Source organism: Bacillus sp. ISL-55, from assembly GCF_018613155.1.
Taxonomy (GTDB): Bacteria; Bacillota; Bacilli; order Bacillales; family Cytobacillaceae; genus Mesobacillus.
In genome coordinates this window covers 1-50478 of record NZ_JAGGQU010000030.1, presented here as the reverse complement: position 1 = coordinate 50478, position 50478 = coordinate 1, and the positions used below count along the sequence as shown (strand labels likewise).

The 50478-nt window shown below is 46.4% G+C and carries 45 protein-coding genes, 1 pseudogene and 1 riboswitch; of the genes and pseudogenes, 9 read left to right on the top strand and 37 right to left on the bottom strand.

The window, feature by feature from the left end:
• Window positions 1-193: 193 nt before the first annotated feature.
• The 5 genes from recQ to J7E32_RS14765 form a co-directional block, all read right to left on the bottom strand.
• A complete protein-coding gene (gene recQ / locus J7E32_RS14785; RefSeq protein ID WP_214908621.1) occupies window positions 194-2326 on the bottom strand; it encodes a DNA helicase RecQ in 2133 nt (710 codons plus the stop codon).
• 128 nt (window positions 2327-2454) lie between these two features.
• A complete protein-coding gene (locus J7E32_RS14780) occupies window positions 2455-3528 on the bottom strand; it encodes an ATP-binding protein (RefSeq protein WP_214908619.1) in 1074 nt (357 codons plus the stop codon).
• A gap of 182 nt (window positions 3529-3710) precedes the next feature.
• Window positions 3711-5180: a nicotinate phosphoribosyltransferase gene (locus tag J7E32_RS14775; RefSeq protein ID WP_214908617.1), complete on the bottom strand. Its 1470-nt coding sequence runs from the start codon at window positions 5178-5180 to the stop codon at window positions 3711-3713.
• A 96-nt stretch (window positions 5181-5276) separates the two neighbouring features.
• Window positions 5277-5831, bottom strand: coding sequence for a cysteine hydrolase family protein (locus J7E32_RS14770; protein ID WP_353654056.1), 555 nt, complete (start codon window positions 5829-5831; stop codon window positions 5277-5279).
• 858 nt (window positions 5832-6689) lie between these two features.
• On the bottom strand, window positions 6690-7631 hold the full coding sequence (locus tag J7E32_RS14765; RefSeq protein WP_214908613.1) for a diacylglycerol kinase: 942 nt from the start codon (window positions 7629-7631) through the stop codon (window positions 6690-6692).
• A 620-nt stretch (window positions 7632-8251) separates the two neighbouring features.
• On the opposite strand from J7E32_RS14765, the gene plsY reads away from it, so the two are divergent.
• The 3 genes from plsY to J7E32_RS14750 all read left to right on the top strand — a co-directional run bounded on the left by plsY (window position 8252) and on the right by J7E32_RS14750 (window position 11399).
• Window positions 8252-8872, top strand: a complete 621-nt coding sequence (gene plsY / locus J7E32_RS14760; protein WP_214908610.1) for a glycerol-3-phosphate 1-O-acyltransferase PlsY — start codon at window positions 8252-8254, stop codon at window positions 8870-8872.
• A gap of 195 nt (window positions 8873-9067) precedes the next feature.
• Window positions 9068-10543 (top strand): sodium/proline symporter PutP, encoded by a 1476-nt coding sequence (gene putP / locus J7E32_RS14755; protein ID WP_214908603.1) that lies wholly within the window; start codon window positions 9068-9070, stop codon window positions 10541-10543.
• Window positions 10544-10664: 121 nt separating this feature from the next.
• A complete protein-coding gene (locus tag J7E32_RS14750; RefSeq protein WP_214908601.1) occupies window positions 10665-11399 on the top strand; it encodes a hypothetical protein in 735 nt (244 codons plus the stop codon).
• Between the two features lie 113 nt (window positions 11400-11512).
• Here the strand turns inward: J7E32_RS14750 and gatB are convergent, their stop codons facing one another.
• Genes gatB through gatC form a run of 3 tightly spaced genes read right to left on the bottom strand, consistent with a single transcriptional unit; the run spans window position 11513 to window position 14713 of the window.
• The gene (gene gatB, locus J7E32_RS14745; RefSeq protein WP_214908598.1) at window positions 11513-12940 is read right to left on the bottom strand and encodes an Asp-tRNA(Asn)/Glu-tRNA(Gln) amidotransferase subunit GatB; all 1428 of its coding nucleotides are present in this window, start codon (window positions 12938-12940) and stop codon (window positions 11513-11515) included.
• Between the two features lie 13 nt (window positions 12941-12953).
• Complete coding sequence (gene gatA / locus J7E32_RS14740) at window positions 12954-14411, bottom strand: Asp-tRNA(Asn)/Glu-tRNA(Gln) amidotransferase subunit GatA (RefSeq protein ID WP_214908596.1); 1458 nt, start codon at window positions 14409-14411, stop codon at window positions 12954-12956.
• Window positions 14412-14422: 11 nt separating this feature from the next.
• Complete coding sequence (gatC, locus tag J7E32_RS14735) at window positions 14423-14713, bottom strand: Asp-tRNA(Asn)/Glu-tRNA(Gln) amidotransferase subunit GatC (protein ID WP_214908594.1); 291 nt, start codon at window positions 14711-14713, stop codon at window positions 14423-14425.
• A gap of 184 nt (window positions 14714-14897) precedes the next feature.
• Between gatC and J7E32_RS14730 the strand changes: the two genes are divergently transcribed.
• Window positions 14898-15293: a hypothetical protein gene (locus J7E32_RS14730; protein ID WP_214908592.1), complete on the top strand. Its 396-nt coding sequence runs from the start codon at window positions 14898-14900 to the stop codon at window positions 15291-15293.
• A 72-nt stretch (window positions 15294-15365) separates the two neighbouring features.
• Here the strand turns inward: J7E32_RS14730 and J7E32_RS14725 are convergent, their stop codons facing one another.
• The 6 genes from J7E32_RS14725 to pruA all read right to left on the bottom strand — a co-directional run bounded on the left by J7E32_RS14725 (window position 15366) and on the right by pruA (window position 22918).
• The gene (locus tag J7E32_RS14725; protein WP_286183274.1) at window positions 15366-15965 is read right to left on the bottom strand and encodes a TetR/AcrR family transcriptional regulator; all 600 of its coding nucleotides are present in this window, start codon (window positions 15963-15965) and stop codon (window positions 15366-15368) included.
• Complete coding sequence (locus J7E32_RS14720; protein ID WP_286183272.1) at window positions 15946-17262, bottom strand: MFS transporter; 1317 nt, start codon at window positions 17260-17262, stop codon at window positions 15946-15948. The genes J7E32_RS14725 and J7E32_RS14720 overlap by 20 nt, the downstream gene beginning before the upstream one ends.
• A 153-nt stretch (window positions 17263-17415) precedes the next feature.
• Window positions 17416-17862: a YueI family protein gene (locus J7E32_RS14715; protein ID WP_214908588.1), complete on the bottom strand. Its 447-nt coding sequence runs from the start codon at window positions 17860-17862 to the stop codon at window positions 17416-17418.
• A 277-nt stretch (window positions 17863-18139) separates the two neighbouring features.
• Complete coding sequence (gene aceA, locus J7E32_RS14710) at window positions 18140-19420, bottom strand: isocitrate lyase (RefSeq protein ID WP_214908586.1); 1281 nt, start codon at window positions 19418-19420, stop codon at window positions 18140-18142.
• Window positions 19421-19466: 46 nt separating this feature from the next.
• Complete coding sequence (gene aceB, locus J7E32_RS14705) at window positions 19467-21062, bottom strand: malate synthase A (protein ID WP_214908584.1); 1596 nt, start codon at window positions 21060-21062, stop codon at window positions 19467-19469.
• Window positions 21063-21370: 308 nt separating this feature from the next.
• On the bottom strand, window positions 21371-22918 hold the full coding sequence (gene pruA / locus J7E32_RS14700; protein ID WP_214908582.1) for an L-glutamate gamma-semialdehyde dehydrogenase: 1548 nt from the start codon (window positions 22916-22918) through the stop codon (window positions 21371-21373).
• A gap of 358 nt (window positions 22919-23276) precedes the next feature.
• Between pruA and J7E32_RS14695 the strand changes: the two genes are divergently transcribed.
• Window positions 23277-23735, top strand: coding sequence for a DinB family protein (locus J7E32_RS14695; RefSeq protein WP_214908580.1), 459 nt, complete (start codon window positions 23277-23279; stop codon window positions 23733-23735).
• Between the two features lie 38 nt (window positions 23736-23773).
• Here the strand turns inward: J7E32_RS14695 and J7E32_RS14690 are convergent, their stop codons facing one another.
• The 8 genes from J7E32_RS14690 to J7E32_RS14655 all read right to left on the bottom strand — a co-directional run bounded on the left by J7E32_RS14690 (window position 23774) and on the right by J7E32_RS14655 (window position 34654).
• Window positions 23774-24241, bottom strand: coding sequence for a hypothetical protein (locus tag J7E32_RS14690; protein ID WP_214908578.1), 468 nt, complete (start codon window positions 24239-24241; stop codon window positions 23774-23776).
• 97 nt (window positions 24242-24338) lie between these two features.
• Complete coding sequence (locus tag J7E32_RS14685) at window positions 24339-25556, bottom strand: CamS family sex pheromone protein (protein WP_214908577.1); 1218 nt, start codon at window positions 25554-25556, stop codon at window positions 24339-24341.
• Between the two features lie 195 nt (window positions 25557-25751).
• The gene (ligA, locus tag J7E32_RS14680) at window positions 25752-27758 is read right to left on the bottom strand and encodes an NAD-dependent DNA ligase LigA (protein WP_214908575.1); all 2007 of its coding nucleotides are present in this window, start codon (window positions 27756-27758) and stop codon (window positions 25752-25754) included.
• A gap of 225 nt (window positions 27759-27983) precedes the next feature.
• Window positions 27984-30251, bottom strand: a complete 2268-nt coding sequence (gene pcrA, locus J7E32_RS14675; RefSeq protein ID WP_286183270.1) for a DNA helicase PcrA — start codon at window positions 30249-30251, stop codon at window positions 27984-27986.
• 50 nt (window positions 30252-30301) lie between these two features.
• The gene (gene pcrB, locus J7E32_RS14670) at window positions 30302-30988 is read right to left on the bottom strand and encodes a heptaprenylglyceryl phosphate synthase (RefSeq protein WP_214908571.1); all 687 of its coding nucleotides are present in this window, start codon (window positions 30986-30988) and stop codon (window positions 30302-30304) included.
• A 478-nt stretch (window positions 30989-31466) separates the two neighbouring features.
• Complete coding sequence (locus J7E32_RS14665) at window positions 31467-31781, bottom strand: YerC/YecD family TrpR-related protein (RefSeq protein WP_214908569.1); 315 nt, start codon at window positions 31779-31781, stop codon at window positions 31467-31469.
• 28 nt (window positions 31782-31809) lie between these two features.
• Window positions 31810-32850 (bottom strand): DUF3048 domain-containing protein, encoded by a 1041-nt coding sequence (locus tag J7E32_RS14660; RefSeq protein ID WP_214908567.1) that lies wholly within the window; start codon window positions 32848-32850, stop codon window positions 31810-31812.
• A 64-nt stretch (window positions 32851-32914) separates the two neighbouring features.
• Window positions 32915-34654, bottom strand: coding sequence for an adenine deaminase C-terminal domain-containing protein (locus J7E32_RS14655; protein ID WP_214908565.1), 1740 nt, complete (start codon window positions 34652-34654; stop codon window positions 32915-32917).
• A 136-nt stretch (window positions 34655-34790) separates the two neighbouring features.
• Here J7E32_RS14655 and J7E32_RS14650 point away from each other — a divergent pair, with 136 nt between their 5' ends.
• The 3 genes from J7E32_RS14650 to J7E32_RS23215 all read left to right on the top strand — a co-directional run bounded on the left by J7E32_RS14650 (window position 34791) and on the right by J7E32_RS23215 (window position 35549).
• Window positions 34791-35054, top strand: coding sequence for a hypothetical protein (locus J7E32_RS14650; protein ID WP_214908558.1), 264 nt, complete (start codon window positions 34791-34793; stop codon window positions 35052-35054).
• A gap of 45 nt (window positions 35055-35099) precedes the next feature.
• Window positions 35100-35372 carry a YgaP family membrane protein gene (locus J7E32_RS14645; RefSeq protein WP_214908556.1) on the top strand — a complete coding sequence of 91 codons (273 nt, stop codon included), beginning with the start codon at window positions 35100-35102 and terminating at the stop codon, window positions 35370-35372.
• Between the two features lie 63 nt (window positions 35373-35435).
• Window positions 35436-35549, top strand: a complete 114-nt coding sequence (locus J7E32_RS23215; RefSeq protein WP_324782409.1) for an EYxxD motif small membrane protein — start codon at window positions 35436-35438, stop codon at window positions 35547-35549.
• Here J7E32_RS23215 and purD read toward each other — a convergent pair.
• The 14 genes from purD to J7E32_RS14575 all read right to left on the bottom strand — a co-directional run bounded on the left by purD (window position 35527) and on the right by J7E32_RS14575 (window position 49639).
• Entirely contained in the window at window positions 35527-36789 is a 1263-nt protein-coding gene (gene purD / locus J7E32_RS14640) for a phosphoribosylamine--glycine ligase (RefSeq protein WP_214908554.1), read from the bottom strand. The genes J7E32_RS23215 and purD overlap by 23 nt on opposite strands.
• A gap of 78 nt (window positions 36790-36867) precedes the next feature.
• Window positions 36868-38406, bottom strand: coding sequence for a bifunctional phosphoribosylaminoimidazolecarboxamide formyltransferase/IMP cyclohydrolase (purH, locus tag J7E32_RS14635; RefSeq protein WP_214908552.1), 1539 nt, complete (start codon window positions 38404-38406; stop codon window positions 36868-36870).
• Window positions 38385-38987 carry a phosphoribosylglycinamide formyltransferase gene (purN, locus tag J7E32_RS14630; protein ID WP_214908550.1) on the bottom strand — a complete coding sequence of 201 codons (603 nt, stop codon included), beginning with the start codon at window positions 38985-38987 and terminating at the stop codon, window positions 38385-38387. The genes purH and purN overlap by 22 nt, the downstream gene beginning before the upstream one ends.
• The gene (gene purM, locus J7E32_RS14625) at window positions 38984-40027 is read right to left on the bottom strand and encodes a phosphoribosylformylglycinamidine cyclo-ligase (RefSeq protein WP_214908548.1); all 1044 of its coding nucleotides are present in this window, start codon (window positions 40025-40027) and stop codon (window positions 38984-38986) included. Before purM ends, purN begins: the two co-directional genes overlap by 4 nt.
• A 270-nt stretch (window positions 40028-40297) precedes the next feature.
• A complete protein-coding gene (purF, locus tag J7E32_RS14620; RefSeq protein WP_214908546.1) occupies window positions 40298-41710 on the bottom strand; it encodes an amidophosphoribosyltransferase in 1413 nt (470 codons plus the stop codon).
• Complete coding sequence (gene purL / locus J7E32_RS14615; protein ID WP_214908545.1) at window positions 41695-43911, bottom strand: phosphoribosylformylglycinamidine synthase subunit PurL; 2217 nt, start codon at window positions 43909-43911, stop codon at window positions 41695-41697. The genes purF and purL overlap by 16 nt, the downstream gene beginning before the upstream one ends.
• Window positions 43895-44581, bottom strand: coding sequence for a phosphoribosylformylglycinamidine synthase subunit PurQ (gene purQ / locus J7E32_RS14610; protein WP_214908543.1), 687 nt, complete (start codon window positions 44579-44581; stop codon window positions 43895-43897). The genes purL and purQ overlap by 17 nt, the downstream gene beginning before the upstream one ends.
• Window positions 44578-44832 (bottom strand): phosphoribosylformylglycinamidine synthase subunit PurS, encoded by a 255-nt coding sequence (gene purS / locus J7E32_RS14605; protein WP_214908541.1) that lies wholly within the window; start codon window positions 44830-44832, stop codon window positions 44578-44580. The genes purQ and purS overlap by 4 nt, the downstream gene beginning before the upstream one ends.
• Entirely contained in the window at window positions 44825-45544 is a 720-nt protein-coding gene (gene purC / locus J7E32_RS14600) for a phosphoribosylaminoimidazolesuccinocarboxamide synthase (RefSeq protein WP_214908623.1), read from the bottom strand. Before purC ends, purS begins: the two co-directional genes overlap by 8 nt.
• An 81-nt stretch (window positions 45545-45625) precedes the next feature.
• A complete protein-coding gene (purB, locus tag J7E32_RS14595) occupies window positions 45626-46918 on the bottom strand; it encodes an adenylosuccinate lyase (protein WP_214908534.1) in 1293 nt (430 codons plus the stop codon).
• On the bottom strand, window positions 46915-48075 hold the full coding sequence (gene purK / locus J7E32_RS14590) for a 5-(carboxyamino)imidazole ribonucleotide synthase (RefSeq protein ID WP_214908533.1): 1161 nt from the start codon (window positions 48073-48075) through the stop codon (window positions 46915-46917). The genes purB and purK overlap by 4 nt, the downstream gene beginning before the upstream one ends.
• The gene (gene purE / locus J7E32_RS14585; RefSeq protein WP_214908531.1) at window positions 48062-48544 is read right to left on the bottom strand and encodes a 5-(carboxyamino)imidazole ribonucleotide mutase; all 483 of its coding nucleotides are present in this window, start codon (window positions 48542-48544) and stop codon (window positions 48062-48064) included. The genes purK and purE overlap by 14 nt, the downstream gene beginning before the upstream one ends.
• Before the next feature lie 134 nt (window positions 48545-48678).
• Window positions 48679-48780, bottom strand: a riboswitch (purine riboswitch).
• A 113-nt stretch (window positions 48781-48893) separates the two neighbouring features.
• Window positions 48894-49100: an NETI motif-containing protein gene (locus J7E32_RS14580; RefSeq protein ID WP_214908525.1), complete on the bottom strand. Its 207-nt coding sequence runs from the start codon at window positions 49098-49100 to the stop codon at window positions 48894-48896.
• Complete coding sequence (locus J7E32_RS14575) at window positions 49097-49639, bottom strand: DUF2179 domain-containing protein (RefSeq protein ID WP_214908523.1); 543 nt, start codon at window positions 49637-49639, stop codon at window positions 49097-49099. Before J7E32_RS14575 ends, J7E32_RS14580 begins: the two co-directional genes overlap by 4 nt.
• 224 nt (window positions 49640-49863) lie before the next feature.
• On the opposite strand from J7E32_RS14575, the gene J7E32_RS14570 reads away from it, so the two are divergent.
• Window positions 49864-50229 carry an NIPSNAP family protein gene (locus tag J7E32_RS14570; RefSeq protein ID WP_214908521.1) on the top strand — a complete coding sequence of 122 codons (366 nt, stop codon included), beginning with the start codon at window positions 49864-49866 and terminating at the stop codon, window positions 50227-50229.
• Between the two features lie 34 nt (window positions 50230-50263).
• Here J7E32_RS14570 and J7E32_RS23345 read toward each other — a convergent pair.
• Window positions 50264-50371, bottom strand: a pseudogene (locus tag J7E32_RS23345) (hypothetical protein); the annotation flags it as partial.
• Window positions 50372-50478: the final 107 nt, after the last annotated feature.

Sequence of the window (50478 nt, the reverse complement as noted above, 5' to 3'; positions counted from 1 at the left end):
CATTAATCCCTTTTATGTGACGTTAAGCTCGAGGATTACCGTTTTAAGGGAACATTAATCCCTTTTATGTGACATTAAGCCCGAGGATTATCCTTGCATGGGCACATTTATAAGGATTGTTGGTTGAAAATATAGATGAATTCTGTTTAAAAGATAAATAAAAAAGGAAAAGACGAAGCCCGCGGGCTTCGTTTTAGTGTACTTTTTTCTTGGACCTATAAAGGAAGGCCTTTATCATAAAATAGCTAACCTCATCAGGGAGCAACTCTTTGATTGGCTTAAGCCTGTCGCGGCCGGCTTCTTCAACGGCTCGTTCGAGGTCTTCAATATGCTCAGCTGGGATCAGCAAGTCATAGTCGACTTCCATTCCCTGCTGGATGCATTGGATCAGGTGATTTTCAACCGTACTGTCCACCAGCTCGCGCTTTGCAGAGATTTCAGCAACTGTCTTTCCCGCCTGATGCAGCTTGTACGTTTCGAGATGGGAATCCCCGACTGTTTTTTTCGGCTGCTTTCTAGCCGGCTCCGCAACGGCATTCATCACAGGCTCACGCTCCGGATGCGCCTCGCAGAACTCGATAATCCGCTGAATGAATGGCGCACCATACTTCTGCAGCTTGTGCTCTCCCACTCCAGCCACATTGAGAAACTCTGCATCGGTCTGCGGCAGCTTCAGGCACATATCCTTCAATGAGGAATCGGAGAAAATCATAAATGGCGGCACCTTTTCCGCAGCGGCAACGTCCCTCCGCAACTCGCGCAGCTCTTCAAATAACGGATCATCGTTTGAAACCTGCTTAACCCGGACGGCTTCCTTCCTGAACACCTTCGTCTTGCCAAGCAAAACATCCTTCCCCTTTTCCGGGACATAAATCGTCGGGTAGGTGCCGTGCTCGACGCCAATCAGCTCCTGTGAAATCAGAAACTCGATCAGGTCATTGATTTGCTTGGCATTACGGTCCTTCATCAATCCATAAGTCGGCAATTTATCCAGGCGGAATTCTAGCACCTTTTTATTACGGGAGCCGGTCAATACATTGGCCGTCATCGCCTTGCCGTATTTCTGTCCCATCCGGATGATGCATGATAGGACCATCTGCGCATCCTTCGTGACATCCTGCGTCTCACGAGAGTCCGTACAATTGCCGCAGCGTCCGCATCGCACAGTCTCTGTTTCGCCAAAATAGTGAAGGATATAGGATTGCAGGCACTCTTCGGTATGGCAGTAGCCAACCATTTGCTGCAATTTTTCGAGCTCAGGCGCGATTCGCTCTCGGTCAGCTGACTGGTCGATCAAAAAGCGCTGAACCTGGACATCCTGCGACGAATATAACACGATACATTCACTGTCCAAGCCGTCACGCCCGGCACGGCCTGCCTCCTGATAGTAACTCTCCATATTCTTCGGCATCTGGAAATGCAGTACATAGCGGATGTTACTTTTATCGATGCCCATTCCGAATGCTGAAGTTGCAACCATCACAGAAGCTTCATCCTGTAAAAAGCGCTCCTGTTCGCGGTTCCGGTCTTCATCGTTCATGCCTGCGTGATAGCGGGCCGAATTGAAGCCTTCCTTCTGCAGCCATTCATACAGCTGGTCGACGATTTTCCTTGTCGCCGCATAAATGATGCCAGCTTCCTTTTCGTTCTTTTTGATAAAATCCTTTAAGTACGCCTGGCGATCCTGACCTTTGACAACAGAAAAACTTAAGTTGCTGCGCTCAAACCCGGTAATCACCGTATTCTCAGGGTTTATTTTTAACGAAGCGCAAATGTCTTCACGTACTTTAGGTGTTGCTGTTGCCGTCAAGGCAAGCACAATCGGCTTTCGCGGCAGGCGGTCAGCAAGGCCGGAAATCTGCAGATAGCTTGGACGGAAATCATGTCCCCATTGGGAAATACAGTGCGCTTCATCGACGGCGATCAGAGGGATATCCATGTCCTGCAGGTCATCGATGAACTCCCAGGATCCCAGCCGCTCTGGAGCGATGTACAACAGCTTGTACTTTCCGTTCCTGGCATCATCCATGCGGGCCGCAGCTTCACCGGCAGTCAGCGAGCTATTGATGTATGTTGCCGGAATGCCCAGCTGGGTGAGCGTATCGACCTGGTCCTTCATCAGGGAGATCAGCGGAGAAATGACAATGGTTGTCCCAGGCAGCACGAGCGCAGGGATTTGATAGACAATCGATTTTCCGCCTCCAGTCGGCATGACGCAGACGGTATTTTTCCCTTCGAGCACAGATAAAATCGCCTGCTCCTGCCCCAGTCGGAACGAGGAATATCCAAAATGACTTTGCAATAATTCTTGGGCTTTTTGCAGCATAGTGAGGTGGCTCCTTTCAGTGAGAAAATGTTGAGGATTTTAGAGGATTGCTCTTTCATTTTAACAGATAAGCCCCGTAGAACGACAATAAAAAAAATGCCATGCTCCAAAAAGAACCATGACACTTTCTATTCTGCGATCAACAATGTCTCTACATTTTTATGCCGAGGCAGCACGATACCTATGGTTGTGCCTTCCCCAGGCTGGCTGTCGATATCAATGCTTCCTTGATGAAGATCGATAATCCGTTTGCAAGTGAGCAAACCCAGGCCTGTCCCTTTTTCCTTCGTGGAGTAGAAAGGCTCAAACAGGCGATTCAACCTTGACTCCGGTATTCCGCAGCCTTTATCCATAACCGTGACCATGACCGATTCCTTACCCACTTCATCAAGCCTGACGCTGATAAGTTGGCCATTGTCCTCTGTCGCCTCAATCGCATTCTGGAACAGGTTAATCAGCACCTGCTTCATCTGGTTCCGGTCACAATTCAAAATGATTTCTCTATCAATTTCATAATCCATTTTTATACTTTTAAGGTTAGCCTGTGGTTCCATTAAGATGATGCAATCCCTGATCAGCTTGCTAAAATTTGTATCTTGAAAATTAACATTCTCATTAGGTTTGGCTATGAACATGAATTCATTGACAATTTGATTGATCCGATCCATTTCATCCAGCATGATATCAAGGTACGGAATCAACTTTTGATCCGTAACGCTTTCTTTGACAATTTTAGCAAAGCCTTTCATGGATGTAAGTGGATTCCTGATTTCGTGGGCAATCCCTGCTGCAAGTTCTCCCACTACAGAAAGTTTCTCCATTTGCTGAACTTGCTTCTCCCTGTTTTTTTCGCTGGTAATATCGATTGCTGTCCCAATTACCTCAATAGTATGACGGTTTTGGATGACAGGATTCAAAATTGCCAAATAGTGCACATCGCCAATACTTCCTTCATAGTTTACCTGCTCCCCATTCCATGCCTTTTCGTAAAAAAACTCTTTGCGCATCGCCTGGTCAGGCGGCAAAAATTCACATAGTGATTTCCCGGTTACTTTGTCAGGGCAAAGACCGACCTTTTCTATGAGCTTGCCTTCGATAAAAGTATGGATGAATTGGTTGTCTTTTTTAATAAATTTGAATATGAAGCCTGTTTCCCTAGGTATGAACTGTTCATAATCTACGAAGATCCTCTGGTCATTCAAACGGCAACATCCTTAGAAAAGATTCTTTCCTAATAATTCTTTTACACATAGGGGAAATCCTTTAGAAAAAATATGAAATTAGTTGAAGTACCAAAATAATTTAAGTACTTTTTAAAAGCGGGCTGCTAAAGCCCATAAAAAAGGCTGCTTTCTGATTAAAGAAAGCAGCACATTGTGAATTATTATTCTCCGGTCATCCCTTTGACCTTCTCTTTTACTTCTTTTATATTCTGCATTTTGTTGTCCCAGCACTTCTGGCTGAGGTCGACGGGATATTCCTCTGGATTAAGCATCCGTGTGTATTCTTCCCAAAGAACGCCGAGGCAGTATTTTGAATGCTTGCGGACTTCATCTAGGCTTGGCTGCTCGTATACTAATTTTCCATCTTTGAAGATTTCGTGATGTAAATCCCGAGCGTCAAAATTAGTGATGAACTTACTGACGAAAGTGTGAACCGGGTGGAACATCTTCAAGCGCTTTTCCTGCTGCGGATTTTCACTCTCAAGCGTGATATAGTCACCCTCTGAGCGATTAGTTGCTTTATTGATGATTCTGTATACATTTTTAATGCCAGGGGTCGTTACTTTTTCCGGATTGGAGGAGATCTTGATCGTGTCCTCCATTGTTCCGTCCTCCCTCTCAACCGAAACGATTTTATAAACTGCACCAAGAGCTGCCTGTTCGTAAGCGGTGATCAGCTTGGTTCCTACTCCCCAAATATCGATTCTCGCACCCTGTGCTTTCAGGTTCATGATCGTATACTCGTCCAGGTCGCTTGAGGCTACGATTTTCGCATCCTTAAAGCCAGCATCATCCAGCATTTTACGAGCTTCCTTTGATAGGTATGCAAGGTCGCCGCTATCGAGACGGATGCCAATAAAATTAATCTTATCGCCAAATTCCTTTGCCACTTTAATCGCGTTCGGCACACCAGATTTCAGCGTATCATACGTATCGACGAGGAACACGCAATCCCTGTGCGTTTCCGCGTATTTTTTAAAAGCGGTGTAGTCATCCCTGTAAGCCTGAACCATTGAGTGAGCATGCGTTCCTGAGATTGGGATGCCGAACAATTTACCTGCGCGCACATTGCTGGTGGAGTCGAATCCTCCAACATAAGCGGCGCGCGTGCCCCAGAGAGCCGCATCCATTTCGTGCGCACGGCGGGTACCAAACTCCATCGCGATTTCATCTTTCACGACCTGCTTGATTCGTGAAGCCTTCGTCGCAATCAATGTCTGGTAATTGACGATGTTCAGGAGCGCCGTTTCAATCAACTGCGCTTCAGCAAGTGGCGCATCGACCCTGACCAGCGGCTCATTAGCAAAAACAATCTCACCCTCCTGCATCGCACGGATGGTGCCTGTAAAACGCATTTCTTTTAAAAATGCAAGAAAATCCTCATCAAAACTTCCTTCTTCCCGCAGGTATTGAATATCACCTTCTGTAAAACCGAAGTTTTCGATATAATTGATGATTTTTTCAAGACCGGCAAAAACGGCATAGCCATTGCCGAAAGGAAGCTTGCGGAAAAATAAATCAAACACCGCTCGGCGATTATGAACGCCATCACGCCAGTACGTTTCCATCATATTTAATTGGTATAAGTCCGTGTGTAGCATTAAGCTATCGTCTGTGAATTTTGTGCTCATCAAAAAACCTCCAAATATACTGCCATGAACCGCTTGACTTGTCTGCGGATCAAATGAAAGCCAACATCCGCATCACTAAGTCTTGCGAAATTGCTGCTACTTTACCTCCGCGCCAATCGAGCTCTCAAAATGGCGGAGCGACCATTCATGGCCCACCTGATCAAAAGAAGCAACCGCATCTCTATACACAATAACCTTAAATCCCTTATTATAAGCATCAACCGCCGTATGAAGGACGCAAATATCGGTGCATACACCGACGAGATGCACTTCTGTGATGCCCCGCTCGCGCAGTTTGATCTCAAGATCCGTCCCGGCGAATGCCGAATACCTCGTTTTGTCGATAAAATGCACATGGTCGAGATGCTTATTTTTTTCATAAACTCCCTGCAGGCTACCGAACAAATCCCTGCCTTTCGTACCGCGGATATTATGAGGCGGATACAGCTTCGTCTCCGGATGGAACTTATCGCCCTCATCATGGACATCAATCGCGAAAACAACATAGTCACCATTTTTTATAAAATCCCTGGTGATGCCGACGAGCTTCTCTTCAATCGCCTGTCCCGGCTCGCCGCAAGTCAGCCGGCCATCATCCGCCACGAAATCATACGTATAGTCGATATTGATCAACGCCTTGTTCCCCACTATGTATCCACATCCTTTTATCTTATTATCTTTTATTTTCTTCCAAATATGATTTGCAGGCAAATTTTTCATATCGACTGGGAATTAAAGTTGATTGTTTTTCGGAAACTACCTCCAAAACGGACACCAGAGAAACCTGCTTCTTCGTTACATCCGAAGTCATGTCAGGTTCAGACAAAACCCCAGTCTGTCCTCGTGGTTTTGTCCGAAGTCACACCATGTTCGGACAAAATCTCAGCCTGCCCCCCTGGTTTTGTCCGAAGTCACACCAACTTCAGACAAATTCTCAGATTCTTCTCTCCCTTTTGTCCGAAGTCACACCACCTTCAGACAAAATCACAGCTGCTCCTCACCGTTTTGTCCGAAGTCACACCATGTTCGGACAAAATCTCAGCTTCTCCTCCTGGTTTTGTCCGAAGTCACACCAGCTTCAGACAAAGTCACAGCTTCTTCTCTCCGTTTTGTCCGAAGTTACACCACCTTCAGACAAAATCTCAGCTTCTCCCCCCTGGTTTTGTCCGAAGTCACACCAACTTCAGACAAAATCTCAGCTGCTCCTCTCCGTTTTGTCCGAAGTCACACCACCTTCAGACAAAGTCACAGATTCTCCTCTCCGTTTTGTCCGAAGTCACACCATCTTCAGACAAAATCTCAGCTTCTCCTCTCCGTTTTGTCCGAAGTCACACCAACTTCTGACAAAATCCCGGCCTGTCCTCGTAGTTTTGTCCGAAGTCACACCAGATTCAGACAAAACCCCGGCCTGTCCTCGTGGTTTTCCCCAAAGCAACACCATCTGTAATATCCTCCTATACCCTATCTCAAATCACAAAAAAACCACCCCAATTTGGAGTGGTTCATTCATCATTCTGCTTTAAAATTCAATTCAAGATTCTCCGGCCGGTCTTCTGGACGGATTTCATCCAACGGCACGTAGACTTCAATGTGCCTGAACAGGTTTTCGAATTCAGCTGGCAGATTTCCGCCGTATTCGCCGTCAAGGTTCAATTGAACAGTTTCCTTAGAATGCACTTTGATGCGGTTTGCTTGCGTATAAATGACGCCCGGGTCATTGATATGCTCACCGCGGACAGCGAGCGAAGCGATCCTGATAAAATCCGCCAGGTTCGTCTTTTTCAAAATCAATAAAGAAAACAATCCATCATTGATCGAAGAGTTTGGAGCCAGGCGTTCAAAGCCGCCAACAGAATTCGTCAGCCCGACAAGGAACATCATGACCTCGCCCTCGTATAGCTTTCCATCATATTCAATGCTTACTTCTGATGCCCGAATGGACGGCACCATTTCGATTCCTTTTAGATAATAAGCGAGCTGGCCCAGCATTGTCTTGAGTTTGCTCGGCACCTCATATGTCAGCTCCGTCAGCCTGCCGCCGCCAGCAATATTTATGAAATATCTATCGTTAATTCGGCCTACGTCAACCGGAATCGTTTCGCCTTTAACAATGATGTCGACCGCAGCATCGATATCCCTTGGGATATGAAGCGCGCGCGCAAAGTCATTTGTTGTGCCGACTGGTATGACGCCGATTCTCGGGCGGTACTCCTGTTCGGCGATCCCATTGACCACTTCATTGATCGTGCCATCTCCGCCAGCTGCAATCACCAGGTCATAGCGCCGCTCAACCGCAATTCTAGCAGCCTGCGTCGCGTCCCCCTCACCTGTCGTTGCATGGCATGATGTCTCATAGCCGGCATTCTCCAGCTTTACCAAGACCTCCGCAAGATGCTTTTTAAAAACCTCACGACCTGAAGTTGGATTGTAAATAATTCTTGCTCTTTTCATACCCATCATCCTACTTAATATGGTTTTTTATTCCATCCATTTACATCATAGCTCATTACTTCTATCCAGGCAATTACCTCAATATCCATTCTACCGGATATATCATAAACTAAATTCTGTCCATTTGCCAAACAGAAACCCACTAATAAATCAAAGTGTTAACTATCTTATTTTTCGAATAACTCTTCCATTCCTACTCGTTCTTTTTTACAATACAAAGAGAATGGTTACATAAATTGGAAACCCCTACCTGTTATCAAAATTGCGGGATGCAGCCTATAGAGACCTTATTACCCGGTTACAACCTGTACAAAAATAGCCATGATTCATGCCGCAATATTGTTCTGCTCAACTGGATTTCTAGACTTCACATCCAAACACTGGAGATACGCCACGGATAAGAATCAGCAGTGCAGAAGGATCCATCTATATGATACAACAGACGTAAAAAACGGCATAATAGTTCCCGATGTTTTGGCCTGTCTTTTCACTGTTTACAGAGCACACGTTTTCAGCAGTGGCCATACTTATCAAGAAATGATTGGCTCGGCAAAATAAACATTCTGACAAGGACTATTTCAGAATAAAATTCTCTAACTATATTAAAAGGGTGACGTTATATGACTTGGATTTGTCTTTTGGCAGCTTATTTAGTCGGTTCCATTCCAACAGCTTTATTGATTGGCAAATATTTTTTCCATGTTGATATCAGGGACCACGGCAGCAAAAACCCGGGCGCGACGAATACATTGCGGGTCATGGGAAAGCGAGCGGCCATTGTCGTTCTGCTTGTGGATGTCGCAAAAGGGATGCTTGCCGCCTCTCTTCCGTTGATCTTCGATACTCCAGTTGAACCGTTGTATGCCGGGCTGATTGGGGTCATCGGCCACTGTTTCCCGATCTTTGCAGGCTTCCGCGGGGGCAAGGCGATTGCCACGACGGCAGGGGCACTGCTGGTTGTTGATATCGGAATGTTCCTGGCTGTGTATGTGACCTTTTTCGCGGTCATTTTCTTGACCAAATACGTGTTCATGGGTTCGATATCGGTGGGAATCGCGATGCTCATTTTTTCTTTCTTCTCTCCGGAAGTTCATGAGCCATTAATCTTTACTGCTTTTATTTTATTTTTAATCTTTCTCCATCGTTCTAATTTGCAGAACTTTTTTAACGGCAAGGAACCGAAAATCAATGATAAAAAAGTGAAAGGCGACCGCTTGCCTCCAAAAGATCTTAAGACGTGAACATGAACCATGGCTTTCCCGAGCCATGGTTTTTCTTTTGCACTATAAATATATTAGAAAAACAAATTACTATTAATGGAATAGTAATTTTGACGAAAAAATAGATTGTTAATCATTAATTTGAAATGATAGAATATTAATTGTATTAGCAATATTTTTTTAATAATTTTTCACAATAACAAAGGGGGAAAGATTATGTCCAATGAAATGTATCAAATCATTGCCATCGGGATATACATGGCCGCGATGCTTTATATCGGCTGGTATTCCTACAAAAAGACAAGCAATCTGACCGACTACATGCTTGGCGGCAGATCGCTTGGTCCAGCAGTCACAGCGCTTAGCGCCGGTGCAGCTGATATGAGCGGCTGGCTGCTGATGGGTCTTCCAGGGGGGATTTATGTAAGCGGTTTAGCGAATGCATGGATTGCCATCGGCTTGACCGTCGGCGCGTATCTCAACTGGCTTTATGTAGCACCTCGACTTCGTTCTTACACACATGTGGCGAATGACTCCATCACGATTCCCAGCTTCCTTGAAAACCGTTTTAAAGATGATACAAAGCTTTTAAGAATTGTATCCGGAATTGTTATCCTACTCTTTTTTACCTTCTACGTATCTTCCGGAATGGTCGCCGGAGCTGTTTTCTTCCAAAGTTCATTCGACCTAGATTACCATACCGGCTTGTTGCTTGTTTCCGCTGTAGTTGTGGCGTACACACTATTCGGCGGTTTCCTTGCGGTAAGTTACACAGATTTTATACAGGGCATGATGATGCTTCTCGCCTTGCTGCTCGTGCCGATTATCGGCTTCGCGAAAACAGGAGGACCTGCAGAAACGTTCGATACCATCCGTTCGATCGACCCTGCATTGCTTGATTTATTCAAAGGTACAACTGTGCTCGGCATTATATCAACCGCAGCATGGGGCCTTGGCTACTTCGGTCAGCCACATATTATCACCCGTTTCATGGCCATTACATCAATAAAAGAAACAAAGAGTGCAAGAAGAATCGGCATGGGCTGGATGATCTTCTCCTTAATTGGGGCAATACTGACTGCTTTGATCGGTCTAGCTTATTTTACACAAAACCCGGATGTTAAGCTGGATAACCCAGAGGCAGTCTTCATCGTGCTCGGGCAAATCTTCTTCCATCCGTTATTTGCCGGTCTTATGCTCGCAGCCGTTCTCGCAGCGATCATGAGCACCATCTCGTCCCAGCTGATCGTTACATCCAGCGCACTGACTGAGGACTTGTACAAAATCATATTCAAAAAAGAAAAATCAGATAAGCAGTACGTATTTTTCGGGCGTTTGGCAGTTCTCGCAGTAGCAATTATTGCCGCAGCACTTGCATGGGTGCAAAACGATACGATCCTTGGCCTGGTTGCATATGCATGGGCAGGCTTTGGTGCAGCGTTCGGACCTATCATCATCCTGAGCCTTTATTGGAAGAAAATGACCAACTGGGGCGCGATTCTCGGTATGATTGCCGGTGCAGCTACCGTTGTCATCTGGAGCAATGTCGGCTTGAGCGATGTCATGTACGAAATCGTCCCGGGTTTTATTATCAACCTGATTATTTCTGTTGTTGTCAGCTTGGTAACTTATAAACCAAACCCTGAGATTGAAAAAGAATTCGATATGAGTGTTGAGAACTTAAAACCCTAACAATCGATGCCACAGAGTTTTTTCTGTGGCATTTTTCTTTTCATATCGTCGAAAATATGACAGGAAATTACAATTAAAATGTAGAATTCTTTAAACAAAACTTAAGTCTGAGGGGAAAAGGATGAAAATTAAGCTATTAATCTACGGAACAGCTGCAGTCTTGATTTTAAGCGTGTTAATCGCCTTGGATCGCTACAAACTTTATAAAGAGGAAAAGCCCCCTGTAGCAATCATCACTGTAGATGGACAGGAGATTCCCTCCATCCTCGGCGAGTACAATTGGCATGGAACAAAAACCAAGAAAATAGACCCTATTAAATCCATGGCAGGCATGAACCCTTCTACGGTGAAGGAAAAAGAAACACTAGAAGTCTCGTTTCCTCCAGGGATTGAGTCTGCAAATATTACAATAAGCCAGGTTAACGCAGCTCCCGGCATGGAAAAGAAGAGAGTTGAAGGGGATAACATGTCCATCCCCAAAAGCCTCACTCAAGAAAGAATATACTTTAAGATACAAGCACAGTGGAAAAAAGATTACAGCACATATTATGTTAAAACCGATATAGAGGATCTGCCACCTTTTTATGACTTCCTTTCAAAGAATCCTGAGAAACTTTCCGTCCTGGCAATTGTTCCACGTGGAGAGTCAGAAAAGTATGACATTCCCGATGAAGTAAAGGAGAAGCTTGATTCCTTCCATATATCCGATGATATGGAAAGTCTGAAGAAGCAGTATCCTGAGCTGTTAACCAATGTAACTCCAGTTTACATGGTCTTTACTAGCGAGTTACACTCCCAGTCACTCCAAGATAAGGAAGCTTTGATCAACCGTGTGATGGATGATGGTTTGGACTGATAGATATAGCACTATATTATAGGTTATTATCCTACCTGATATATCGATTCCCTTCTCCCTTTCCCGGGAAATATCGACAAAAAAGCTGGCGATGTAATCGCCAGCTTTCGCTATTATCTCTTATTTAATTCTTCAACAAGCAATTTGTTTACCAGCGGCGGGTTCGCCTGGCCTTTTGTCGCTTTCATGATTTGTCCAACCAGGAAGCCTTTTGCCTTGTCCTTGCCGCCTTTGAAATCTTCTACTGATTGCGGGTTGGCGTCAATGATTTCGGTGATGATCTTAAGTAGTTCGCCTTCGTCAGATATTTGGACGAGTCCCTTCTCCTTGACGATTTTCTCTGGGTCGCCGCCGGTTTCGACCAATTCCTTGAAGACCTGTTTTGCGATTTTCGAGGAAATCGTGCCGTTCTCAATCAGCTGAATCAATCCGCCAAGACCTTCTGGAGTCAACGCTGTTTCGTGAAGCTCTTTCGATTCAGCCTTCAGATAGGCAGAGAACTCGCCCATCAGCCAGTTGGATGCCTGCTTAGGGTCGGCTCCTGCCTTTACAGCTGATTCAAAGAAATCAGCCATTTCTTTTGATACCGTTAGCACCTCTGCATCGTAAGCGGGCAGTCCCATTTCCTCGACATATCGCTTTTTGCGCTCGTCGGGAAGCTCAGGAATCTCGGCACGAACCCTCGCTTTCCACTCTTCATCGATAAAAAGATCAGGCAGATCGGGTTCAGGGAAATAACGATAGTCATCGGAGCCTTCTTTTACGCGCATCAGGATTGTCGTGTTATTCGCATCATCGTAACGGCGTGTTTCCTGCTGAATTTCACGGCCAGCGAGGATTTCCTGTTCCTGGCGTTTTTCCTCATATTCAAGTCCTTTGCGCACAAAGTTGAATGAGTTCAAGTTCTTCAGCTCAGTCTTTGTGCCAAATTCCTCCTGGCCAACAGGCCGGATCGAGATGTTCGCGTCGCAGCGGAGCGACCCCTCTTCCATCTTACAATCCGATACGCCCGTATACTGGATGATCGACTTCAGTTTCTCCAGATAAGCATACGCTTCATCCGGCGTGCGTATATCGGGCTCCGATACGATCTCAACAAGCGGCGTTCCCTGGCGATTGTAGTCAACGAGGGAATATCCATTGCCATGCGTTAGCTTTCCGGCATCCTCTTCCATATGGATGCGCGTGATGCCGATTTTCTTTTTATAACCATTAACCTCGATTTCGATCCAACCGTTCTCACCGATCGGCTTGTCGAATTGGGAAATCTGGTAAGCCTTCGGGTTGTCCGGGTAAAAGTAGTTCTTGCGGTCAAATTTCGTATGCTCCGCAATTTCGCAGTTCAAAGCCATAGCGGCTTTCATAGCGTAATCAACCGCTTTTTTATTCACAACCGGCAATACTCCCGGATAGCCAAGATCGATCACGCTTGTATTTGTATTCGGCTCAGCACCAAAATGGTTCGGACTCGCCGAAAAGATTTTTGATTCTGTTTTTAATTCAACATGGACCTCAAGCCCAATTACCGTTTCAAACTTCATCAATTTCACCCCTTTACAGCTCAGGTTGTTGTTTATGGAATTCAGTTGCCTGTTCGAATGCATGGGCAACCTTGTATACAGTGCTCTCGTCAAAATGACGTCCGATGATCTGCAAGCCAAGCGGCAGCCCTTTATCAAACCCGCACGGAACCGAGATTGCCGGCACGCCCGCAAGGTTCACCGGTATCGTCAGAATATCATTTACGTACATCGTCATTGGGTCTTTTGTGTTCTCGCCAATTTTGAATGCTGGCGTAGGCGCAGTCGGCCCAATGATGACATCATATTGCTCAAACACTTTTTCAAAGTCCTGCTTGATCAGCGTGCGGACCTTCTGTGCTTTTTTATAATAAGCATCATAATAACCGGAGCTAAGCGCAAACGTACCAAGCATGATTCGGCGCTTGACTTCCTCACCAAAGCCTTCCTCACGGGTCATCTTGTACATTTCAAGCAGATTCTCCGCATTTGGTGAACGGTAACCATAGCGAACACCGTCAAAGCGTGCAAGGTTCGCTGACGCTTCAGATGAAGACAGCAAGTAATAGGTCGCCAAAGCATACTTGGAGTGCGGCAGGGAAACCTCTTCCCAAGTCGCCCCCAGGCGCTCAAGAATGACAAGTGCGTCCATTACTGATTTACGGACTTCTTCATTCACACCCTCACCGAGGTATTCCTTCGGCACAGCAATTCTTAATCCCTTGATATCACCAGTCAAGGAACCAACATAATCAGGGATGTCCACGTTTGCGGAGGTTGAGTCCATTTCATCGTATCCTGCGATCGCTTTTAACAGAAAAGCATTGTCTTCTACATTTCGTGTGATTGGTCCGATCTGGTCCAAAGAAGAAGCAAATGCGATCAATCCAAAGCGTGAAACTAGCCCGTAAGTTGGCTTCATGCCTACCACTCCGCAGAAAGATGCCGGCTGGCGGATCGAACCGCCTGTATCCGAGCCAAGCGAGAACAACACTTCCCCAGCTGCAACAGATGCAGCCGAACCGCCGGATGAACCACCAGGTACCCTGTCAAGACTCCACGGGTTATAGGTCTTTTGGAAGCCAGAGTTTTCGTTGGATGAACCCATGGCGAACTCGTCCATATTCAGTTTGCCGATTGTCACCGTTTCCGCCTGTTTCAGCTTCTGGATGACTGTAGCATCGTAAATAGGATCAAAGTTTTCGAGAATCTTGCTCGCCGCCGTCGTGCGCAAACCCTTTGTGACGATATTGTCTTTGATGCCAATAGGCAAACCGTATAACTTGCTCGTTGGCTTGTTCTGGATGACCTTGTCGTCCAATGCCTTCGCCGCTGCCCTAGCATTTTCTTCATCTAATGTTAAAAATGCCTGGACCTTGCCGTCGACCGCGCCAATCCGCTTGTACGATTCATCAACCAGGTCCGTTACACTTAAATCTCTTTTATGTAAAAACTCATGAAGCTCCGAAATCTTATGTTCAAATAAACTCATCGCCGATCCTCCTACTCCATAATTCCTGGCACTTTGATCTGGCCATCCTGGTGCTCAGGCGCATTCTTCAAAACCTCTTCACGCGGCAGACCCTCTTTAGCACGGTCCTCACGCATCACATTCTTTATTTCAAGCACATGTGCAGTCGGCTCAACATTGTCCGTATTCAGCTCATTCAACTGCTCGGCATATGTAATGATTTTATCCAGCTGCTCCGTCAGCATTTGCGCTTCCTCTTCTGTAATCGCCAATCTCGCCAGGTGTGCGACATGCTTCACCTGCTCCTCAGAAATCCTTGACATAAAAGCACCTCCATCATAAATCGTCAGACAATAATAATAATGATCATAGCAAAGTTTTACACGTTAAAGCAATACAAGCCTTGCTGTTTGTACTATTTTAACATGTGGGGTTAGTGATCGCAGGAAAGAAGACTATTTTGTAGAATATTTAATGATATAAAATGAAATGTGAGATGATTTGATTGTGAAACGGATATTTATAGCCTTTTGCTTGTTGTTGACCGCATGCAGCGACCCTTCCCCGTTAAAATCGGATATCGAGGTAAAAATCAATGAACTGTTCGGTACCAAATTCGGCCTTCTCGACCAGGTCTATATTCAATCTGAAGGAAAATCACTGACAGTATTAAATCCAAGAGAGTTTTTAGGCTATCTGGAGGGAGCAGAAAAAACAGCAGGCAAGGAAATTTCCGGCCCAATTGCCATTGTGTTAAAAACTTCTTCAGGTATGAAGGAGTACAGCAAAGAACAAACCATTGAAGAGTTAAGCTTTGACCCTGATAAAAACATGATTTGCAATGAGGATATTTGCTACAAAACCTCGGTGGAACTTGCGGATCTCATCGATTCTCTTAAATAGAGAGGAGAATGGTGGATAACACCATTCTCCAGGAACGTTTACGACAGTAAAAACAATACTGTTGCCATATCTTTAATCCTTGTCACCAATCCCTAAGGCCAGCTTCAAATACTCCACGAATAATACAGACTGCTCCTTGATTTTCAACTCTTCCTTCGATAACATAGCATGCTCTACTGCCAAGCCATCGATAAACGAAATGATTGAACGGGCAATGATCTGATGATCAAACCTGATGCTAAATTCGCCACTCTTTTGGCCATGTTCAATAATCGTCGCATATATTTTCAAGCCATTGTGGTATCGTACTTTCCCATATTCTCTTCTATGGTCATCATTTCTTCCTATGATGAAAAACTCAAGTTTTGCCGGAGATAATGGATCCATATCATCATCAGGCTTCCCATCCTCGCCAAAGATGATTTGCATGAGCATATCCCAGTAAGATGTTGCATTTTCCTTTACCATATCCAATGTCTCATCTAACTCCATGGCTAATAATTCTTCCAAGATCGTTTCAAACACTGCTTCCTTACTTGAAAAATACTGATACAGCCCGCCCCTGCTGATATTTGCCGCATCCATTATGTGCTTCATTGTGGCTCGCTCAAAACCATGCTCAATGAAAACCTCCTTTGCTGCCTTCAAAATATCAGCTCGACGCTGTTCCATGTGCTCCTGACTGACCTTCGGAGACATTTTCTCTCCCCCGTTCTATTTTGCTCTTAAAGATTAAACCAACGATCGAAACTGCCACCAGCATTAAGCCAGTAATCACAAATGTCGGGATGACTCCCAGTATGGTCGCAAGCAACCCGCCAGCCAGTGGCCCAATAATCGTCGCAGTGGTGGTCACGCTATTCAAAACGCCAAATACCCTGCCTGTCATGTGTACCGGAGTATCCATCTGTACAGCAGCCTGGAAAGGAATGAATACTAATCCAGCTGCAAAGCCAGCAACCAATCCCAAAGCAGGTCCCCATAAAACGGGAAGCGTTAAGTCCATTCGTGTCAATACTGCCATCATACTAAAACTGATGCCTATCCCACAAACTCCAATAAACATCAGAATGAGAGCATTATACTCGGTTTTTTTAACCAACAGTAATCCTGTAAAAAACATTCCCAGACCTGATGCAGTTACAATATAACCAAACAGATCAGGCGAGGCATTCGATAGTTCCCTCAGTAACACGATGATCTGTGAGTCGGACAGCTGTAAAATCAACAGGCTGATCCCTAATACCGTAATCCCAACAATCAAGAAACGATTTCCCCGGATAAACTGGATTCCTTCCCTGAAATCCTCTTTAAAAGAAGCTCCTCCACGTTTATCTGATTCTATTGATATTGAAGCCGCTGCCTTTGGTAAAGCTAACAGCAGAATCGCTGAAATGACGAAGGTGCCGGAATCGATAAAGAATACCATCTTAGTCCCAAAAGCCGAGACCAGCAGGCCGCTCAATAAAGGTCCTAACACCTTCGTCCCGGAATCAATCATGGACGTAATGGACATGGCACTTTTCATATTTTCTTGTTCAATCAGTTCTTTAAGCTTACCATTCTTCGCCGGGACAAATACAGCTGAGAGCATCCCGACCATGAACAAGCAAATATAGACAATCCATAGAGAATCAGCAAATGCAAGAATTAGGATCAGCCCTGCTCTGACCACGTCTGAAAATACCATGATCGCCTTTCTGTTAAATCGGTCAGCAACCGTTCCAGTGAATGGTCCAAGCAGTGCCATTGGGACAGCCAAACATAGAATGATAAAGGAAACTTCCATTGGGGAAGCCTCCCATTTCAAGCCCACCATCGTTATGATCGCAATCACACTCAACCAGTCACCAATACTTGATATTAACTGCGCAAGCATTAACGTAATAAACCCTTTATTTTTCAAAAGACCGCCCATTATCATCCCTCCATAATAAAACGACACCGATGTCGTTTTGGTTAACTTCATTATAAACGACACCAGTGTCGTTTATCAATACTTTTATAAAATTCAGGCTTTTCAAATTCATTAAAGCCTTAGTTTTATAGAATAAGAAATCAAAGCTGGCAGCGAAAGTGACCGTAAAAAAAAGAGCTAACCTAAAAGGCTGCTCTCTCGTCTCTATTTCCCGAATAACTTCCCAAAGCCAGATAGGAAACCCTTTTTCTTCTTGGCCGGCGCCGTTTGGATCACGGGTTTCTTTTTACCAAGATAAATTTCCTCTTTATCAATCGCATGGTGATGGGCTAAAACAAGTCCAAGCTCGGAATCATATTCCTTATTGGTCACGATCGTAAACTCGATGCCCCGTTTTTCAGCCGCTTTAATGTATTCCGATAAGTAAGGATATGAAATATTTCCGTTTAAAAAGAGGTGTGCTTCTCGGTTTTCATCCATAAGCTGCTCGACCTCAGGTTCTACGCCCTTTCTCATTACCTCTCCCTGCGTAAGCGCAATGACCACCCTTTCCCTTATTGTCGTAAGGAATCTCCTTCTTTCATCAGGCTTTGTCTGCTTAGCCCCATGGATTCCCTGCTGTAAATATTCATCCACTTTACTGTTGCCCATTTTCTTCCCTCCTTGTCTCACTTTCATACTGAACTTCAACTAGAACTCTCATAAATATTATGTATGATTCCGCCCAAAGGTCTGTGCTAGTTTAAGGTTAACCTATTTTAATCAAAAAAAACCTCCTCTTCAAGTGAAGAGAAGGACAAAAATAGGAGAATGCAAGGTGAAAAATCAAAAACTACTATGGTGAATCCCCGCCTGAGTTGGAGGGCCCAGGCGGAGAGAAAACCCGTTTAGTTCGGACGGTATTTCGGTACCCGGCTGCTAAATCGGATCAAGAAGTAGTAAACTGTGCTTCTTCCGTAGATCCTTTTAGCGCTGTGGTTGAGGAAGTTCCGCCTGAAATAACCATTGAAACATCATCGAAGTAGCCTGTTCCGACTTCGCGCTGGTGTCTTGTAGCTGTGTAGCCAAATTGTTCGCTATCGAACTCGGCTTGCTGCAGCTCCGAGTATGCAGCCATGCCGCGCTCTTTGTAGCCGCGAGCCAGTTCGAACATGCTGTGGTTCAATGCGTGGAAGCCAGCAAGTGTAACGAACTGGAACTTGTAGCCCATCTTGCCAAGCTCGACCTGGAACTTCGCGATTGTCTCGTCATCCAGCTTCTTTTTCCAGTTGAAGGATGGCGAGCAGTTGTAAGCTAACAGCTTGCCAGGGAACTTCTCATGGATTGCTTCTGCGAAACGGCGAGCTTCATCCAAATCCGGCTCAGACGTTTCACACCAGACGAGGTCAGCATACGGAGCATACGCAAGACCGCGGGCAATCGCCTGGTCAAGGCCAGCCTTCACGCGGAAGAATCCTTCAGGCGTCCTGTCGCCAGTGATGAACGGTGCATCATATGGATCGACATCGCTAGTGATCAAATCTGCTGCATTCGCATCAGTACGGGCAACGATCAGTGTTGGCGTACCCATGACGTCAGCTGCAAGTCGGGCGGCAATCAAGTTGCGTACTGCTGTCTGTGTCGGAAGGAGTACTTTTCCGCCAAGGTGACCGCATTTCTTTTCAGAAGAAAGCTGGTCCTCGAAGTGCACGCCTGCTGCTCCCGCTTCGATCATGCCTTTCATCAATTCGAAAACATTCAGCTGGCCGCCAAATCCTGCCTCAGCATCCGCCACGATTGGTGCGAACCAGTCGATCGAATTGTCTCCCTCACTATGAGTGATCTGGTCAGCACGCTGCAAAGCTTGATTGATGCGCTTAACAACAGCAGGTACGCTGTTCGCCGGGTACAAGCTCTGGTCAGGATACATATTCCCGGAAAGGTTCGCGTCCGCTGCAACCTGCCATCCGCTCAGGTAAATTGCCTTCAAGCCCGTTTTTACCTGCTGGACAGCCTGGTTGCCAGTCAGAGCACCAAGAGCGTTAACGAAATCTTCCTCATGTACAAGCTTCCACAGCTTCTCCGCACCGCGGCGTGCCAGTGTATGTTCAATATCAATCGATCCGCGAAGCTTGATGACATCCTCCGCCGTATAAGTTCTTTCCACTCCAGCCCATCTGCTATCCATTTCCCAGCTTTCCTGCAACTTCTTCACACGATCTTGAGTCATTTTTCGTTCCTCCTAATGTTTGTTTTTATATGAATCTATCAATCTATTAAGCTAAAGCCTGATACCCAGGCAATGTTAAAAATTCAACAAACTCATCATTTAAAATCAACTCATCAAACAGCTCTGCTGCCTGCTCGAATTTCCCGGTTTCAAATACCTCTTCGCCGACTTCCAGCTTGATTTTCTCAAGCTCCTCTTCCTTCAGCTCATGGTACATTTCGACCGTTACTTTGCGGCCATCCTCAAGAACTCCTTTAGGATGACGAATCCATTGCCAAAGCTGAGCGCGGGAAATCTCTGCTGTTGCCGCATCCTCCATCAGATTATGGATTGGCGCTGCACCGCGACCATTCAGCCAGCTGGCCACGTACTGGATGCCGACATTGATGTTCATTCGTACACCGGCTTCTGTTATAGTGCCCTCTGGTACAGCAAGCAGGTCAGCTGCCTTAACCTCAACATCCTTTTGCTTACCGGAATCAATCTGGTTTCGTTCAGGCATTTCCCTGTTGAATGCCTCAAGTGCTACCGGTACCAGCCCTGGATGTGCAACCCATGTACCATCATGGCCGTCGCGGGCTTCGCGTTCTTTATCAGCGCGTACCTTTGCGAAGGCTTCAGCATTTGCTTCCTCGTCATTTTTGATTGGAATTTGTGCCGCCATGCCGCCCATTGCCGGTGCCTTGCGGCGGTGGCAAGTCTGGATCGTCAGCAACGAATAGGATCTCATAAATGGAACCGTCATTGTGACCTGTGAGCGATCCGGTAAAATCACATCATCCTGTGAGCGCAGTTTTTTCAGATAGCTGAAAATATAATCCCAGCGTCCGCAGTTCAAGCCAGCGGAGTGTTCCTTCAGTTCATATAGAATCTCATTCATTTCAAATGAAGCCAAAATCGTTTCAATCAAAACAGTTGCTTTAATCGTTCCCTGTGGAATGCCGAGATGGTTCTGTGCATAAACGAACACATCATTCCATAGGCGCGCTTCTAGGTGGCTTTCCATCTTGGGAAGGTAGAAGTATGGGCCTGTGCCCTGCTCCACCAGCTTTTTCGCATTATGGAAAAAGTACATCGCGAAATCGAATAATCCGCCGGATATCGGTTTGCCATCGAGCAATACATGTTTTTCTTCTAGGTGCCAGCCTCTTGGGCGAACCATTAAAACAGCTGTTTCTTCATTCAATTGATACTTTTTTCCGTTAGGATTTTCAAAAGAGATTGTCCGGTTGACAGCATCCCTCAGATTGATCTGGCCTTCTACAATCGCTTCCCATGTCGGCGAAGTGGAATCTTCGCAGTCTGCCATAAAAATCTTCGCTCCGGAATTGAGCGCATTGATGACCATCTTCCTGTCTGTCGGCCCTGTGATCTCGACTCTGCGATCCTGCAGGTCTCTCGGCAGCGGTGCAATAGTCCAATCACTTTCACGGATATGCTTCGTCTCCGGCAAAAAGTCCGGTAGCTTGCCTCCGTTGATTTCCTCCTGGCGCTTTTCCCGAGCCGCCAGCAATTCCACCCGACTCTCCCCAAAATGCCTTTCAAGCCGCTCTACAAAATCAAGAGCCTCTGGTGTCAAAATTTCTTCGTATCCTTTTTTCATGCTGCCTATAATTTCAATTCCTGTAGTTTGTGTCGACATTTACTGCCTTCACCCCTTTGTTATAGTACAGTATCGATAACTCTAATATGTATTATATAACAGACAATTTAGATTGCAACTATTTTGTTAAATTTTTCTGAAAAATTTTTAAAATAGGGCTATAGCCCTTATTCCATAAATAGGTAGACGGTGCAATTATGCTTATGAAGCGTGCCAATTATGTAGTCTGAACGTGCAATTCTTCCTCTTTTCGGTGCAATTAGAAGCTAGAACGGGGCAATTAGTGGTATCTACCGTGCAATACAAAAAATCCCCCTCTCAAACGAGAAGGGGATTCAAAGTCTGTATTAGTACATTTCAGAAGTAGTCTTAGCTTGCATGTGCAGAAGCAGATAGTCTGGTCCGCCAGCTTTTGAATCTGTTCCTGACATGTTGAAGCCGCCGAATGGCTGGTAACCAACGATTGCGCCTGTGCAGCCGCGGTTGAAGTAAAGGTTTCCGACATGGAAATCTTCACGCGCCTTCTGGATGTTTTCACGGTTGCGCGTGATAACTGCTCCAGTCAAACCATATTCAGTGTTGTTCGCGATTTCAAGCGCATGGTCGAAGTCCTTCGCTTTTGCGAATGCGACAACTGGCCCGAAGATTTCTTCCTGCATGATGCGAGCTTTTGGATCCACATCAGCAAATATTGTTGGCTTGATGAAGTAGCCTTTTGAGCTGTCTCCTTCGCCGCCAGTCATCAAACGGCCTTCTTCCTTGCCGATTTCGATGTAGCTCATGATCTTATCAAATGCACCCTGGTCATTCACTGGACCCATGAACGTGCTTTGATCTGTTGGATCGTCAAGCTTAAGTTCGTTTGTAAGCTCAACTACACGGTTAAGAACCTGGTCATAAACATCTTCTACGATAACCGCACGTGAACATGCAGAGCACTTCTGGCCTGAAAAGCCGAAAGCAGAAGCAGTAATTGCTTGAGCAGCCAATTCAAGATCAGCGTCTTTGTCGACAACCATTGTGTCTTTTCCGCCCATTTCAGCTACTACGCGCTTAAGCCAGATTTGGCCTTCGTTCAGCTTGGATGCGCGCTCGTTAATGCGCAGACCAACGTCACGTGAACCTGTGAAGCTGATGAAGCGAGTGTCTTTGTGGTCAACAAGATAGTCGCCCACTTCTGCGCCGCTTCCCGGTACGAAGTTAAGGACACCCGCAGGCAGACCTGCTTCTTCCATAACTTCAACGAACTTAGCTGCAACAACTGGAGTAGTTGAAGCTGGCTTCAAAAGAACTGTGTTTCCTGTAACAATCGCTGCCACAGTTGTACCAGCCATGATTGCCAACGGGAAGTTCCATGGAGAAATGATGACTCCCACTCCTAGAGGGATGTAATCATAACGGTTATATTCATTTGGACGGCTTTCTACTTTCACGCCCTCTTTGATTCTTAGCATTTGGCGAGCATAGTACTCAAGGAAATCGATTGCTTCTGCTGTATCAGCATCTGCTTCGTTCCATGGCTTACCAGCTTCTTTTGTTAAAAGCGCTGAGAATTCATGCTTGCGGCGGCGAATGATCGCAGCAGACTTGAATAATACATCTGCACGTGTTTCAGGCTTTACTTTTTTCCAAGTCTTGAACGCTTCGACAGCAGCCTGCATCGCTTTTTCAGCTAGATCGCGGTTTGCTTTTGATACGCGTCCAATAACTTCTTCTTTATTGGATGGGTTGTAAGATACAATCTTGTCTTCTGTAGAAATTCTCTCTCCGCCAATCACCAAGTCATAATCCTGGCCAAGATAGCCTTCTACAGTTTTCAATCCTGTAAGATATCCTTCACGGTGTTCCTCATCTTTAAAATTCGTGAAAGGCTCGTGTTTGTATGGCTGAACCATTCTATCCCCTCCTATGTATTAAAACGTTTTCATTCCTTTCCCATTCTATCATGAGAATCTCATAGTGTTCAATGACAACGTATTAGCAAGTCTTGGATTGCGAATTTTCTTGATTTTTATTATGCCAATATTATAATTAGGCCGACTTTTGGGGCTTGTTACAGAGTTGGTCGATATATTGGTGAATCTGGTCGATATAATCGAAAAAGTGGTCGATATATTCAGAAATGTGGTCGATATATTCAGATTTTCGCCAATAAAAGTATCATAGTAATAAATTCACTCTAATTAACAGCAGGTGAATCCCCTTAATCTAGCGAATATTACCCTATCATTCAAAAAAGGAGTCTATTTATAGATGAAAAAGCGGCATGAAGTGTTGTTTAATCAACTGGAAACCTATCGCAGCTATATTTTAGGTGTGGCGGATACGGTTTCTGACGAGGATATGGAGAAAATTCCTGCTGGATTCAATAATAATATCCGCTGGAACCTTGGGCACATTTATCTTGATCAATATTTATGGATCCAGGCGGTGACAAAGGAGCCGGCAGATGTCCCGGAAGGGTTTAAATCATGGTTTGGCTACGGCACCTCTCCGGCCAATTTTACCGAGGAAACACCTAATGTCAGTGAGTTAAAAGAGTTGCTGAAAACCCAGACAGCCAGAATAAAAGACTCATATGGCGAGCGCCTGGAAGAGGTATTCGCACCAACCGAAATGGGCATGCATACAATCGAGCAAGTCTTGGTGAGGACGATTTTCCATGAAGGCATGCATTTGCAGACAATCCTTGATATAAAAAAATGCATTTAAAAAGCAAAGAACCCCGGCTCTTTGCTTTTTCCATTCCTCTACTTCAACTTTTCGGCGACCTCGGATTCTACTTCTTTACTCAATTTTTTGAAATGAATGGATGGGTAATCCAGGGCTTTCATCTCTGCAAAATAAGGAAACATTGCTTTAACGTCATCGGCGTAAAAGCTCCCATCTCTCGGTAGGGTATGGCCGGTTACTTTGAATGTCCCCTCGCTTCGGTCTACCTTTAACACCATTGGCACTGACATTCCCGAACCATGCTCAACTTCGGCACCTTCTTTGTAATACTCCTCAATCAATGCCCATAAGTAAATCTCACCCTTCTCTTCATTGGTGGCAAGTATTTCATACGCATTGAATATTTCGCCGCCAAAATTCGGGTCCATCACTTCTTGACTTATGTATCTTTCAATTTCCTGTTCATCTTCTTCAGACACTGCCATGTTTGAACATCCTGCCAGCAACAAAAACATTACTATTAAACTCAGAACTTGTTTCTTCACTACTTTCCACCTCCTTGAAAATAGGACGATGAAACAGTTAAATTCGATACACCTTTCCATAAAAAAAGCAAAGAGCACCTCGGCTCTTTGCTTCTCCTTACTGATAAATATGCACAAATGGTTCATCCTGATCCGGTTTCTTGACGATTAAGGCTTCTTGTCCCAGCACAGAGGATACGCTGACCTGTACGGACATATAGTTAGGGAAATGCTCCATCACCAGTCCCGTTACATACTGGGTGAATCCAATCGCTTCAGCTTCTCCGTAAAACTGGATAGGTATTTCGATATTCAATTCCTGCAGCTGGCCATCCAGGTAAAAGCCTTTGCCGATGACGCCGTTAAAGTTAGGGAAATATTCCTCAACATCCTGCTTGAAGTTCTGGAAGAATGTCAGGTCATCCCTGTGATCCTTCTCCGCCTCGGCGGATGGGAAAAGAATGTACTTTTCTTTTACATCTTTCCAGCTGCCGATATTATTGCTTCCCTGTGAAACTTCTGCATATGTGAAAAAGTTACCCGGGACAACAGAAGATCGGCTTTCCTGTTCGAACAATCCGATTGTAATCGGTACATTTTTCAACTCATCGATCCCTCTTAGCCTGTTTACGACTTCCTGGGCGATTTTCTTCCCTTCCGCTTCAAGAACTTTGCGCGAAATGTTTTTTTCAAAAACTGCTCCATAAGCTTCCTCACGGTAATAATGGACGGAATTCAGCGCCAGCCCGATTGCAATTCCGCCAAGCTGGTACGTATCTTTTTCCCCAGATTGGACGAGATAATTATGCTCGAGGATATGGGCAAGGTAAATGGGATTCTTTTCATTCCGTTCGTGGGCATCTCCCTTGCCAGGATCCGCAGGGTTCAGGCCCAGGTTATTCACTACGACCTTCTTATTAATTTTTTCTTTTTTATACTTAGCCTCTAATTCTTTTTTCTTAGCCTCTACCTGAGCCGGGGTCATTTCACGTTCCAGCCAGGACGCAACGGAGCTGCCATCTAGATACTGGCCTTCCTTGAAAACGTACTTATCTGTGGAAAACGTATTTTGCGCAATCCGCATCAGACCTGTCTCAAATTCGGTAATGTCATAGCGGGTATTCAGATTGTTGACGACCATACCTCGAGCTTCCCCTGGCTCGAACGGCATGATGGTACGGTAATATTTGTCCGAAATCTTGTATTTCGGGATAATCGCTTTTTCCTTTGTATCATCATCCTTCTCCTGGACGACCTCTTCCTGCTTTTGAAAATTAGGGGCACAGGCCGTCAGCAAAAGGACAAGAGATAGAGCGACCATTGAGAGCTTCCTCATGGCGTGTACACCTCTTATCTATTAGCTTTTTTCGCAGTCATTGCAGCTTTACGATCACATATTAATAACCGCATTCCATAAGGTATCGGGCGCTTTTCAAGGAGACTTCCAAACCGGAGATGCAGAAATATAAGTAAAAACCCAAAAGCTGGTTTTTACTCTGGATGTGAAAGCAACAAAGCTTACGAAAATAGCTTATTTATTTAATTCTTCAAGCATTCTCTCCTCATTCCACACTTCAATCCCAAGGCTTTCTGCTTTTGTCAGTTTCGAACCTGCGTCTTCACCTGCAATGACTAAATCGGTTTTCTTGCTGACGCTGCCGGCAATATTGCCGCCGAGCGCCTCGATTTTTTCTTTTGCCTCGTTTCGGCCCATTTGCTCGAGCTTCCCGGTTAACACGATTGTTTTACCGGCAAAAAATGAATCTGATTCTTCTGCTGTAACCTTCTTTGGACCTTTGTATTCCATATTGACGCCAACAGCCTTCAGTTCGGAAACCAGTTCCTTGACTTCATCGTTGTCAAAATAAGTGACGATGGAGTCGGCCATTTTATCGCCGATTTCGTTGATAGCTGTCAATTCTTCCTTCGTTGCCTGCATCAATCTATCCATCGTGTCGAATTCCTGCGCCAATGTCTTCGCGGCTTTTGCGCCAACAAGGCGGATTCCGAGACCAAACAAAAGCTTCTCCAATGAATTATCCTTCGTCGCTTCAATCGCTGAAAGCAAATTGTTGACGGACTTCTCGCCCATTCGCTCAAGAGCCAGCAGCTGCTCGCGAGTCAGCTTATAAATATCAGCAACATCCTTGATCAACTCTTCTGCAAACAGTTGGCTGACCACTCTTTCTCCGAGACCGTCGATGTTCATCGCATCACGGGAAACGAAGTGGATCAGGCCTTCCCTGATTTGTGCCGGGCATTTCGGGTTGATACAGCGAAGTGCTACTTCCCCTTCAATCCTGACAAGCTCGCTGCCGCATTCAGGGCACTCTGTAGGCATATGGAATTCAACTTCATCGCCCGTCCGCTGCTCGGCAAGGACATTGACGACTTCCGGAATAATATCTCCGGCTTTTTTGATGACGACTTTGTCACCGATTTTAATATCTTTTTCACGGATCAAATCTTCATTATGCAAGGATGCACGTCCAACAGTTGTACCTGCAACCTGTACAGGTTCAAGGATGGCCGTTGGCGTTACGACTCCAGTCCGGCCAACACTTAACTCGATATCCTTCAATGTCGTTACGACTTCCTCGGCAGGAAACTTATATGCGATAGCCCAGCGAGGACTTTTTGCCGTCGTTCCAAGCTCAGCCTGCTGATCAAGTGAATCGACCTTGATGACGATCCCGTCAATATCATACGGAAGATCTGGGCGCTTTTCGACCCAGCTGTTCACATACTCAATGACCCCTTCAATGCTGTCAACTTTCCGTCGTTCTTTATTCGCTTTGAATCCCAGCTTTTCCAGATAATCAAGTCCCTCGCTATGCGCGCGGATGCCGGTATCACCGACATTTGCAATTCCATACAGGAACACATCAAGATTTCTTGATGCGGCTATCTTTGGATCAAGCTGGCGAAGGGAGCCGGCAGCCGCATTGCGCGGGTTCGCAAATGGCTCTTCTTCTTTTTCTTTTCTCGCTTTATTCAATGCTTCAAAGGATTTCTTCGGCATGAACGCCTCTCCGCGTACTTCAAGCGAAACCTGCTCTTTCAGTTTGATAGGCAAAGAACGGACCGTCTTAAGGTTAGACGTAATATCCTCACCAGTCGTTCCATCACCGCGAGTCGCACCTCGTACGAGCAGCCCGTCTTCATAAATAAGCGAAACTGCCAGACCGTCAATCTTCAGCTCGCAAACATAAGAAACATTGTCGCCGACACCCTGGCGGACACGGCGGTCAAAATCGCGAAGGTCCTGCTCATCGAAGGCATTGCCAAGACTCAGCATTGGAATAGCATGCTGGACCTTGTTGAACATCGTCAAGATCTCGCCGCCAACCCGCTGTGTAGGAGAGTCAGGAGTCTGCAGTTCAGGGAATTGCTCCTCGATTTCAATCAATTCCCTCAGAAGCCGGTCATATTCCGCATCCGGAACCGACGGCTGATCAAGAACATAGTACTCATAAGCATATTGATTCAGCAGATTTTGCAAATCCTTGGCTTTTTTCTCAGCACTCTGAAAATCCATAAATCCAGCCCTTTCATAACCGAAAAGCTCAGGGCGCCTTGGTCAGCCCCCGACAAGCGCTGACCGCCTATAGCGCCACATCGCGTGGCTGGCGGTTCTCGCATGTCCTGTGCTTCAGAGTATCTGGCAGTCAAGTCGTTCTTTGACTTCATTGGCAGGGCCGAAGCGAATCGAGGGGCTGGGCACTTGAACTATACAGTAATTTAATTGTATGAATGATCTACTTTAAGCCTTCGTAATCGGTGCGAACTTGGCAAGCAATCGCTTGATGCCTGTTGGGCTTGGGAATGCGATATCGAGCTCCATTCCTTCTCCTGCCCCTTTTACGCTGACAACGGTTCCTGTTCCCCATTTGCCATGCTGAGCTTTGTCGCCAACCTTCCATTCGATCCCTTCACCGCCGCTGGCTGCAGCAACCGGTCGAGATACAGCACCGCGTGCAGGGATTGACGGTCTTGCTGAAGTGCCTGGTCTGCCGCCGCTTGTTGGAGTTGGTCTGCCACCGCTTGTTGGTGCAGGCCTTCTTACTTTTGGCACGGCGTCTTCAACCAAATCAGCCGGGATTTCCTTAATGAACCGTGATTCGGGGTTCATATTCGTACGTCCGAAAAGGGTGCGCATCTGTGCATTCGTGATAAACAATTCTTCTTCAGCACGGGTGATTCCCACGTAGGCAAGACGGCGTTCTTCCTCCATCTCATCCTCTTCCATCAAGGAGCGGCTGTGCGGGAATACTCCCTCTTCCATTCCAATGAGGAAGACGACCGGGAACTCAAGACCCTTTGCTGAGTGCAATGTCATCAATGTGACGAAATCTGTTTTTTTCTCGCCGTCATCATCCAGGCGGTCTATATCTGCAACTAGTGCCAAATCCGTCAGGAATGCGACCAGGCTCTTATCTTCGCTGCTTTCTTCAAAGCTTTTTGTTACGGTTAAAAATTCATCTATGTTTTCAAGTCGGCTCTGTGACTCAATTGATTTTTCCGCCTTCAGCATGTCACGGTAGCCTGTTTTATCAAGGACTTCCTCCACCAGCTCAGTCACCGAAAGGTATTCCTGCTGGTGAGTGTAATTGCTGACCAGGTTGCGGAATTCTGCCGCAGCTTTTTCCGCCTTTGGGCTCAGTCCGATCATTTCAATTGTCTCCAAGGCCTGGAACATCGACAGGTCATGCATTGTTGCAAAGTTAGCGATTTTATCGATAGATGTCGATCCAATCGCGCGCTTCGGAACATTGATGATCCTCTGCAAACTGATATCATCGTCCGGGTTCGAAATCAGACGCAGATAAGCAAGGATGTCCTTGATTTCTTTTCTGTCATAGAACTTGATTCCGCCGACGATTGAGTAATCGATGTTCGACTTTAGGAAAGATTCCTCAATCACACGGGACTGGGCGTTCGTACGATAGAGAATCGCGATATCAGACAGCTTGCGGCCATTGTGGATCTGTTCCTGGATTTTGCCGATAACGAACTGCGCTTCACCCTTTTCGCTGTCCGCACGGTAGTACATGATTTTGTTGCCCTCCGGATTTTCTGTCCACAGGTTTTTCGGCTTTCGGTTCATATTGTTCTGGATGACCATATTCGCCGCCAGCAAAATCTTCTTCGTCGAGCGGTAATTCTGCTCAAGCAAGATCACGCTTGCCCTTGGGTAGTCCTTTTCAAATGAAAGGATGTTCGCAATGTCGGCACCGCGCCAGCGATAGATCGACTGGTCGGAGTCACCGACGACACAAAGGTTCTGGAATCTTTGCGCAAGCAATTTTACCAGCATGTATTGGGCCCTGTTCGTATCCTGATACTCATCGACATGGATGTATTGGAACTTGCGCTGGTAATATTCCAGCACTTCCGGCACGCGGATGAACAGCGTGATCGTCGTCATGATCAGATCATCAAAATCGAGCGCATTATTTTTGCGCAGCCTGCGCTGATACTCCGTATACACATCGCTGACCTTCTGGGAAAAGTAATCCCCCGCCGTCTTCGCATATTCCTCCGGCGTGATCAATTCGTTCTTCGCCGAGCTGATTGTTCCAAGGATCGCACGTGGATCATACTTTTTAGGATCCATATTCTTGTCCTTCAAAATCGACTTGATGACAGATTGCTGGTCAGTCGAATCAAGAATCGTGAAGTTTCGGTTGTAGCCGAGACGGTCGATGTCCCTGCGCAAAATCCTTACACACATCGAGTGGAAAGTTGAAATCCAGATATCATCTGCCGCTCCGCCCATCATCTTCTGGATCCTCTCGCGCATCTCGCGCGCTGCTTTATTCGTAAACGTAATCGCAAGGATGTTATAAGGGTTTACCCCTTTTTCCACCATTAAATACGCAATCCTGTGTGTTAAAACTCTTGTTTTACCAGAGCCAGCGCCAGCCATTAAGAGCAGCGGTCCATCCACTGTCCTGACAGCCTTCTGCTGCTCCGGGTTCAAGCCATTCAATAATTTATCCGTTAAAAATTGCACACTCTTCACCACCATACAAACATTTGTTCTTATTTTATCTCATAAAATCCTTATATACAACTTCGTTATTTCTTTATTGCAGCAACTGTCTTCAATGCCTCATCAAGGTTGCTGTAAACAACATTCCCGACCACGATGACATCGGCATGCTTGGCCATTTCTTCAGCCTGCTGTGCTGTTTCGATCCCGCCGCCGTAAAATAGGACAGTTTTCTCGAGAACGCCCTTAGCTGCTTCGACATATTCAGGATTGCCGTATGTTCCGCTGTATTCCAAATAGAAAATCGGCAGGTTGAACATTTTTTCCGCCATCATCGCATATGCCCGTACATCATCAATTGAAAGATCTGTCTTCGCATCAGTCAGCTTTGCCGCCTTGCAATCCGGATTGAGGATGCAATAGCCTTCCATTTTTAGCTCGTCCCAATCCATCAGGTCGCCATACTCCTTGACCGCTTCATGGTGCAATCCAGTAATCCACTGCGGATTGCCGCTGTTCAATACCGTTGGGATAAAATAAAAATCAAATCCCGGCGTGATCGAATCGATCGTCGAAACCTCGAGAATGCATGGAACTGTATAGCGGCGGACGCGGGACATCAAATCCAGGACGCCTTCAAGAGTGACACCATCCGTGCCTCCGACCATGATCCCGTCGGTTCCAGACTCGCAAATTCTATCTAATTCTTCATCAGTTATCTCTTTATTTGGATCGAGTTTGAACACATGTCTCCACTCGCGAACATCGTACATCCCAGAATTGCCCCCATTCTATATATCCATTCCATCATTATAGCATTTGTTGTCTGTATATAAAAAAGGAAACATGTGAGAAAAGCGTCCCTAATGTTGGAACGCTTTTTGAGAAAAGTTATAAATCTCGATGCTCGTATTGTTCGGTGAATAATCGTGAAATTTCATTGGAGAAAATGAAAATTTAGTAGCGAACTGGAAATCCACCAATATTTTCAGCAGTTTTTTGTTGAGTTGGGTAATCTTTTACGATCAGAGTAGGCTGATGTAATGAAGAATTCATTTTTTATAGCGAAAAATTCCTTTTTATAGCGAAAATCTAATTATTATAGCGAAATTTTCTTTTTTATAGCGAAAAAAAATTTTTTATAGCGGAATTTTCTTTTTTATAGCGAACTGGAAATTATCTGCGATTTTTTCCAATTACTCAGCGCATAAAAAAGAACGGAACCATACCTGGTTCCGCCCTCATTAAAAACTATTTAGCTTTTTCAGCGTTTTCCTCTTCTTTCAAACGTTCCAGCGCCATTTCGTACGCGTCGTTTCCGTAATTCAGGCATCGTTTGACACGGGAAATTGTTGCCGTGCTCGCGCCTGTTTCGGTCTCGATTTTATGATAGGTCTTGCCCTCACGCAGCATGCGGGCAACTTCAAGGCGCTGTGCCAGCGACTGGATTTCGTTCACTGTCGCCAGGTCGTCGAAGAAGCGATATGCTTCGTCGAGATCTTTCAGCGATAAAATCGCCTTGAATAATTGATCGAGTTCTTTTCCTCTTAATTTATCAATTTGCATATAGTCTACCCCTTAATTCACTCAAATTTTATTGTTGAGAGTCGAATGAGACATCGCTGATTGATGGGACAATGTTGATCCATGTTTTCCCGGGAACGAAACCAGCTTTAGCCCCATCCTTGTAGGGGATGATCCTGCCAGCTTCATTTTTCCATTGTATCTCATTCACTTTTCCCTTTTGGAACAGGTATCCCTTGCCACCGGATTCCATATCGATGACTCTGCGGCCTGCACTATCAATTACCTGATGGTCCATTTGTACGACAAGGATATTGTCGAGCAGAACAGGATCCTTCGTTTCAAGGTCAACGGTTTCTTCACTGCCATTAAAACGGTGGTATTTCTGCTCATCAGCGTCGTATTCATAGATCGCATCGAACGACGGAGAACCGTACTTTACCATGAATTCCCCAGCCGGAGTGCCTTCGAGGACATCAGCTTCCTCACTGCTCAAGAATACTGCAGCAGCCGGTGCTTCATCAAGTGCGTAGCCTCTCGTTTCCGCTCCCTTCACAATATTCTTATAGGTGATATAAGAATTATGAGGTGCCTTCCGAAAATCGGCCCTTTTGAACAGTGTTCCATCGTATTGCATTCCGTTGATGTTATCGATCGCTCCGCTTTCGAGCATTTCTTTCGCTTCAGGGCTATAGCCATGGGCGATGAAAAAACTGTCAAAACCGGATGCCAGGTCAATGAAGTATTCCCTCGCACTGCGGACCGGTCCTATTTTTTCAGGATGTTCGCTTTGAAAAATCGCCACGAACCTTGTAACATCTCCTTCTGCAAGGACCTCGTGAACGACGTCAGCTTTGTGAAGACCGGATTGCGGACGCGCCTTTGGATGGTTATTGACCACCACGGCCACCGCCCGGTCAGAGCTCTCCTCGGCAGTCCCGACTCCAGTGAGCGGGAATTGATACGGCAGTTCCTCCGGAGCGACAACCTCGTCTACTTTAATCTCTTTTTCTTTATGTTCTGTTGCTTCTTTTTTCTCTGTCTCTTTACTGCTGCATCCGGCGGTAAGCACCATCGCGGCCGCCAGCACAGCGATCCATTTTTTTCTCATTTTCGCCACCCCTTGATCTCCAAGTTCGATCATGGCTGTCTATCTCTAGATGCACTGTTATATTTTAACGCATTATCGTTGGAAAGAGTACCGTTTTTTTCATCACATCATAGATGCCCTCTTGTGTGATCCGGATATATGGCAAATGCGTTGAACTGAAGAATAATAATGAATAAATCGGATCGGCGAATTTATAGCCTGCTTCCTTTAAATATTCAAACAGCTTCTTCTCCTCCGCCATCAGCTCTGTCACTGGATGGCTGGACATGATACCCTGCAGCCTCAATTGAATCTCCTTGACCGGCACACCATTTTCACAGGCAACAATCCCCCCGCCGAGTTCCTTCATCCTGTTGAAAGCAGCCACCATATCCTGCTTACTTTTACCAATCAGAATAATATCGCCGGTATTGGAAAACGAGCTTGCCAGCCCCTGCAGATTCGTCGCAAAGCCCTTCAGCATTGTATTTATGCGCCATTTACCATGACGGTCGATCAGCATGAAAAAGCACTCATCATGCTTTGATGATAATTCCTCGGCAGACACATCAATAGAAATCGAATAAGGCTTCGTAATGACCGAATTCTCCATCTTGATCCCGAATGGCATCGAGAACTGCATATCATCCATCGTCAGATCCCAGTCCAATTTAAGCGGCTCAAAGCCCATTTCGGACCAGTCCATTTCTTTCGCTGCATCTATTGCTTCACCATCACGCTTCACCCACTGGCCTTTTGCGAGCACAGACACAGGTGTCGGGTTCATGTCATCACTTAAAATATTGATGTTCGCTACCCGTCCTGTTGCGATATTGCCGTGCAAATGCTCGAAATTATAATAACGCGCGACGTTGATTGTTGCCATATTATAAGCATCGATGACGGGAACGCCTTTTTCAATTGCAATCCTAATCAGCTCATCCATCACGCCATTTTCATAAAAAGCGGTCGATGATCCATCTGTCGTCATCATGAAACGGTCGTACACCGCAATATCCAGTTCGTGGATTTCATCCAGCAGCTTCGGCAAATCCGGTCGGATCGATGAATGCCTCAATGACACCATATATCCCTGCATCAGCCTTCTGCGGACTTCCTCACCTGTCATTGCCTCATGGTCACAGTCCGCGCCGAAAAGCATCATTTTCGCGAGCGTCTTTTCCGATGCACCAGGGAAGTGCCCCTCGATTTTCTTGTGATGGCGCTTCGTTTCCTGCATCCAATGAAGAATCATGTCGTCGCCATTCATCAGCTTCGGCCAGCATGTCAGCTCCCCGCCCTGGACGACATTCTCATGCTCAAGCCAGGCCCTGACATTGCTGTTGGAGAATACCTCTTCCTCATGCTGGATTTCAGTCTGCGCATCAAAACGGCACCACCAGTACATCGTGACCGGATTGTCATTCAGCTCATTGATAAAAGAAAACGCTTTCTTTTTTCCTAATTGTAAAGCCAGCACCATATTGTCATTAATCAGCGTCGTCGTCCCCGTCTGCGATGCATAGGCAGCGAAAGAATGGGGATTATAAAGTTGAAATGGGTGGGCATGAGGTTCAATATAGCCCGGCACCAGCTTCATCCCGGTGCAATCCACCATTTCACATTGCTTTGTATTTTCAGGCAGGTTTTCACCAACATACACAATCCTGTCATTGTAAATCCAAATGTTCGCAGTCATCCACTTGCGGAATGTCTGGTTCAAATATGTCGCATTCTTCAATAAGACCGTCGGTGAAAGGGTGCCGTCCAAAACAGCAGCATGGTCGCGCAATTGTTTGTTTTTCCATCGATAACGTTGTTCCATACCATGTTCCCCTTTTCTCTATGTTAAAACGAAAAGCGCAAGCGCCTTGATCAGCCCCGACAAGCGCTGCCCGCCGATAACGCCACGTCCTGTGGCTGGCGGGTCTAGCACATAGTGTGCCTCGGAGGGCCGACCAGTGAAGTCGTTCTTTGACTTCATTGGGCGGACCGAAATAGAAAAGTATAGCCGACTGTCCAGAAACGCAGAAACTGGAGACTCCGACAAAGAAGCGCTTTTTGCTTCTGCCGGCGGAGTTGAAGTTTCGGAGTTTCTAGAAGGCGACACTAGACAAGCGACTCGAGGGGCTAGGCGCTGGAGCTGGACATTTCTCGAAGTGTTTAAAAAGAAAGCCCTTACATTATTGTACTATCGTAACATATTTCACTGTTTAACGCATTAAAGAATTTCAAATTAACTGTAAAAATGGAGTAAGGAGCGATGAGATATGAATGTACGACCTAATATCGGAATCATCAACGCACTCGTGAGGATTACAGCAGGACTGACAATCCTGGCTTGGTCGACATCGAAAATGGTGAAACGGCCGTGGAAGGATTCCTATATCTTCATAGCGATGTTGGGCGCAATGAAAGTCGGAGAAGGGATTGTCCGCTATTGCCCGTTGACCGCTGCCTATGAAAAAGGCCAGGATATGATGGAACAGCAGAATGCCGAAAATGGGGATTCAGAAGGCTGGATTCCTTATAACCCAAGTTAAATTTAATCAGATAAAAGCCCCCATTTAACCGGGGGCTTCAACTAAACTAAAGGAGATGATTTTATGTTCTGGGAATATATAATGGACGTTAGCTTTGTCTGGATTGCGTTGATTGGCAGCATCATCGCATTGCTGCTTGTTTATATGAAAGGCTCTAGCAAGAGACGTGCCCGTTAGCCTTGCTGCCAATATCCTTGCGGTAGAAGGTTTCCGGGCAGTCCAGCTTTTCAAGCTCAGCGTACACTTTTTGCTGTGCTTCTTTTAACGATGCCGCTTTCGCACCGACGAGCAGCACCCTGCCGCCGTTTGTCACGAACTCCCCATCGCTGTTTTTCGCCGTGCCTGCATGAAACACCTGTGAAATGGTTTCGATGCCTCTCAACACTGCACCTTTTTCGTATTCCTCAGGATAGCCTTTGGCCGCGACGACTACGCCGACCATTGCTTCCTCATGCCATTCAATCTCAGGCTTTTTGCCTTCAAGCAGTTCGAGCATGACCTCAACCAAATCTGATTTCATCCTCGGTAAAATCACCTGCGTTTCCGGATCTCCGAATCGCGCGTTGAATTCAATCACTTTTGGCCCATCACCAGTCTCAATCAGGCCGGCATACAGAATCCCTGTGAAGCTCCGCCCCTCCATCTCCATCGCAATCGCTGCCGGCTGAAGAATTTGCTCTACTGCAACCCCGACTGATTCCTCACGAATTTGCGGGACCGGTGAATAGGCGCCCATTCCGCCGGTGTTCGGACCCTTATCGCCATCAAACACCCGCTTATGGTCCTGGGCAATTTCCAATGGAATGACGGTTTCGCCGTTCACAAATGCCATCAGAGAAAACTCTTCCCCTGTTAAAAATTGTTCTATGACCACGCTTGCCGATGCCTCACCAAACTTTCCGTCGAGCATCATTTCCTGCAAAGCATTTTCCGCTTCCTGCAATGTCATTGCGACGACGACACCTTTGCCTGCCGCAAGCCCATCTGCCTTGATGACAATCGGGGCGCCGACCTTCACGAGATAATCCCTTGCCTCAGCATAATCAGTGAATGTTTCATACGCAGCAGTCGGGATGCCGTACTTTTTCATCAGGTCCTTCGCGAACGACTTGCTTCCCTCAATGATTGCCGCCGCTTTTCGCGGACCGAACACCTTAAGTCCTTCCTCAATAAAACGGTCAGCCAATCCTGCCTGCAAAGGAACCTCGGGCCCGATGATCGTCAAGCCGATCTGCTTTTCCTTTGCGAATGCAACAAGCTGTTCAGTATCACTTTCATCTATGGCAATCACATTAGCACAATCCTCGATACCGGGATTGCCAGGAGCCACAAAAACCTCTGTTACAAGCGGACTTTCGCTGACCTTCCGGCAAATTGCATGCTCCCGGCCCCCTCTGCCAACTACTAGAACCTTCATAAACTGCACCTCCGTTGTCTTCAGGACTGCTTTTAACTTAACGCTTGATTCCAACCCAAATCTGCCTCTTGCCTGCCATTAATGCTTAAAATGTCTTACGCCTGTAAACACCATCGCAATGCCATATTCATCAGCCTTCTTGATTGAATCCTCATCGCGGACGGATCCGCCTGGCTGAATGATCGCAGTGATTCCAGCCTTCGCTGCCGTTTCGACGGTGTCATCCATTGGAAAGAATGCATCAGATGCAAGCGCGGCTCCTTCCGCTTTCGCACCAGCCTGTTCCAAAGCAATTTTTGCCGCGCCAACCCGGTTCATCTGGCCGGCACCGATTCCTAAGGTCATATCTTTATTCGCCACGACAATCGCGTTGGACTTAACATGCTTAACAACCTTCCAGCCAAGCTTCAAAGCCTCCCACTCTGCCTCTGTTGGCTCACGCTTTGTCGGTACAGAGATTTCCGCATCGTCAAATCCGTATGCATCCTGTTCCTGAACAAGCAATCCGCCCTCAATAGAGGACAAAGTAGCCTCCTTCGCAGCCTCACCATCGAACGACACCTTCAATAACCGAAGATTCTTTTTCGCCGTTAAAATTTCCAGAGCTTCGTCGCTAAAAGAAGGAGCAATGATGATTTCAAGGAAGATTTCATAAAGCTTGCGCGCAGTCTCCCCATCTACCTCGCGATTTAAGGCAATGATTCCGCCAAAAATAGAAACTGGATCCGCTTCGAATGCCTTTCCGAAAGCATCAAAAATGTCCTTGCCGCTGCCAACTCCGCAAGGGTTCATATGCTTAACCGCAACCGCTGCCGGTTCAGTGAATTCTTTTACAATCTGCAATGCCGCATTGGCATCATTGATATTGTTATAGGAAAGCTCTTTCCCGTGAAGCTGTTCCGCTGCCGCCACTGAAAAGGCCGATCCAAGCGGCTTCTGGTAAAAAGCAGCCTTCTGATGCGGATTTTCACCGTAGCGCAAGCTTTGCTTCAGTTCGTAAGTCACCGTCATTTTTTCCGGCTGTTCCTCGCCAGCAAGGTTTGTCATGTACTCAGAAATCAATGAATCATACGCAGCCGTGTGGCGGAACACCTTCGCAGCAAGGCGGCGGCGGGTTTCCAGAGTAGTTCCCTTCTCGTTCTTGTACTCTTCAATCACCTGCTGATAATCTGCAGGGTCAACGAGCACTGTTATGTATTGGTGATTTTTTGCTGATGCACGCAGCATCGCCGGACCGCCGATGTCGATGTTTTCAATCGCATCTTCCGCTGTCACGCCAGGCTTTGAAATTGTTTCTTTAAAAGGATACAAGTTGACACAGACAAGCTCGATTTGCTCGATTTCATTTTCAGCCAGCTGAGCCTGATGGGAAGGATCATCATACTTCGCAAGCAAGCCGCCGTGAATTTTAGGGTGCAGCGTCTTCACTCGGCCTTCAAGGATTTCCGGAAAACCAGTCACATCGCTGATCCCGATGACAGGAACGCCACCTTCCTTGAGCGCATTTTTTGTGCCGCCAGTCGAGACGATTTCAAATCCAAGCTCGGTAAGCTCCTTCGCAAACTCAACAATTCCTTCTTTATTTGAAACACTGATTAGTGCACGCTTTTTTCCCATTGTACTGCCTCCTCTTCTCCGTTCAACAGCTCCTCCAAAACGTCTGGATACAGGCTGTGTTCAATCCGCTGTATTTTCTTCTGAATTGACTCCCTTGTTTCGCCAGCTTCGACTTTTACCGAAGCGCTCGCAATGATCGGGCCGGTATCCATTCCTTCGTCCACGAAATGGATCGTCACTCCTGTAGTCTCCACTCCGGCTGCCAGCGCCTGGCCGATCGCATCCTTCCCAGGAAACGATGGCAACAGTGACGGGTGGATGTTCACGATTTTTCCTTCATATGCTTCAAGCAATGTCGGTCCGATGAGACGCATGTATCCCGCAAGCACAATCATTTCGACATCAAGGCTGATCAGCTTTTGTAAAATCTCTGCCTCATACGCTGCCTTGGTAGGAAAGCTTTTCGGGCTGATTACCAGAGCAGGTATGCTTAACATATCAGCACGGTCGACAGCAAATGCGCCGGGCTTATCACATACAAGCAGCGAGATTTCAGCATTCAGGGTACCTGCCTGTGCCGCTACGGCAATCGCTTGAAAATTGCTCCCGCTCCCCGACGCGAATACAGCTATTTTTTTCATAGCTCTTCACCAGCCATTTTCATCTGTATTCCTTCAGTACTAGTAACTGTGCCGATTATAGCAGCCTGCTCTCCATTTTCGTTTAAAAACGCCACAACTTCATGAGCTATTTCTGCATCAACAGCCGCTACCATGCCAATCCCCATATTGAAGATATTGTACATATCCTGGCGTTCAATTTCGCCAAGGGATTCAATCATCTTGAACACCTGCGGGATTTCCCAGCTGCCCTCTTCGATTTTTGCGCCAAGTCCTTCCGGCAGCATCCGAGGAATGTTTTCAATAAAACCGCCGCCTGTAATGTGGGCCAGCCCTTTAAGCTCGAATTGCTTCATTGCGGCAAGCACCGATTTTACATAAATACGGGTTGGCTTAAGCAGTTCTTCTCCAAGTGTACAGCCAAACTCATCGACATACCGGTCAAGCTCCCAGCCAGCCTGTTCGATAAACACCTTGCGCACAAGTGAGTAGCCATTGCTGTGGATTCCGCTTGACGCAAGCCCGATCAACACATCGCCTTCCTTGATTTGCTTGCCTGTAATGATTTCCGCTTTTTCACAGGCACCGACCGAAAAACCAGCCAAATCATATTCTTCCAAAGAGTACATCCCTGGCATTTCCGCCGTTTCACCGCCGACAAGGGCGCAGCCGGCCTGCTCGCAGCCATCGGCAATGCCTTTGACAATCGCTTCGATTCTTTCCGGCACTGCTTTTCCGCAGGCAATATAGTCAAGGAAATACAAAGGCTCCGCTCCCTGGACAACGATGTCATTCACGCACATCGCGACCGCATCTATCCCGATTGTATCATGCCGGTCCATCATGAATGCCAGCATCAGCTTCGTGCCGACGCCATCCGTACCTGAAACAAGCACCGGCTCCTTCAGTCCAAGGCTGGAAAGGTTGAACATCCCGCCGAAACCGCCTAATGCACCCATCACACCAGGCCTGACCGTCCGCTGCACATGCTTTTTAATTCGCTCGACCGACTCGTACCCGGCCTCAATATCCACCCCAGCCTGCTTATACGCATTTGCCATGTTCACTACCTCCGATTTGGCTGTTTTTCCTTAGCCTCTTTTCGTAGACGCTACCTTTAAAAATTATGTGACCTTTGTTTGCGTTCCCGAATCTTTACGGGCACATTAATTGCTTTTATGTGACCTTTAACTGCAATTCTGCTTCCTTAAGGGCACATTAAACACTTTTATGTGACCTTTAACTGCAATTCCGCTTCCTTAAGGGCACATTAACCACTTTTATGTGACCTTTAACTGCAATTCCGCTTTCTTACGGGCACATTAAACACTTTAACACTTCTGCCCGGCAGGCACGGCCTGCGGATAGATTTCGGTCGGATACTTACCTGTAAAACATGCGAGGCACTGGCCGCGTGTTTCGCCAGGTTCATTGCGTCCTATTGCCTCGAGCATGCCCTCGACACTCAAAAACGTCAGCGAGTCGGCACCAATCAACTTACGAATTTCTTCCACCGAATGTTCCGAAGCAATCAGCTCCTCGCGAGTCGAGGTATCAATTCCATAAAAGCATGGATTCTGGATTGGCGGCGAACTGATGACAACATGGACTTCTGTCGCGCCCGCTTCCTTCAGCATCTTCACAATCCGGCGGCTTGTCGTGCCGCGCACGATCGAGTCGTCGACCATGATGACACGCTTGCCTTCAACGATCCCGCGCACAGGTGAAAGCTTCATTTTCACGCCCTGCTCCCTCAGTGACTGGGATGGCTGGATGAACGTCCGTCCGACGTAACGGTTTTTGATCAAGCCCATTTCGTATGGAATGCCTGATTCCTCGGCATAACCGATGGCTGCAGAAATACTTGAATCAGGTACACCTGTGACAACATCTGCCTCGATCGGCACTTCTTTTGCCAGCTGCTTGCCGAGATTTTTGCGGGCCGCATGCACGTTGATGCCGTGAATATTGCTGTCTGGCCTTGAAAAATAAATGTATTCCATCGTACAGATTGCCGTGCCAGAGCTCATTGAGTACATCTCAGAATGAAGGCCGTCAGCATCAATCACCAATAATTCTCCAGGAAGGATGTCCCTGACAAACTCCGCACCGACGATATCGAACGCGCACGTCTCTGAAGCGACCACATAAGCATCGCCAAGGCGGCCTAGTGAAAGAGGGCGTAATCCATGCGGATCGAGCGCGACCATCATTTCTGTTTCGGTCATGATTAAAAAAGCGTAAGCTCCTTTCAGCATCGGAAGTGCATTTTTCACACGGTCCTTCAGCTGGCTGAAGCCGCCGCGCCTGACCAAGTGGGCCAAGACCTCAGTGTCAGAACTCGTCTGGAATATGCTGCCCTGGGCCTCAAGCTGGTTCCTTAATGCATCGGCATTCACGAGATTGCCGTTATGGGCAAGAGCCAGGCCGCCGCTTTGCGATTGAAACAGCAGCGGCTGGACGTTCTCGTAGCCGCCGCCTCCTGCCGTCGCATAGCGAACATGCCCAATTGCGCCAACACCCTGAAGGTCTTCCATTGCGTCCGCCGTAAAAATTTCCGTCACAAGCCCTTCGCCTTTCCGGCCCTTCAACTGCTGACCATCGCTGACAACGATCCCCGTGCCTTCCTGGCCGCGATGCTGCAGGCTGTGGAGACCGTAATAAGTAATTTGTGCTGCCTCGGGATGTCCCCAGATTCCAAAAACGCCGCATTCCTCATTCAAGCCTTTTAGTTCAGCAAGCATGGGATGGCTCCTTTCCAGGCCTTTTTCAGCCCCTCTGCATCTTGATTGATCACGTTCTCACCGTTGACATCAACCTTTAAGACTGGCGCTTCGACGACTTTACCGATTTGGACCGCATCTGTTAAACTCTCAAACTCGATCTGGTTTTCTGATTTTACCGATAAAATAAAGCGGGATTGCGATTCGCTGAACAAAGCCGATACAACATTGCCTTCCAGGTTTACCTCAGCTCCCAAACCTTTGCTTCCGATCACTGACTCAGAAAGTGCCACCGCCACGCCGCCTTCAGCGACATCATGCGCAGATGCAACTAGCCCGTTTTTGATTGCTGTTAAAATTTGTGCTTGATAGCTTGCTTCCACTTCTAAATCAAGTTCAGGCGCCTTGCCAAATATTTTGCCATAAACCATTTTCTGCAGTTCACTGCCGCCGAACTCATCCTTCGTGTCACCCAGCATATAAATCAAATCGCCAGCATTTTTAAAATGCTGTGTCGTAACGTGTTTTAAATTCTCAACCAGTCCGACCATGCCGACAACCGGTGTCGGATAGACAGCTGTTCCATTCGTTTCATTATACAAACTCACATTTCCGCCGATTACTGGTGTGCTCAATATCCGGCATGCTTCACTCATGCCGTCGACCGCTTTTTCAAACTGCCAGAAGATTTCCGGCTTCTCAGGATTCCCGAAGTTCAGGCAGTCCGTGATCGCCAGCGGTTCGCCGCCAGAGCAGACGATATTGCGCGCTGCCTCTGCAACAGCAATCTTCCCGCCAGTTTCCGGGTCAAGGTAGATATAACGGGAGTTGCAGTCTGTTGTCATCGCTAATCCTTTTTCTGTGCCGCGAACTCTTACTACCGCTGCATCGGAACCTGGAGACACAACCGTGCTCGTACGCACCATATGATCATATTGGTCATAGACCCACTCTTTGCTTGCAATCGTTGGTTGCTGCAGCAGTGCCAACAACGTAGATTCATAGTCTTCAACTTCAGGAATCACATTATCCATGTTCTGAAACTCACGGAAATATGCAGGCTCACTGGAAGGCTTGTAATAGACAGGAGCCTCTTCAGCAAGTGCATCAGCCGGAACCTCAGCCACCACTTCCCCTTTATGTAAAAGACGAAGCATCTTATCGTCCGTTACCTTTCCAATCGCAACCGCTTCAAGCTCATATTTTGAAAAAAGGTCGATGATTTCCTGCTCACGCCCTTTTTCCACAACGATCAGCATGCGCTCCTGTGACTCGGAAAGCATCATTTCATATGCAGTCATGCCTGTTTCACGCTGCGGAACAAGATCAAGGTTCATCTCTATTCCGGACCCAGCCTTGCTCGCCATCTCTGCAGAAGAACTCGTCAAACCAGCCGCACCCATGTCCTGGATACCAACAAGCGCATCATTTTTCACAAGCTCCAGACAAGCTTCAAGCAGCAATTTTTCCATGAACGGATCGCCAACCTGAACGGCAGGACGCTTATCTTCTGATGACTCATTCAATTCTTCAGAAGCAAAAGTCGCACCGTGGATCCCGTCACGGCCCGTCTTCGCGCCAACGTACATAACGGTATTGCCAACTCCATGCGCCTGGCCCTTCTTGATGTCCTCATGGTTGATCAGCCCTACGCACATTGCGTTCACTAGCGGATTTCCCTCATAAGCGGCATCAAACTGGACCTCTCCTCCAACCGTCGGAATGCCGATGCAGTTGCCGTAGCCGGCAATCCCGGCCACAACCTGTTCAAACAAATATTTTACCCTTGGTGACTCCAACTCGCCAAAACGGAGGGAATTCAATAATGCCATTGGCCTTGCTCCCATCGAAAAAACGTCGCGGATGATTCCGCCGACACCCGTGGCAGCACCTTGGTATGGTTCGATCGCAGAAGGGTGGTTATGACTTTCAATTTTGAAAACGACCGCCTGGCCATCACCAATATCAACGATTCCCGCGCCTTCGCCAGGCCCTTGCAACACCCGCTCCCCGGTGACAGGGAACTTTTTCAACACAGGCTTGGAGTTCTTATAGCTGCAGTGCTCTGACCACATAACGGAGAACAAACCTGTCTCTGTATAGTTAGGAGTACGTCCAAGAATCTTTTCGGCAGAAGCGAACTCGCTATCTGACAGGCCCATTTCACGATAAATTTTTTCTTCTTTAATTTGCTCTGGACTTGGTTCAAGCATTAACCGCATTTGCTTCCCTCCATTGTTTAACGATTGATTTGAAAAGTTTCAGTCCGTCCGCGCCGCCAAGCAGCTCATCGACCACACGCTCCGGATGCGGCATCATCCCGAGGACATTTCCCTGTTCGTTGATGATTCCCGCAATATTTTCAAGGCTTCCGTTCGGATTTTCGCCATGGTATGTGAACACGATTTGATTATTTGCCTTCAAACTAGCAAGTGTTTCTTCATCGCAATAATAGTTGCCCTCACCGTGTGCAACCGGAATCGTGATGACCTCATCCTTTTCATAGCCAGCTGAAAACATTGTTTCATTATTTTCCACCTTAAGCTCGACCTGCTTGCAGATGAACTTCAGGCTGTCATTGCGGCGCATCGCCCCTGGAAGAAGTCCAGCTTCAAGCAAAATTTGAAATCCGTTGCAGACGCCAAGCACCGGCTTTCCGGCTTCAGCTGCCTTCACGACCTCTTTCATGACATTGCTGAACTGGGCAATTGCTCCAGACCTTAAATAATCTCCGTATGAAAAGCCGCCAGGCAACAGCACAGCATCATAACCTTCAAGGCTTTCCGCGTCATGCCATACATACTCCGCCTCTTCGCCGAGCTCATCCTTTGCCGCATGGTACATGTCGATGTCACAGTTCGAACCCGGAAACACGATCACCGCAAATTTCACTGTGCAACAACCTCCTCGACCTCATACCTGTAATCCTCGATCACCGTATTTGCCAGCAGCCGCTCGCACATTTCCTTCACAGCAGCATCGACATCCTTCACCGACTCATCCAAAGTCAGCTCCATGTATTTACCGATGCGAACCTCCTGGATGCCTTCATAACCATGTGTCGCAAGCGCACTTTTCACAGCCGTCCCCTGCGGATCCAAAACACTTTCCCTTAACGTGACATACACCTTTACTTTATACATGCAATTGTCCTCCCAATCTCGTTAAAATGGTTTCGTAAGCATCTGTCAGATTCCCCAGATCGCGGCGGAATACATCTTTATCAAGCTTCTGCTGTGTCTCCATGTCCCACAGGCGGCAAGTATCAGGTGAAATCTCATCTGCAAGCAAAATCTTCCCGTCTGCATCCTTGCCGAACTCAAGCTTGAAATCTATTAAAGTAACGCCAATCTCTTTGAAAAATCCACTCAGAACCCCATTGATTCTCAAAGCCGCTTTCTTCAGTTCAGCTACTTCTTCAACCGTCGCCAGGTCCAACACATCGACATGTTCATCCGTAATCAGCGGATCTCCCAAAGCATCATCCTTCAAGTAAAACTCAACGATCGAGCGTGGAAGCTTTTTTCCTTCCTCAACACCGAGACGCTTGGAAAAGCTGCCCGCAGCGAAATTCCTTACCACGACTTCAAGCGGAATGATCTCAACACGTTTCACAAGCTGCTCGTTCGCAGAGATTTTTTTTATAAAATGAGATGGAATCCCTGCTTCAGTAAGCTTCGAGAATAGAAGACTTGTAATCTCGTTATTCAAAGAGCCCTTGCCGACAATCTCAGCCTTCTTCTCGCCATTGAATGCTGTAGCGGAATCCTTATACTGTACTCTTACTACTCCAGCATCCTCAGTCGAATAAATCCGCTTCGCTTTCCCTTCGTACAACAATACCTGCTCTTCCATTTCAACGCCTCCGATTGAGATAATTAGCAATCTTCAGTCTCTTATAGATAAAAGAAGGGCAAGAAACCTTGCCCATAATTATTAAAGTCCCAGTCTTTCGAAAATCATATCCACATGCTTGATATGATAGTTGTAATCGAAGCAGTCATCGATTTCTGCTTCACTCAGCAATCCCGAAATCTTTTCATCCTGTTCGATCAGGCTGCGGAACTGTACCTGCTTTTCCCAAGCCTCCATTGCACGCGGCTGGACAGTATCATATGCTTCCTCACGCGACATACCCTTGTCAATCAAGGCAAGCAATACACGCTGGGAGTAGATCAAACCAAGGGTCCGGTCCATATTGCGCTTCATGTTCTCTGGGTACACCGTCAGGTTCTTGACGATATTGCCGAAGCGGTTCAGCATATAGTTCAACGCGATCGTTGCGTCAGGTAAAATAATTCTCTCTGCAGAGGAATGCGAGATATCGCGCTCATGCCATAGCGGCACATTTTCGTAAGCTGTCGTCATATAACCGCGGATGACCCTCGCCATCCCTGTCATGTTCTCTGAACCAATAGGATTGCGCTTATGCGGCATCGCCGATGAACCCTTCTGGCCCTTTGCAAAAAACTCTTCAACCTCACGAGTTTCGCTCTTTTGTAATCCGCGAATCTCCACCGCGAATTTTTCAATCGAAGTCGCAATCAATGCAAGCGCCCCCATATAGAACGCATGGCGGTCACGCTGCAAGGTTTGAGTGGAAATCGGTGCCGGCTGCAGCCCTAATTTTTCACAGACATATGATTCCACGAATGGATCGATATTCGCATACGTTCCAACCGCTCCGGAAATCTTACCGAATTCTACATCGCGTGAAGCCATTTTGAATCGCTCAAGATTGCGCTTCATTTCCTCAAGCCAAAGCGCCAGCTTCAAGCCAAAAGTTGTCGGCTCAGCATGGACACCATGCGTACGTCCCATCATGACTGTATATTTATGTTCTTTCGCCTTATTAGCCAGGATCTCTACAAAGTTCTCAAGGTCCTTCAGCAAAATCTCATTCGCCTGCTTAAGCACATACGATAAAGCCGTGTCTACCACATCTGTAGAAGTCAGGCCATAATGCACCCATTTGCGCTCTTCGCCAAGTGTTTCAGACACCGCTCTTGTAAAAGCGACGACATCATGGCGCGTCTCTTCCTCGATTTCCTTAATCCGGTCAATATCAAAAGAGGCATTCTCACGTAGTTTCTTCACGTCTTCCTTAGGAATGTCTCCAAGCTCTGCCCATGCCTCACATGCAAGGATCTCAACCTCAAGCCACGCTTTAAAGCGATTTTCCTCCGTCCAAATTGCTCCCATTTCCGGTCTTGTATAACGATCTATCATCTCTTTTGTCCTCCGATCATTTCTGCTGCGCCTTCCCAGATGCCACTTCTCTCAGCTTCATCAAGCGCGATTTCTACTGTATCTCGCAAAAGGGTCACATGCCCCATTTTCCGTTTATATTTAGCTTCCTTTTTTCCGTATAAGTGAATTTTCCAATCATGCAAGTCTGCAATTTTATCCAGCAATGACTGCTGGTGTTGACCAAGAATATTTACCATCACCGCAGGCTTCAGTAAGTTCATACTTCCCAATGGCCAGCCGCAGACTGCCCTGACATGCTGCTCGAACTGCGACGTCTCACACGCTTCGATCGAATAATGCCCCGAGTTATGCGGCCTCGGCGCCAGTTCATTTATGTAAAGTTCATCATTTTCAGCCAAAAACATCTCAACTGCCAGCGTTCCGACCAACCCTAATGCCGACGCGATTTGTTTCGCTGCTTCTATAGCCTGTGCTTCAGCCTTCATGCTGATTCTTGCCGGAACAATTGTCTGATGCAGAATGTTTTCCTTATGAACATTCTCAGCCACTGGGAATACACCCGTTTCACCATTTGTCCTCCGCGTGATGATCACCGAGATTTCCTTTTCAAATGGAATCCACTTTTCCAGCACACACGCACCTTGGCTGACTAATGTTTCTGCTAAATCGATATCATCAACAGACCTAAGAACCAGCTGGCCTTTGCCGTCATAGCCGCCGCGAGCAGTTTTCAAGACTGCAGGCAATCCTAATTCATCCACACCTGCCCTGACATCCTCCACCTTTGTCACAACTGCGTATGGTGCTACGCGAACGCCCGCTGTCTCAATGTTGCGCTTCTCTTCTATCCTGTCCTGAGTGACCCGCAGCAATTCCGTACCCTGGGGCACATAGGCGTTTTCATTCAACCATTCAAGGGCAATTGCATCTATATTCTCAAACTCATAAGTGATCACATCACTCTGTGCAGATAGCTGCTTTATTTTTTCAAGGTCATCGTAACCGCCGACAATCTGCTCGTCAGCCACCTGGCCGCACGGACAATCTTCGGTCGGATCAAGCACGACCACCCTGAAACCCAACGCTTTTGCCGAGAGCGCCATCATCTTGCCAAGCTGTCCTCCGCCAATAATTCCAATCGTCTCTCCTGGTAAAATCACTTTAGACAAGCTCATCACTGCTTTCCATCACTGACATTTTTGTTTCTTCCCTCAACCGCTCCAATCGCTCAGCAACTTCACTGTCAAATGTCCCAAGAATCTGTGCCGCAAGGAGACCTGCATTCGTTGCTCCTGCTTTTCCGATCGCGACCGTTGCAACCGGCACGCCGCCAGGCATCTGAACGATTGACAATAGTGAATCCAATCCATTAAGTGCTTTTGACTGAACTGGCACCCCGATCACAGGCAATGTCGTCTTCGCCGCTACCATCCCCGGCAAATGGGCCGCACCGCCCGCTCCGGCGATGATGACTTTAATTCCTTCATCCCTGGCCTTCTCGGCAAATTCAAACATCAAATCCGGAGTACGGTGGGCTGAAACTACCTTTTTTATATAAGAAACTTCTAACTGATCAAGTATGTCGCACGCATGCTTCATCGTTTCCCAATCTGACTTGCTCCCCATTATGACTGCAACCGTCATTTCTCTAACCTCCCTTTGGAGTATCACAACAAAAAACCCGGATAGACTGCTTCCTCTAACTAGAAGAGAAAGTAGTCTGTCCGGGTGCATAAGCAAAGAAATCCATAAGTGAACGCGATTTCTTTTCCCTTCACTTAAAAACTACTTTCCCTCATAGTCCGGCGATTTACGGTTGCCGGGTAGAGACTCATGGGCCATATCCCCATTATTATACGAGGGAAAACTAAATTTTCACTTTCGACATTTACATATTAACAACTAATTCGCCTTATTGTCAATCAATAATCGAACATTAGATAATTTCTATTTTATATTGTTCGTGTTTAGGACTTTAAACAACTAACGCAAGTCAGCTCTCCATTAACTTCGCTTCAAAAATGATCTGCCTGCCAGCAGGCTCATATTCAAATGTCCCATTCTTTTCTACTTCCTTGAAAATCGGCTTCTCCATCCGTCTGACCGGAGCAAAGCCATCCCTTTTCATTCTATTAAGACATTCATCGATTGATTCATGTTCACCAACTTCATACATTTGCTTCTTCTTTCCCTTGCTCATGAAAACAGCTTTCCTTTCCGTACCGATTTTACCCAGAACCCGCCATGAATCGATTTGGGTTCATATGCGATGATGAACGCCTTCGGATCCAATTCCTTAATCTTCTCATACAGCTTCAATTCATATTTTCGCGGCGTTAAAATCTGCATCGCCATCCGGTCGCCCTCAAGCCCGTGAGCAGCCCAGTCCGTCACGCCATAACCTAGTGCACGCAAGGCCTTCGGCAGATCCACATCATACTCTTTCGTAATCACATTGATCGTAATATATCCTAGTGCCAGCTTCTCTTCAATTTTCATCCCGACAATGACACCGATGCCATAACCGACAGCATAAGCAACCAGATTCTGTATCTGATTTAAATTATCAAGTACAAGGCCAAGCCCAACAACATAAATCACAACCTCAATCGTGCTAAGCCCAGCAGCCAGATACCGCTGCCCCTTCAACGTCAAGATCATCCTGATTGTAAAAAAAGACACATACACAATATTGATGATTAAGATGATGGCCACCATGACAAAACTATTCTCCAGCATTTAATACCCTCCAGACATCTCTTCTAATAATCCCTTATGTTCCCATTAATCAAACCGCTTGTAAAGCAACTTGCAAAATCCCTAACGAAAAGATTCTTATTTTAAGGTTTCCTTAACCTTATGATTTGAAACTTTTTTACATAAAAATGATGAATTATTGACTGCCCACTATTCATGCTGAATAATATGGAAGAGTATATCAATGACTAGAGGGGCTGAAAAAGATGTTCTATCGCCGCAAGTTTTACATAGTCAAAAATGAATTCATTGAACCCATCAATACATTATTTAACGACATTAACTTGCCTAATCAGCTGAAACACGGAGCACGATTAATCGGCAGATGGATGCTTCCGCAAAATGAGGAGACAACAGAAGTCTTCGCTATTTGGGAATATGATCACTACGAATCGTACCTTGATATAGAAAGCAATGTTAGAAGCGACAAAGATCATCTTAAGCGAATTCACAACTGGTACGAGGAACATGGAGGCAAGGAGTTTGTGCAAAAACAATACTTCCTGGAAGCAAGAAATGAAAAGCTAGTTTCCACTATCTCCTTAAATAAAAATACATCAAGCCATTTGTGATATGGTTTGATGTTAATACTTTAAATTTTAAAGGCTAGTGCGTATCCCTCAATGATTCTGCCATGGTTGACAGATTGTTTGCGGAGGATGCTATTTCCTCCATGGAGGCTAACTGTTCCTCAGCTGAAGCATCAACATTCTGGCTATGTAGTGGTGACCTCCAAACCTGTCCTTTTTTCTGACAGCTTTTTGTGCTTTTACTACAAACCTGTCTGAAGTTGCCTCTACTGATATGCTCCCCTTTAGGTA

What these genes read in the sequence shown, in the direction of transcription:
- recQ (WP_214908621.1), bottom strand. Translation starts at nt 2,326, where the DNA reads ATGCTGCAAAAAGCCCAAGAATTATTGCAAAGTCATTTTGGATATTCC.
- J7E32_RS14775 (WP_214908617.1), bottom strand. Translation starts at nt 5,180, where the DNA reads ATGAGCACAAAATTCACAGACGATAGCTTAATGCTACACACGGACTTA.
- J7E32_RS14765 (WP_214908613.1), bottom strand. Translation starts at nt 7,631, where the DNA reads ATGAAAAGAGCAAGAATTATTTACAATCCAACTTCAGGTCGTGAGGTT.
- plsY (WP_214908610.1), top strand. Translation starts at nt 8,252, where the DNA reads ATGACTTGGATTTGTCTTTTGGCAGCTTATTTAGTCGGTTCCATTCCA.
- putP (WP_214908603.1), top strand. Translation starts at nt 9,068, where the DNA reads ATGTCCAATGAAATGTATCAAATCATTGCCATCGGGATATACATGGCC.
- J7E32_RS14750 (WP_214908601.1), top strand. Translation starts at nt 10,665, where the DNA reads ATGAAAATTAAGCTATTAATCTACGGAACAGCTGCAGTCTTGATTTTA.
- gatB (WP_214908598.1), bottom strand. Translation starts at nt 12,940, where the DNA reads ATGAAGTTTGAAACGGTAATTGGGCTTGAGGTCCATGTTGAATTAAAA.
- gatA (WP_214908596.1), bottom strand. Translation starts at nt 14,411, where the DNA reads ATGAGTTTATTTGAACATAAGATTTCGGAGCTTCATGAGTTTTTACAT.
- gatC (WP_214908594.1), bottom strand. Translation starts at nt 14,713, where the DNA reads ATGTCAAGGATTTCTGAGGAGCAGGTGAAGCATGTCGCACACCTGGCG.
- J7E32_RS14725 (WP_286183274.1), bottom strand. Translation starts at nt 15,965, where the DNA reads ATGGAACAGCGTCGAGCTGATATTTTGAAGGCAGCAAAGGAGGTTTTC.
- J7E32_RS14720 (WP_286183272.1), bottom strand. Translation starts at nt 17,262, where the DNA reads ATGAAGTTAACCAAAACGACATCGGTGTCGTTTTATTATGGAGGGATG.
- J7E32_RS14715 (WP_214908588.1), bottom strand. Translation starts at nt 17,862, where the DNA reads ATGGGCAACAGTAAAGTGGATGAATATTTACAGCAGGGAATCCATGGG.
- aceA (WP_214908586.1), bottom strand. Translation starts at nt 19,420, where the DNA reads ATGACTCAAGATCGTGTGAAGAAGTTGCAGGAAAGCTGGGAAATGGAT.
- aceB (WP_214908584.1), bottom strand. Translation starts at nt 21,062, where the DNA reads ATGTCGACACAAACTACAGGAATTGAAATTATAGGCAGCATGAAAAAA.
- pruA (WP_214908582.1), bottom strand. Translation starts at nt 22,918, where the DNA reads ATGGTTCAGCCATACAAACACGAGCCTTTCACGAATTTTAAAGATGAG.
- J7E32_RS14695 (WP_214908580.1), top strand. Translation starts at nt 23,277, where the DNA reads ATGAAAAAGCGGCATGAAGTGTTGTTTAATCAACTGGAAACCTATCGC.
- J7E32_RS14685 (WP_214908577.1), bottom strand. Translation starts at nt 25,556, where the DNA reads ATGAGGAAGCTCTCAATGGTCGCTCTATCTCTTGTCCTTTTGCTGACG.
- ligA (WP_214908575.1), bottom strand. Translation starts at nt 27,758, where the DNA reads ATGGATTTTCAGAGTGCTGAGAAAAAAGCCAAGGATTTGCAAAATCTG.
- pcrA (WP_286183270.1), bottom strand. Translation starts at nt 30,251, where the DNA reads ATGGTGGTGAAGAGTGTGCAATTTTTAACGGATAAATTATTGAATGGC.
- pcrB (WP_214908571.1), bottom strand. Translation starts at nt 30,988, where the DNA reads ATGTACGATGTTCGCGAGTGGAGACATGTGTTCAAACTCGATCCAAAT.
- J7E32_RS14665 (WP_214908569.1), bottom strand. Translation starts at nt 31,781, where the DNA reads ATGCAAATTGATAAATTAAGAGGAAAAGAACTCGATCAATTATTCAAG.
- J7E32_RS14660 (WP_214908567.1), bottom strand. Translation starts at nt 32,850, where the DNA reads ATGAGAAAAAAATGGATCGCTGTGCTGGCGGCCGCGATGGTGCTTACC.
- J7E32_RS14655 (WP_214908565.1), bottom strand. Translation starts at nt 34,654, where the DNA reads ATGGAACAACGTTATCGATGGAAAAACAAACAATTGCGCGACCATGCT.
- J7E32_RS14645 (WP_214908556.1), top strand. Translation starts at nt 35,100, where the DNA reads ATGAATGTACGACCTAATATCGGAATCATCAACGCACTCGTGAGGATT.
- J7E32_RS23215 (WP_324782409.1), top strand. Translation starts at nt 35,436, where the DNA reads ATGTTCTGGGAATATATAATGGACGTTAGCTTTGTCTGGATTGCGTTG.
- purD (WP_214908554.1), bottom strand. Translation starts at nt 36,789, where the DNA reads ATGAAGGTTCTAGTAGTTGGCAGAGGGGGCCGGGAGCATGCAATTTGC.
- purH (WP_214908552.1), bottom strand. Translation starts at nt 38,406, where the DNA reads ATGGGAAAAAAGCGTGCACTAATCAGTGTTTCAAATAAAGAAGGAATT.
- purN (WP_214908550.1), bottom strand. Translation starts at nt 38,987, where the DNA reads ATGAAAAAAATAGCTGTATTCGCGTCGGGGAGCGGGAGCAATTTTCAA.
- purM (WP_214908548.1), bottom strand. Translation starts at nt 40,027, where the DNA reads ATGGCAAATGCGTATAAGCAGGCTGGGGTGGATATTGAGGCCGGGTAC.
- purF (WP_214908546.1), bottom strand. Translation starts at nt 41,710, where the DNA reads ATGCTTGCTGAACTAAAAGGCTTGAATGAGGAATGCGGCGTTTTTGGA.
- purL (WP_214908545.1), bottom strand. Translation starts at nt 43,911, where the DNA reads ATGCGGTTAATGCTTGAACCAAGTCCAGAGCAAATTAAAGAAGAAAAA.
- purS (WP_214908541.1), bottom strand. Translation starts at nt 44,832, where the DNA reads ATGTATAAAGTAAAGGTGTATGTCACGTTAAGGGAAAGTGTTTTGGAT.
- purC (WP_214908623.1), bottom strand. Translation starts at nt 45,544, where the DNA reads ATGGAAGAGCAGGTATTGTTGTACGAAGGGAAAGCGAAGCGGATTTAT.
- purB (WP_214908534.1), bottom strand. Translation starts at nt 46,918, where the DNA reads ATGATAGATCGTTATACAAGACCGGAAATGGGAGCAATTTGGACGGAG.
- purK (WP_214908533.1), bottom strand. Translation starts at nt 48,075, where the DNA reads ATGAGCTTGTCTAAAGTGATTTTACCAGGAGAGACGATTGGAATTATT.
- purE (WP_214908531.1), bottom strand. Translation starts at nt 48,544, where the DNA reads ATGACGGTTGCAGTCATAATGGGGAGCAAGTCAGATTGGGAAACGATG.
- J7E32_RS14580 (WP_214908525.1), bottom strand. Translation starts at nt 49,100, where the DNA reads ATGAGCAAGGGAAAGAAGAAGCAAATGTATGAAGTTGGTGAACATGAA.
- J7E32_RS14575 (WP_214908523.1), bottom strand. Translation starts at nt 49,639, where the DNA reads ATGCTGGAGAATAGTTTTGTCATGGTGGCCATCATCTTAATCATCAAT.
- J7E32_RS14570 (WP_214908521.1), top strand. Translation starts at nt 49,864, where the DNA reads ATGTTCTATCGCCGCAAGTTTTACATAGTCAAAAATGAATTCATTGAA.